Below are 45,482 nucleotides of genomic sequence, written 5' to 3'. Positions count from 1 at the left end.
CGCCGGCTGTGCGTTGGCCGGATCGGGTACGCGCAGTACCTGCTGCTTGCTGCCGGACGGGCAGGGCGTGCGTTGCAGCGTGGGTACGTCGCTGCTGCTGGAGGTGCATCGATACACCACGCTTGTTTCGGCCAGTGCCGCGCCGGGCAGCAACACCAGGGCCAGCCAGATCAGTTTGTTCATGCGCACAGCCTACAGGTGGTGATGCGGCGCGGCGCTCAGCGCTGGCAATCGCGCGACACGCGAGCGTCGATGCCGCGCTGTTCGTTGCTGATGGCCGTACGTTCGCTCTGCAGCGCACTGTTGTAGCGGCGGTCCAGCTCCCAGCGGCGGTCACGCAGGCGCGCGCAGACTTCCTGCGGTGGCAGCGCATGGCAGCTGTCGCGCACCAGGACGCTGCCGGCCGGAACCTGTACCCCCATGCCCACCGAGGGCGGACGATAACCCGCGCCTTCACCGATGGGGGTCCCCACCGGTGTACCGAATGCCGGACGCGGTCCGGGATAGGCCGGGCCACGATGCCCGTGCGGCAGCCAGACACTGGTCCACAACGGGACCCAGCGCGGATTGCCTTCGTTATTGTCGCTGGTATAGCGCTGGCCATCCTCGGTGACGCACTCGTACATCGGCTGTGGCGGCTGGATGTAGACGTGGCGTACTTCGCGCTCGCGGATGACCGGGGTATCGCTGGGCGGCGATGGCGTGGCGTCACTACGCACCACCCGCGGCGCAGGATCGCGCGGACGCTGCAGGTCGCGCACTTCCTGGCGGCCGCTGTTGCAGGGCTTGTCCTGCAGCGCCACGGCACCATTGCTGGCCACGCAGCGGTATACGCGCACGTCCTCGGCGGCCGGTGCGGTCCAAGGCAACAGCAGGCACAGGCTCAAGGTGGCGCGCAGCAGGTTCATGGCGGCAGGGTGCGCGATTGTCGGTGGCTGTGCAATCGTCTGCTCAGGAGCGCAGCACGTTGCCGCTGAGCGCGTCGCGGATCGGCGTCGGCTGGGCCAGGCCGCCGGTCTCGCCATCGAGGATGCCGTCGAGCAGGCGCAACAGGCGTGGGTCGAGTTCCTCGCGGCTGCGCGCCGGTGGCTCGCCGGCCAGGTTGGCGCTGGTGGACACCAGCGGGCCACCCCAGGCACGGCATAGCGCGGCCACCAGCGGGTGGGCACTGATGCGCACCGCAATGCCGCTGTGCTCGCCGGTAATCCACGGTTTGGCTCGTGGGCCGGCCGGCAGAATCCAGGTGTTGGCGCCGGGCCAGCTGGCCAGCACTGCGCGCTGGCGGGCATCGGGCAGTGCCTGCAGGCGTACCCAGCCTTCCAGCTGCGCCAGCTCGGCGGCGACCAGGATCATGCCCTTCTCGATCGGGCGCTGTTTCAGCCGCAGAACCATGTGCACCGCGGCTTCGTGCGAGGGATCGCAGCCCAGGCCCCAGACCGCTTCGGTCGGATAGGCGATCACGCCGCCTGCGCGGAGCGAGGCGACAGCGGAGTCCAGGGTGAGTTCTTTCATGGCGGCGACCGGCCCGGCGTGGGCCTTCATTATCCCCCCGCTGCGTGCAGATGGGGTGGAACCAGGCACCCCGGCAGTGCCGGCCGCTGGCCGGCATCTGATGCTTCTGGGGGTTGCCGGCCAGCGGCCGGCACTACCCCTCATCCACGCAGGGCGCGGATCTACTTCGCGGCCTTCTTGACGGCCTTCTTGACGGCCTTCTTGGCCGGCGCCTTCTTCGCAGCAGCCTTTTTCACCGCTTTCTTGGCGGGGGCCTTCTTGGCGGCGGCCTTCTTCGGTGCCGCCTCCTTCTTCACCGCCGCCTTCTTCGCAGGTGCCTTCTTGGCCGCGGCCTTCTTGCCGAAGCCCTTGCGCACCGGCTTGCCGGTTTCTTCCATCAGCTGCTGCACTTCGGCCAGGGTCAGCGACGCCGGCTCGCGATCCTTGGGGATCTTGCCGTTCATCCTGCCGTCGCTGATGTACGGACCGAAGCGGCCGTTCAGCACCTGGATGTCGCTGCCCTCGAACTCCTTGATGATCCGGTTGCGCGCGATCTCTTCCTTCTCTTCGATCAGGAACACGGCGCGGGCCAGATCGATGGTGTACGGGTCATCTTCCTTCTTCAGCGAGGCATAGGTGCTGCCGCGCTTGGCGAACGGGCCGAAACGACCGATGCCGACGCTGACGTCTTCGCCCTTGTCCTCACCCAGTGCGCGCGGCATCAGGAACAGCTCCAGCGCGTCTTCCAGGGTGATGGTGTGCATCGACTGGCCCGGACGAAGCGAGGCGAACTTGGGCTTCTCCTCGGCGTCCTCGGCGGTGCTGCCGATGGCCGCGTACGGCCCGAAACGGCCCAGGCGCACGCTGACCGGCTTGCCGGTCTTCGGGTCGGTGCCCAGTTCGCGTGCGCCGCTGGCCTCGGCGCGGTCGACCGATTCCTTCTTGTCTTCGACCAGTTCCTTGAACGGTCCCCAGAAGCGCGACATCAGCGGAATCCACTCTTCCTCGCCACGCGAGACGGCATCGAGCTCGTCCTCGAGCTTGGCGGTGAAGTCGTAGTCGACGTACTGGGTGAAGTGGCTGGACAGGAACTTGGATACCGCGCGGCCGACATCGGACGGGCGGAAGCTGCGGCCTTCCATTTCCACGTACTTGCGGAACAGCAGGGTCTGGATGATCGAAGCGTAGGTCGAGGGACGACCGATGCCGTACTCTTCCAGCGCCTTCACCAGCGCCGCTTCGGTGAAGCGCGGCGGCGGCTGGGTGAAGTGCTGGTCGGCCACGATGCGCTCCAGCGGCACGCGGTCGCCGGGCTTCATCGCCGGCAGCTTGCGGCCTTCGTCCTCGTCCTCGGCGCTCTTGTTGTCCTTGCCTTCTTCGTACACGGCCAGGAAGCCGGGCACCACCACGGTGGTGCCGCTGGCGCGGAACACGTGCTCGCTGCCGGCCGACAGATCGACGCTGACGGTGTTGAGCGTGGCCGGGATCATCTGGCAGGCCACCGCACGCTTCCAGATCAGTTCGTACAGCTTGCGCTCGTCATCGGTCAGGTAGCGCGCGACCTGCGCAGGGGTGCGCAGTGCCGAGGTCGGGCGCACCGCTTCGTGCGCTTCCTGGGCGTTCTTCGACTTGGTCTGGTAGGTGTTGGGCTGGTCCGGCAGCGAGGCGATGCCGTAGTCACGGGCGATCACGTCGCGGATCTCGGTCAGTGCATCCTGCGACAGGTTCACCGAGTCGGTACGCATGTACGAGATCAGGCCGACGGTGCCTTCGTCACCGATGGCCACGCCTTCGTACAGCTTCTGCGCCACCTGCATGGTCTTGCGGGTGGTGAAGCCGAGCTTGCGCGAGGCTTCCTGCTGCAGCGTGGAGGTGGTGAACGGCGGCGCCGGACGGCGCTTGCGCTCCTTGCTGGCCACGTCGGTGACGTGCAGCGCACCCTGCGCGGCCTGCTGGATGCGCATGCGGGCCGCCTCGGCGGTGTCGCCATCGGTGACGGTGAACTGCTCGAACTTCTGCCCGTCCAGCTTGATCAGCTTGGCGTTGAAGTGCTGCGACGGGTGCGCGCACTCGGCGGCGATCGACCAGTACTCGCGGGCGATGAAGGCTTCGATCTCTTCTTCGCGCTCGACGATCATGCGCAGCGCCGGGCTCTGCACGCGGCCGGCGGACAAACCGCGCTGTACCTTGCGCCACAGCACCGGCGACAGGTTGAAACCGACCAGGTAATCCAGCGCGCGGCGCGCCTGCTGGGCATCGACCAGGTCGCTGGCGATCGCGCGCGGCTGGCTGATCGCTTCCTTGATGGCGCGCGGGGTGATCTCGGTGAAGACCACGCGCTGCATCGGCTTGTCCTTGACCAGCCCGCGTTCCTTCAGGATCTCGGCGATGTGCCAGCTGATCGCCTCACCCTCGCGGTCCGGGTCGGTCGCCAGCAGGATGTCGTCGGCGCCCTTGGCGGCCTTGGCGATCGCATCGACATGCTTCTCGTTCTTGTCGATCACGTCGTAGTGCATGGCGAACCCGTTGTCCGGGTCGACTGCGCCTTCCTTCGGAATCAGGTCACGCACATGCCCATACGAGGCCAGGACGGTGTAGTCCTTGCCGAGGTATTTGTTGATCGTCTTGGCCTTGGCCGGCGATTCGACGATGAGCAGGTGCTTGGGCATGTCGGGAAAGGTCTGTGGGCGGACCGGGGGAAGGGGCCGCTAGGGTGGAGCAAACGGCCGCATTAGTGAAGCGGCCACGGGCAAATCCATAAACTGAACGCCCGGTAGTGTGCCGGGCGTTCAGGTTTCACCTTATTAGAGGAATCACGCCCGGCCAGCCCATGTCAAGCAGCGAGGCGTGAGGATGGTCGTTCATGAGGCCATCTTGGCGATGAAGCCGACTGCTGCCACCAGCAGGACCAGGCCCGCCAACGACAGCAGGGCGGTCAGGACCAGAACCAGGATGGTGACCGTGCCCAGTTCCCGACGCTGCAGCTGCGGCTGGTCGGTATAGGCCCAACGGTCGACCACCAGAGTGTCGCATATCATGTCGTGCAGGCCCTGCTTGCGTTCGGTGAACGCGGCCATCAGGAAGCCGATGCCGAGGGTGAAGCTGCTCAGCAGCATGGCCCAGTAGCGACCGAAGGCGCGGGCCTTGGTGAGGCGCTCGCCATTGCCGCGCACGACCTTGATGCCGACCGCCATCTTTCCCAGCGTGGCACCGCCCCGCGAGGCATGGAACCAGGTGTAGTAGGCCATGCCGATGCCCAGGTTGATCAGCGCACTGGCCAGCTGCGCGACGATTTCGATGGACGATTCGCCACTGCCGACCGCGCCCATGCTGGCGCCGAGGACCACGCCGAGGATGGCACCGATGATGCTGCCCGGGATGACCAGCACGAAGTAGTCGATCATGTAGGCCGCTACGCGCTTCCAGAAACCGGCGTAGATCACTTCGCCGCCCATCACCGGCTGTACATGGCCGGCGGTACCGGCGGCGGCCGGCGCGTTGTACGGCGAGCTGCTGATGGCGCCGGTGCCGGGCAGCGGCGCGGTGCCGTTGTCGATGGCGGCATAGTCGCCGCGCAGGTCGAAACCGCCACTGCCGGTGGCAGTGCTGGCATCGGCCAGCGTCTGCAGTCCGAGCTCGTCGACCACCTGGCGCAGCGCAGCCCACTGCGCCATGCCCTCATGCCAGACCAGGGTGTCCAGGTTCAGTTGGCCGCGCTGGAAGCGCTGGCGGATCTCCTGGACCGGCAGGGGGCCCTGGCGTTGCTGTCCTTCGGCGTAATACCACTCAGTCATTGCATGTTCCCTGTTGGGTCGTCCTTGGAGGGGCTGGCGTGCGTGCGGCTCAACCGCGGCACGACGGCGGCAGGTACTTGTCGTCGCTTTCGCCGGTGCATTCCCAGCGGCCGCTGTCGCGGTCGTATTCCAGCCACAGCAGGTCGCCGTCGATGCTCTTGCCGGGCACGGCCAGGGTGGCTTCAATACCGCAATGGCCGTTGTTGAAGCGGCCGATGTTCACCGCCGACAGGCCGGCATGGGCGAAGTCGCCCGGCGCCGGGAAGCCGGCGTCGTTGGCGCCCGGGCAACGACCTTCGTCATCGGCGAAATGCTGCACCTGGTCCTTCAGCGGTTGCAGCACGGTCACCGCGCCAGCGACCTTGGCACGCAGGGTGTAGTCGTTGTAGGCCGGCAGGGCGATCGCGGCAAGGATCGCAATGATCGGCACAAGGACCAGCAGCAGGCCGCCGCCGATGATGGCGGTGAGCGCGCAGCCGGAGAGCTTCTTTTTCGGAGGCGGCAGGGCCGTCGTCGCCGTGCTGGTGGCATACGGTGTGGACGGCGGCAGTACGGGCGGCTGCGGCGGAGGCGGCGCTGTCGCCACCGCTTCCGGCTCGGGTTCGGCGGCGGCCGCAGCGACATCCAGTGCCGGTACGATCAGGCCGAGTTCGTCGACGACCGTGCGCAACGGCTGCCATTGTGGCAGCCCGTCGCGCCAGACCAGGGTGTCCAGGGAGATCTGGTTGTTGCGGAACAACTCGACCAACTGTTCCGCCGGCAGCGGGCCTTGCTGCCGGTTGCCTTCTGCGTGGAACCACTCGCTCACGGGGACGCTCCTGAATGCGCTATGCCCCCAAGTGTACGGTCAGTGCAGGGGTTCTGGCTCGTCCATGAACATCTGCGTTTCCATCCAGGCATAGGCCGCTTCGGAACCGGGCTGGTTGAACAGCACCATCAGCACGACCCATTTCAGGTCATCCAGGTCCAGTTCGTCCTGGTCCAGGGCCATGGCCCGGTCCAGCACCAGCTCGCGCTGGTCGGCGTCGAGGATGCCGTGCTGTTCCAGGTACAGCAGGAAACCACGGCATTCCACGTCCAGCTTGTCCAGCTCGGGACCGTGGTAGACGCGCACGGGGCCATCGACCCTCGCCTGGGCCACGCTCGGCCGCTGCGCGGCCAAGGCGTCGAGCCAGTCGAACGCCTTGTTGATCTCGGTTGGGCTGAAACCGGCCTGGATCAGGCCGTTCTGCAGCGAATCGCGGTCACGGATCAGGTCCGCATCTTCGCTGAAATAGTGTTCAAACAGGTACAGCAGTACGTCCAGGATGCTCTCTTTCATTGCCCCTCGGCCTGCGTCGCGCGACGCTGTGGAGGTGAAGAAACTAGGGAGTTCGACAGTAGCGGCCGTGTACGCACACCACGATTCCCGCCAGTTCCATGGCCAGCAGCATGGAGGACACCTGTGACGCCGTCAATCCACAGCGCGTGATCAGTGAATCCATACCGCTTGGGTTGTGGTCCAGGGTCCGCCACAAGCACTGGTAGTCAGGGTCGTCGGCCCAGCGCGCCGGCAGGAGCGCCGGCGGTGCCTGTTCAGTGGGGGTGGCCAGCCGCGATTGCAAGCCCGGCAGCTGTTGGCGCAGGGCCGGGGCCAGCAGCTCCAGCACTTCCTCGGGGCGCTCGACCAGCGCTGCGCCTTCACGGATCAGCCGGTGGCAACCCGACGCGCGTGGATTGAGCACCGAGCCGGGCAGGGCGCAGACCTCGCGCCCGGCCTCGGCGGCCAGGCGGGCCGTGATCAGTGCGCCCGAGCGTTGCGCTGCTTCGACCACCACCGTGGCCAGCGCCAGCCCGGCCACCAGCCGGTTGCGCGCCGGGAAATGGCCTGGGCGTGCCGGCGTGCCCGGCAGGTACTCGCTGAGCACCACGCCTTCTGTGGCGATCCGCGCCTGCAGCCGGGCATGGCTGTCCGGGTAGGCCCGGTCGGGGCCGGTGCCGATCACTGCCACGGTGCAACCGCCGACCTCCAGCGCGGCCAGGTGGGCGGCGGCGTCGATACCGGCGGCCAGCCCGCTGGTCACCGCCAGTCCGGCTTCGACGAAGCAGCCGGCAAAGCGTGTCGCCAGCGCCCGCCCACCGGGCGTCGGCGAACGGCTGCCGACCAGCGCCACCGAGGGGCGCCAGGCCAGGCTCGGGTCGCCGGCCACGAACAGTGCCAGTGGCGGGTTGGGGACGTCCAGCAGGGACGGAGGAAAGGCCGGATCGTTGAAGGCCAACAGATGGTGGTTGTCGTCCAGCAGCCAGCGCAGGCCCGCCGCCCAGGTCCGCGTATCGGGGCGCTCCAATGCCGCGCACTGTTCCGGGGTGCAGCCATGTGCACGCCATCCCGCCACGCCCAGCGAGATGGCCGCGCCCGCATCGCCCTGGCTCTGCAGCAGCGCCCGCCGTTGCGCCAATGCGCCCCCCGCCATCACCAGGCGCAGCAGCGCCTCTTCAGCTTGCTTGGTCATTCCCCACTATCGACCAGATGCAACAAAGGCGCCCTAGGGCGCCTTCGCGTGTGATCGTCAGGTTTTCCCGGAGGTGGCTGCCGGCCAGCGGCCGGCACTACCTGGGGTGGCCGGGGCAGCCCGGCAACGGTTACTTCGCGTCCGGATGCAGTGCGTTGTAACCCACGCGCACCGGCTTCACGCCCTGCATCACCAGTGCGTAGCTGACGTTGTCGAAGGTACGGAACACCATCGCGTGCGCGGCGTACTCATCCGGCAGCGCAACACGGCCAACGTTGCCGCTGAGGGCATCGTCCATACGCGACGAGGTCGGGTACTTCATGCGGTCCGCCACATGGCGGCCTGGCCGCCACAGCGAGAACACGGTGCCGTTGTCCACGCCCTGCGCGCGGCCGGCCGAAATCGCGATCACGTCGCGCGGACCACCGGCGGTGAACATGTCGGTCACTGCCAGCACGCGCACGTCGACGCCTTCGACGCCGGCAGCGGGCACATGCGGCACGAACTGCAGGTCGTAGGGCCGGGCCTCGATCGGGACCAGGCGGTCGCCGACACGTACTTCGCGGCCGCCTTCGTTCCTGTCCAGGACCAGGGTGGATGCCTGGACTTTGCCGCCAGCGATCCGGGTGATGGTGCCGGTGCCGACCTGGGCCAGCTCATAGCCGAGCACGCCGCGGCGGTGGTTGGGCGCGCTGTAGGCCTGCCACAGGTTGCCGCTGCCCGGGGTGACGTCGCCATTGGCGGTCAGGTCCTCGGTCGGCTTGGGCTGGGAGTAGCGCACGGTCGGGCGGACCACGGCCCAGCGCTGGCCCAGCTGGGCGTCGGCCAGGCGCACGTAGACGGCGTGGCCGCTGGTGGCACGCAGGCGTTCTTCTTCCAGGCCGGCCACGGCGGGCAGCTGCTCGATGCTGTCGACCACGCTCAGCTGCTTCAGGAACGGCTCGACCTGGGCCAACGGAATGGCGTCGATCGGAGCTTCCTGGCGCGGGCCGGGCTTGGCTGCGACGGTCACCCGGTCCAGATAGGCCAGGCTGAGCACGTCACCGGGATAGATCAGGTGCGGATTGGCGATCTGCGGATTGGCCTGCCAGATCTCCGGCCACAGCCACGGCTTCTGCAGGAAACGTGCGGCGATATCCCACAACGTATCCCCTTTTCGGACCACATAGGTGTCCGGGTGCCCGCCATTCACTTCCACGGCGGTAGCATAGGCAGCCACGGTCAGCATCGCCGCGGCGACGACCGTACGAAAACGAAGCAACATAGGTGTGAAGCCCTGATTCCCCAACAGGTCCGCGCACTATAGTCCAGAAACCGGGGCGCAAGGCAAGCGTTGCAGCTAGAATCTGCGACGTATGCCGGCGTGCCGGCCCCCAATCCGGAAATTGCCATGGCTCTTCTCCCCATCCTCGAGTTCCCCGATCCGCGCCTGCGTACCAAGGCTGCGTTGATCGACGCTGCCGAAGTCACCACGCCGGCCTTCCAGGAACTGATCGACAACATGTTCCAGACCATGTACGACGCGCCGGGCATCGGCCTGGCCGCCACCCAGGTGGACGTGCACAAGCGCTTCATGGTCATCGACGTCAGTGAAGAAAAGAATGAACCGCATGTGTTCATCAACCCGGAAATCGTCGCCAAGGACGGAGGCCGGGTGTACCAGGAAGGCTGCCTGTCGGTGCCGGGCATCTTCGCCGACGTGACCCGTGCCGACACCATCACCGTGAAGTACCTGGACCGCAGCGGCCAGCAGCAGGAGCTGGAAGCCGGTGAAGTGCTGGCCACCTGCATCCAGCACGAGATGGACCACCTGGACGGCAAGCTGTTCATCGACTATCTGTCGCCGCTCAAGCGCGAGATGGTCCGCAAGAAGCTGGCCAAGCAGCGCAAGCACGTGGCGTGATCGCCAATCCGGGCCGCCCTTGGGGTGGCCCGTGCCTGCGCGGCAAGCGCGGGCTGTACGGCGCCGGCCGACGGCGCCGTTTTTCTTTCCTGCACGAATCCATCCTGCAAGTGGGGTAGCCATGAGGATTGTCTTTGCCGGTACGCCGGAATTCGCGGTGTCGTCGCTGCGCGCGGCCGCGCGTCATCACGAGGTCGTCGCTGTCTACACCCAGCCTGATCGCCCCGCCGGCCGTGGCCGTGGCCTGGCGCCATCGCCGGTCAAGCTGGAAGCCGTTGCCCGTGGCATCCCGGTCTACCAGCCGGAATCGCTGAAGGACGAGGCCGCCCAGCAGCAGCTGCGCGACCTGCAGCCGGACCTGATGGTGGTGGTGGCCTACGGCCTGATCCTGCCCAAGGCGGTGCTGGCCATTCCGACCCACGGCTGCTGGAACGTGCATGCCTCGCTGCTGCCGCGCTGGCGCGGTGCCGCGCCGATCCAGCGCGCGATCCAGGCCGGCGATGCGAAGACCGGCGTGTGCCTGATGCAGATGGAGGCCGGCCTGGATACCGGCCCGGTGCTGCTGCACCAGGAACTGCCGATCGCCGCCACCGATACCGGTGGGCAGCTGCACGACAAGCTGGCCGAACTCGGCGCGCAGGTGCTGTCTGACGGCCTGGGCCTGCTGCGCGCGGGCATCAAGCCGGTCGCGCGGCCGCAGCCGGAGCAGGGCGTGACCTACGCGCACAAACTGGACAAGGCCGAGGCCCGGCTGGACTGGGCACTGGATGCCGGCGCGCTGGCACGCACCGTGCGTGCATTCAACCCGTGGCCGATTGCCGAGGCGAGCCTGGCTGGCGAACGCGTGCGCATCCATGGCGCAGTGGCGCTGGATCTGTCCCATGGCCAGGCGCCGGGCACGGTGCTGGCGGCCAACCGCGACGGTATCGACATTGCCTGCGGCCAGGGCGCGCTGCGCCTGCGCGTGCTGCAGCGTGAAGGTGGCAAGGCGATCACCGCCGCCGACTACCTCAACGCCCGCCGCGACCTGCGCGTGGGAGCATAAGCGGTGTCGAAGCAGAACGATTTTTCCGTCGCCAAGGCGGCGCCGGGCGCAGCCACCCGCATGCTGGCTGCACGCGTGCTGGCGCAGGTGTTCACCCGCGGCCGTTCGCTGAAGGCCGAACTGGCCTGGGCGCTGCCCAAGCTGGCTGACAGCCGCGACCGTGCACTGCTGGAAGCGCTGTGTTTCGCGGTCCTGCGCCGCCGCAGCACCTATGACGCTGCCCTGCAGGGCTGGATGCAGAAGCCGCTGTCGGCCCGCGATGCCGACCTGCGTACCTTGCTGATGGTGGGCTTTGCCCAGCTGGATGTGCTGGAACTGCCTGCGCATGCGGCACTGTCGGCCACGGTCGATGCCGCGCGTGCGCTGGGTCGCGAGCGCCAGGCCGGCCTGGTCAACGCGATCCTGCGCCGTGCACAGCGCGAGGGTTTCCCGGAGCAGCCCGCACGCGATGCCTTCCCGGAATGGCTGGCCGATGCGATTGAACGCGACTGGCCGGCCCAGGCCGAGGCCGTCTTCACTGCCAGCCTGCAGCCCGCGCCGCTGTGGCTGCGGGCCAACCGCCAGCATGGCGGCCGCGACAAGGTGCTGGCAACGCTGGCCGAGGCCGGTATTGCTGCCGAAGCCAGTGCGCTCAGTGCAGATGCATTGCGGTTGGCAGTCCCCGTTGCGGTGAACCAGCTGCCGGGGTTCGCCGAAGGCGCGTTGTCGGTGCAGGACCTGTCGGCGCAATGCGCGGCCGATGCCCTGGCGCCGGCGTCTGGTGCGCGCGTGCTGGATGCCTGCGCGGCACCCGGTGGCAAGTCTGCGCACCTGCTCGAACGCGATCCGAGCCTGCGCCTGCTGGCACTGGATATCGATGCCCGTCGCCTGGCGCGCGCACGCGATACCTACATCCGCACTGGCGTGGGTGAGCACGTACAGACCCTGGCCGCAGATGCCAGTGATCCAGGTTCATGGTGGGATGGCGTGCCGTTCGACGCGATCCTGCTGGATGCGCCGTGCTCGGCCACCGGCGTGATCCGCCGTCAGCCGGATGTGATGTTCCACCGCCGCGCCGAGGACATCGATGCGCTGGTCGGCGTGCAGGCGCGTTTGCTGGAAGCCTGCTGGTCGATGCTGCGCCCGGGCGGCGTGCTGCTGTACGCCACCTGCTCGATCCTGCGTGCCGAGAACATCGACCAGGTCCGAGCGTTCCTGAAGTGGCATCCGGACGCGCTCGCGCAGCCACTTGATGACACCTTCGGCGTGGATTGCGAAGGTGTGGCGCGGCAGAGACTGCCGGGTGAAGACGATGCTGACGGTTTCTTCTACGCGCGTCTGTTAAAAGCAGCCTGACCCCGCTGCCGCTTCGAGGCCCATGCTGAAATCCCCCGCGTCACGCCAGACCGGGTTGTTGGTGGTAATGGCCCTGCTGGTGCTGGGGGCCGGGCTGGGCCTTCGCGATCCGTGGCCCTCTGACGAGCCACGCTTTGCGCTGGTGGCCAAACAGATGGTCGACAGTGGCCACTGGCTGTTCCCGCAGCGTGGCACCGAGCTGTATTCGGACAAGCCTCCGATGCTGATGTGGTGGCAGGCCACGCTGTATAGCCTGGTCGGCCACTGGCGGGTTGCCTTCCTGTTGCCCTCGCTGATCGCGGCGCTCGGTACGCTGTGGTGCGTGATCGACCTGGGCAGACGGCTGTGGACGCGGCAGGTCGGTCTGTATGCGGGCTGGGCGCTGCTGTTCGCACTGCATTTCACCTTCCAGGCGAAGAAGGCGCAGATCGATCCGCTGGTGGTGTTGTTCATCACCCTGGCCAACTACGGCCTGCTGCGACACCTGCTGCTGGGCCCGGCCTGGCGCTGGTGGTGGCTGGGCTGGTTCTTCGCCGGCATCGGGGTGATCACCAAAGGCGTGGGCGTGCTCGCGCTGATGATGATCGTGCCAGCGGCGATCGCCTCGGCGCTGCACTGGCCAAGGGTGCGACTGCATGTGGGTGAGGGCCGCTTCTGGCTGGCACCACTGGCGTTCCTGCTGGCGTTGTCGCTGTGGCTGGTACCAATGCTGCTGGCTGGCCTGGCGACGGGCTCGGAGCAGTACCGTGCTTACGCGGGAGACATCCTGTTCCGGCAGACCGCGCAGCGCTATACGCAATCCTGGGACCATCACCAACCGTGGTGGTACTTCCTCGGGATCATGCCGTCGCTGTGGATCCCCGCATTCCTGCTGCTGCCCTGGGCGGTTCCGGCCTGGTGCCGGCGCCTGCGCCGCCGCGACCCGCGCTACCTGCTGCCGTTGGCCTGGTGGCTGCTGGTCGTGCTGTTCTTCTCGATTCCCCACGGCAAGCGTGATGTCTACATCCTGCCGGCACTGCCGATGTTCTGCCTGGCGCTGGCGCCGTTGCTGCCGGGGCTGCTGAGGCGGCGTGATGTTCAGGGCGTGCTGGCGGCATTCACCGGATTGCTGGCTGCGGCGCTGGTCGTGGCCGGGGCACTGGCGCTGCTGGGCGATCCGGCCTTCGAAGTGCGCCTGACCCAGGGTCGCGGCCTGGCACCCGGCGCCATCGATGCGCTGGCATGGGCGGCGCTGGCGATGGGGATCTGGGCGGCCCTGAGCCTGTGGGTGTGCGGTCGCCGTCGCCATCACTACGCCCTGGTCTCGACCCTGGCTGCCGTCTGGGTGCTGTACAGCCTTTTGGGCTATCCGGTGCTGAATGATTCCAGTTCGGCACGTGGCCTGATGCGCGAAGTCGGTGCACGCATCGGCCCGGAGGCCGAGCTTGGACTGGTGGCGTGGAAGGAGCAGAACCTGTTGATGGCTGATCGCCCGGCGGCGACCTTCGGCTTCGAGGAGCGTTGGCATGAACAACTGCAGGCCGCTGTGCGCTGGCAACGGCTGGTTCCGCAACGACGCTGGCTGCTGGTCAACGAGGATGCGATGCAGGCGTGCATTGATCGGTCGCGCGCGGAAATGGCCGGTATCTCCAATCGGCGGCGCTGGTGGCTGGTGCCGACGCCGGCAATCATGGGCCCCTGCAGGCCATCGGCGGCGGAACTCGAACGGGAGCGGCGCCTGCAGGGCCCGGCGCTGCGGATTGAGCGCGCCGGTGCCGCCGCTCAGGTCCCGGCCAGCGCAGCCTGGTAGCTGGCCAGCGTGGCATCAGCGAACGTCTGCAGGCCGAACTCACGCTCTGCGTGGCGACGCGCCGCCCGACCGTGTTCCGCCAGCGTATCGCGCTGCTCATACAACGCCTGCAGTTGTGCGGCGATGGCGTCGATGTTGCGGGTGGCCACAACCCAGCCATCGACACCCTGTTCAATGTTTTCCGGCAGGCCCGCGTAGTCGCTGACCAGCATCGGCTTGGCGCTGGCCATCATCTCGCGGCAGGCGAAGGAGATTGTCTCGACATCGTGGGACAGCACGAAGCCGACATCACCGGCGGCGATCAACACGCGGGTATCGGCCAGCAGGCCGGTGAAGTGCACCTGCGCAGCGACTTCCCCCAGGGCCTGCACCTGTTCGCGCTGCTGCGGGCTGGGCAGATGGCCGGCCACCGCCATGTGCACGTGCGGGCGGATCGCATCGGGCAGGCGCGCGATGGCCTGGCCCAGGTCGATCCAGCCCTTGTAATCGTCGGTGCCGGCATTGCTGACCAGCACCAGCGCCTGCGGATCCTGCGTCCATTGCTGGCGCAGCGCGTGGCCGCTTCCGGAGGGCAGCGGCGAGTAGCGCTCCAGATCGACACCATTGCGCACCACATCGATCGGGCAGCGCCGGTACGGGCCCTGCTGCAGCAGGCGCTTGGTGTCGGCCGATACCGCGATCACGCGATCGGTTGCCCAGCGTGCACGCAGCGCATTGCCGAAGGTGCCGGTCGGCTTGCTGTTGTGCTTGGTCAGCACGATCGGCGGGTGGCGCATGCCGAGCAGGCCCTGCATCACGAAGCGGTGGTCGCGTGCGCCATTGACGTGGATCAGGTCGATGCCTTCATCGCGGACCAGCCGGCGCAGCGCGCGCTGTTCGGCCAGCTGCTGCGGCAGGGTGGGCAGGCCGCTGCCGAAGGCCAGTGGCAGCGTGCTGGCGATGCTCTCGTCGGCCACGGTCCGCAGCAGGCGGCTGTCGGCCGGTGCAGCGACATGCAGCGTGTGCTGGCCATGCAGCGCACGCGCCAGCGAGACGATGTACGTGGTGTGGCCGCCACCGTCGCCGTAGTGGAAGTTGGTGTACAGGATTTTCATGGGGGAGTCTTCAGGCAACGCGCGGGCAGTGTGACACAGCAGGCTCAGGGCCGGTCCGGGCGGACCGCCGGGTCGGCCACGGCCTGACCGTTGCCCAGCATCCACAGCATGATGGTCTTCTGGCGCACGTAATTGGCGCGAACATAGGCGTAGACCAGGCCATGCCAGCCGTCGCGGAAGCCGCCGCGGAACAGGAAGCCGCGCCAGAACCGCCAGGCGGGCGCCAGCACCAGCTTGCCCAGGGTGGCGCGCTTGCCGCGTGCGAATTCGTGCTCGGCCATCATCCGCGCGTACTTCTCGGTCTTGGCCAGCTGCTGCTGCAATGAGCGGTAGGGGTAGTGGATCAGGTCGCCCTGCAGGGTGCCGACGCTGCCGTCGACACTGGCCGCCTCGTGGATCTCGCGCTTGCCGCGCCAGCCCCCCTTGCGGCGGTCGAACAGGCGCATCACCCGGTCCGGGTAGGCGTTGCCATGGCGCAGGAACCTGCCGAAGTACTCCGACAGGCGGGCGAAGCGGTAGCCAGCATGGCCGGTGAAGCCACCGTCACGGGCCTGTTCGATGGCCGCGCGCAGTTCCGGGCTGATGCGCTCGTCGGCGTCCAGGCACAGCACCCAGTCGTGCGTCGCCTGTTCTACGCAGAACGCCTTCTGGCTGCGGAAACCCTCGAACGGGCGCTGCAGCACCCGGGCGCCGGCGGCCTCGGCGATGGCCACGGTGGCATCGGTGGAATACGAGTCCACCACCACGATCTCGTCGCAGAAGGGCAGCGAGGCCAGGCAGTCGCCGATGCGCCCAGCCTCGTTGAACGCGATAATGCAGGCCGAGATGCGAGGCCGTTCGATGGGAGCGGTCGTGGAGGACATGATGGCCGGGTACCTGTTGTTTGCGACGGAGCGTTATGCGCTGCCTATTCTCGCCCCGTTGGCGCAGGCCTTGCACGCCTCCGGGCAGGAGGTGGCAGCCTGGTTCGAGGACGGCGCCGCGGGCAGTGCTCTGCCGGGGGTGCCCAACATCGGCCTGAAGCAGGCCCTGGCGATGCGTCCGCGAGCGGTGTTCAGCGCGGCCAACTGGGTGCCGACCTTCCTGTCCGGGGCCAAGGTGCAGCTGTTCCATGGGTTCAATGTGGAGAAGCGGGACAGTGCGCGCGGCCACTTCCGGGTGCGCGGCATGTTCGACCTGTACTGCACCCAGGGCCCGGCGACCACCGCGCCGTTCCGCGAGATCGCCGCCCTGCAGGGCCATTTCGCGGTGGCAGAGACCGGTTGGCCGAAGCTGGACCCGCTGTTCCGCGACGATGGCGGCGAGAGCGCTGCGCTGCGCGCGCCGGCAGATGGGCGCCCGGTGATCCTGTTTGGCTCGACTTTCACCGAGCGACTCAGTGCGGCCCCCCACCTGCATGCGCAGATCGCTGCCGACATCGCCGCCGGTGAGCGCTACTGGCTGCTGACCCTGCACCCCAAGTGCCCGCCGGAGCTGTTCGAGCGCTACCGTGCGCTGGCCGGTGCCAATGCCCGTTTCATCGAGCCTGAGCAGGTGATGGCCGCGCAGCGTGCTGCCGATGTGCTGGTGTCGGATACCTCGTCGATCGTTTCGGAGTTCATCGTCCAGCACAAGCCGGTGGTGACCTTCCGCAACCGCGTGCCCAAGCCGCACATGATCGACTTCGACGATGCGGCGCAGCTGCCGGCAATGCTGCAGCGTGCGCTGCATCCGGACGCCGCGCTGCAGGCGGAGATCGTGCGCTACGCCGATACCATCCACCCGTATCGCGATGGCCTGTCCAGCGAGCGGGTGATCACCGCCACCGAGGATTTCCTGGCTGGCGAAATGGGCGCGCTGCGCCGCAAGCCGTTCGGCACCTGGCTGCGCGATCTGCAGATCCGCAAGGACCTGGGTTATTGGGGCCGGTCGCAGCGTTGAGGTAGTGCCGGCCGCTGGCCGGCAACCCGGGAAATGTCTGCAATTGCCGGCCAGCGGCCGGCACTACCTGCTACATGTCCGGAATCCGACCCTGCCATCACCAGCGCAGCTTGCGCCGTGCCAGCGCCGCAGCCAACTGCTCCATCACCTGCTGCGCCTGCGCGCGCGGCAGATGGTGCAGGGTCAGCGCCACATCACCATGTGCGCCGGCGGTGTCCAGCTGCAGGCTGCTGGTGCCCAGCAGCTTGTCCAGCGGCGAACGCTGCAGGCGAAGGCCCTGCACCTTGTCCAGTTCGGCCCAGCGCCACCAGCGCTTCCACCAGCCGCCGCGCACCGCGACGTATTGATCGTCCAGGTACCAGCCCATGCGCGCCATCTGCCGGTGCGCGACCAGCAGTGCCACCGGCAGCCAGGCCAGCACGACCAGGCCCCAGGGCCCCCAGCGCCAGTACCCGGCCGCGGCCAGCAGGGGCACCAGCAGCAGCGCGCCCAGGCACAACCGCCACCAGCCACGCTGCGGAATGGCGTGCCATTGCAGCGGCGGCCACTGCAGCTGCGGCAGCAGGTGCTGCACCAGCTGCTCACAACGCGTACTGGACGCCAGCGGCGCAAGTTCGCGCAGGGCGCGGTCCTCATCGCGAGACGGCCCACCAGCGGCGCTGTCGATGCGCAGCTGGCGCAGGCCGAACCAACGATGCAGGGTGCTTTCGCGCAGCGTCCAGGCCTGGATGCGGCGCCGCGCCACGCTGCTGCGGGTGCGGCTGAGCAGTCCGGCCGATACGGTCAGGCGGCGCTCCTGCTCACTGAGGGTGAAGCCGTGGTAGCGCAGCAGGGTCAGCACCACCGACAGCGCACGCAGTCCCAGCCAGCCCAGCAGCAAGGCCGCGGCCAGCAGCAGGAAGGCGCCGGCCACGCCGGGGTGCAGGTGGCTTGCATAGCCGAAGGCCTCGCGGCCGCCGCGCTGGAGGGCGTCGTCCATCACCGGCCGCGGCACGGTCTGGAACAGCACGCCGAACGCGGCGATCGCCAGCGCCCAGCCGCGGTTGGAGAGAAGGCCCATGCGCACCACGTCCCAGCTCGACAGGCGCAGCAGCACATGTTCGCTGTCAGCGTCGGCCACCTGCCCGGATGTGGTCACGTCGCCAGCCTGCGGTGCTTGTCCGCGCTGGCGCACCAGCCGTTCCAATGCCAGTGCCTGGTCCAGCTTCAGTACCCGCATCTCCGCTTCCGGACGCACGCCGCCAGCCGATTCCAGGCGCAGCTCGGCCACGCCGAACAGGCGATGCAGCGGGTTCTGCCGCACTTCCACGTTGTGGATGCGGGCGAATGGAATTTCCCGCCGGTTGCGCGCCAGCAGGCCGCTGCGCACGGTGATCGCATCGCTGCCGATGCGGTAGCGATAGCTGAGGTACTGCAGCACCGATACCAGCACCAGCACGGCAATTGCCGACAGTGGAATGAGCTGGGCCCACATCGGATCGCGGTCACCGCGCTGGCCGAACACCAGTAGCGCCACCAGCGGCAGGAAGTAGTGGCGCAGCTGCATCAGCAGCACGAACAGCCACGACCACGGGTGCAGGCGATGATCCTCGCCACCGTTGGGCAGCGACGCGGGCAGGGGTGGCGGCTGGCTCACAGGGCGTCGGCGTCCTGGTCGAGCTGGTGCGAGAGGGTGTCGCGCAGGCGCTCGGCATCGGCCTCGTCCAGGCCGCTCACGGTGACCGCGCTCATGCGGGTACCGGCGGTGTGCACGATCAGCGTGGCCAACCCGGCACGGCGTTCCAGCGGACCGCGGCGCAGGTCCAGGTGCTGTACGCGCGAAATGGGAATGCGCGTTTCCAGCTGCCACATCAGATCGCGGCGCAGGCCCAGTCCCTGCGCATCCAGGCGCCAGCGGGTGCGGGTCAGGCGCCGGCGGCCGAGCCAGGCGCCGAAGGCGATGCCCACCAGCAGCCCGACCACGGCGCCCCACAGGCCGGCGGGCAGATCGAAGAACCACCAGGCCGCTGCGAGCGGAAGGCCCGGCACGAACAGGCCGCCGAATGCGCCTTCCAGTGCTGCCAGGCGCGCGGCGCGTGCTGGCAGCGCCTGCCAGTCAGAGGTGAGCGGTGCAGGTATCGAGGCTTCGGTCACGCGGGCTCCGTCAGGCAGCAGGGCAGGCGATGGCGGCGACGACCGCACCGCGCAGACGGTAGCAGGTCGGCCGTATTACTGGGCAGCCTGGATCAGCGCGTCGACATCGAGCATGTGGCCGGCGCGGTCGGCCTTGGTGCGCAGGTAATGCTCGTTCTCGGCGGTGATCTCGCCGGTGACCGGGATGCAGTCCAGCACCTCGATGCCGGCATTGCGCAGGCGTTGCGCCTTGGTCGGATTGTTGCTGAGCAGGGCCACGCGCGCGATGCCCAGGCCACGCAGCATCGCCACCGCGCTGCCGTAGCGGCGCTCGTCGGCACCAAAGCCCAGCTGTGCATCGGCATCGATGGTGTCCAGGCCGTCGTGCTGGTAGCCGTAAGCACGCATCTTCGCGGCGATGCCGGTGCCACGGCCTTCCTGGTCCAGGTACAGCAGTACGCCGCCACCCAGTTCCTTCAGCTTGCGCAGGCCACGCCGCAGCTGATCGCCGCAGTCGCACTTGAGTGAACCGAACAGGTCGCCGGTCAGGCACGAGGAATGCACCCGCACCGGTACCACGGCTGACAGGTCCGGTTCGCCGACGATGATCGCCACCTGGTCGCGCTGGGCCACGCCACCGCGGAACACCGCGAAGGTGGTCATGCCGACGTCGCGCAGCGGCACCGGTGAACGCGCCACCAGCTCGTAATCGTGGGCGGCATGCGCCGCGCCTTCAGCCAGGTCGCACAGCGCCACTTCGGCGGCACCGTCGAAGGTGCGGTCATCGACGTCCAGGCGCACCGCCACCATCGCCGGCAGCAGCAGGCCAAGGCGGGCCAGTTCCACTGCGCCGGCATCGAAGGCGTCACCGGCGCTCCAGCCGTCCGGCATCGGGCCCGGCTCGCGCAGGTAGCCCAGCGAGGGCAGGGCATCGAAGGCGACACCGGCCAGCGGCAGGCGCGCGCCCTCCGCGGCCTCCACCCCGAGCACGCGGGCGCGGGTGGCGGTCAGGAACAGGTAGTGGCGCTCGCGCGCGGCAGTGGCGAAGGCCGCGAAACTGCTGGCGGTGGCGCTGTCCAGCGCGATCACCGCCAGGCGCTGGCCCTGGCCATCATGGAGCAGGACCGGGCGACCGGCGCGCAGTTCGGCCACCGCGCGCTCGCAGCGGATCGCGGCCGGATCGCCGAACAGGGAAGAAGCAGACATGGCAGGACCGGGGGAGGCAGACATCGGTGTCTCTATGGGGGCGCCAGCGTCGTATTCAACGTGCTGCGGCGGTCTGTCGCAGGCCGGCGGGAGCGGCTTTCAGTGTGGATGCTCTTCGGTCGCATACGGGTCTTCCTCGTCGCTGCCCGGTGGTCGCAGGGTATAGCGCTTGTAGGTCCACTGATACTGCGCCGGGTCGCGGCGGGCGATCCGCTCGATGCCGGCGTTGAGCGCGGTGGCGGCCACCTGCGGGTCCGGGTCGGCCACGGACGGGTCGGTCGGCTCGATGTGCAGCGCGAATTCCATGTCCGGGCCGATCCGCTCGCACCAGCCGTACAGCACGGTGGCCCCCGTGCGTTCGGCCAGGCGGTTGACCAGGGTCATGGTCAGTGCCTGCACGCCGAAGAATGGCACGAACACGCCATCGCCGGCCTTGGGCTGCTGGTCGGGCAGGATGCCGGTGGCACCGCCGTCCTTGAGTACCTTGAACAGCTGGCGCACGGCCGGGCCTTCGGCGCGCACCTGCTGCACGTTCTGGCCGCCGCGCACGATCTGCAGGAAGGCGTCGCTGGCCTCGTCCTCCGGCGGCTTGTAGACGATGGCGATCTGCCCGCGCGAGGCCAGCCATTGGTTCAACAGCTCCCAGTTGCCGAAGTGCGGCGCGGCCACGATCACGCCCTTGCCACTGGCCAGCGCCGCGTCGTACAGGGCTTCGCCGTGGCGCTGCTTCAGGTGCAGGCGCAGGTTGTCGGCGGGTTCCTGGCTCCACAAGCGCAGGGTCTCGATGGCCTGCAGGGCGGTGGAGCGCAGCAGCTCGCGGTGCAGGCGGTCGCGTGCGGCGCCGTCCAGTTCTGGATAGGCCAGTTCCAGGTTGCGCCGGGTGACGCGGCTCTCGCGGGCGTTGAGATTGATCCACGCCCACGCCAGGCCGCGCGCGAATCCCCGCAGCAGCGGCCAGGGCAGGCGGGCGAACAGGGTGGTGGCGCGGTAGACCAGCCGGGCTTTGCGTTGCGGATTCATCGGCGCCAGTTTAGCCAAGGGCGCTGCTATCGTGGCCGGCCCGTTCATTGGAAGCCCGCAGATGCTCGTCCTGATCCAACGTGTCAGCCAGGCCGCCGTCCATGTCGATGACGAAGCGGTGGGGCAGATCGGCCCCGGCCTACTGGCGCTGGTGGGGATGGAGCCGGGCGATACCGAAGCCCAGCTGCAGCGGATGGCCGAGCGCCTGCTGGGCTACCGGGTGTTCGCCGACGAGGCCGGAAAGATGAACAGATCATTGCGCGACACCGGTGGCGGGCTGCTGCTGGTCAGTCAGTTCACCCTGGCCGCAGATACCCGTTCGGGCATGCGCCCGAGTTTCACCAGCGCCGCTCCGCCGGCAGAGGCTGAACAGGGGTTCAATCGATTTGTCGAGATCTGTCGTGAAAATCACGCGCCGGGGGTGGAAACGGGCCGATTTGGTGCCCATATGGTCGTCAGCCTGGTCAATGACGGTCCCGTGACCTTCCTTCTCAGGCCCTGAGCCTGCGGGACCACCGCCCGGCAGGCGGGGCCCCGGGCTGGTATAATGCTACGTTCCCTATTTCCCCCTAGCCGGTGGCGCGAGCACTACATGGCCAACGAACGTCCTGCCCAATCCGAAATCAAGCAACTGATCAGCAAGGGCCTGGAACAGGGCTACCTGACCTACGCCGAAGTCAATGACCATCTGCCGGACGACATGGTCGACCCGGAACAGATCGAAGACATCATCGGCATGATCAACGGCATGGGCATTGATGTCCATGAAGTTGCGCCGGATGTCGAAACCCTGCTTCTCAATGACGGCAACACCGGTAACCGCGAAGTCGATGACACCGCGGCCGAAGAAGCTGCCGCCGCACTGAGCGCACTCGACACCGAAGGTGGCCGTACCACCGACCCGGTGCGCATGTACATGCGCGAAATGGGCACCGTCGAGCTGCTGACCCGCGAAGGCGAAATCGCCATCGCCAAGCGCATCGAGGAAGGCCTTTCGCAGGTGCAGGCCGCACTGGGCCAGTTCCCGGTGTCGGTCGAATCGCTGTTGAACGATTACGAAGCCCACAAGGAAGGCAAGAAGCGCCTGGCCGAAGTGATCGTCGGCTTCAACGACCTGGCTGAAGAGGTGGCCGCCCCGGCCGCGCCCGCTGCCTCCGATGACGGTGACGACGCAGACGCCGACGCTGACGAGGAAGAGGACGATGATGTCGAGGGCGGCGATGAAGAAGCCGCACCGACCGGTCCGGACCCGGAGGAAGTCGCCGCGCGCATGCAGGCGCTGAGCGATGCCTTCAATGCGTTCAAGAAGGCTGTGGCCAAGGGCGACAAGAAGAGCCTGCTGAAGCTCCGCGAGGAGATGTCGGCGGTGTTCGTCACCCTGAAGCTGCCGCTGCCGCTGACCGACGTGCTGACCAAGCAGCTGCGCGACACCATGGCCGGCATCAAGGCCCATGAGCGCCGCGTGCTGAACCTGGCGACCGTCACCGCACGCATGCCGCGCAAGGATTTCATCCGCTCCTGGGAAGGCAACCAGACCAACCTGGAGTGGGTGGAAGACGCACTGAAGCGCAAGCAGAAGTGGTCATCGGCCCTGCGCGAAGTGAAGGATCAGATCATCGCCGAACAGCAGGCGACGATCGACATCGAGAAGCTGACCCAGCTGGACCTGGACGATCTGAAGGAACTCAGCCGTGCCATGGCCTACGGCGAAGCCAAGGCGCGCAAGGCCAAGAAGGAAATGGTCGAGGCCAACCTGCGCCTGGTGATCTCGATCGCCAAGAAGTACACCAACCGCGGCCTGCAGTTCCTCGACCTGATCCAGGAAGGCAACATCGGCTTGATGAAGGCCGTGGACAAGTTCGAATACCGTCGTGGCTACAAGTTCTCCACGTATGCGACCTGGTGGATCCGCCAGGCCATCACCCGTTCGATCGCCGATCAGGCGCGCACCATCCGTATCCCGGTGCACATGATTGAAACGATCAACAAGTTGAACCGCATTTCCCGCCAGATGCTCCAGCAGTACGGCCGCGAGGCCACGCCGGAGGAGCTGGCCAAGGAAATGGACATGCCGGAAGACAAGATCCGCAAGGTGATGAAGATCGCCAAGGAGCCGATCTCGATGGAAACCCCGATCGGTGACGACGAGGATTCCCATCTGGGCGACTTCATCGAGGACACCAACGTGGAGTCCCCGATCGAGAACACCACCAACATCAACCTGTCTGAAACCGTGCGTGACGTGCTGGCCGGCCTCACCCCGCGTGAAGCCAAGGTGCTGCGCATGCGCTTCGGCATCGACATGAACACCGACCACACGCTGGAAGAGGTCGGCAAGCAGTTCGACGTGACCCGCGAGCGCATCCGCCAGATCGAAGCGAAGGCCCTGCGCAAGCTGCGTCACCCGAGCCGCTCGGAGCAGCTGCGCAGCTTCCTGGATATCGACTGACGCGTATCCGCTGCACATGAAGTACCTGACAGACCCCGCGCAAGCGGGGTCTGTTTTTTTTGCCTGCGATCATCCGCGTTGCAGGCGAGGGGATAGGATACGTGTCCTGTTTTCGCCCAGGTCAATGGAATGCCGATGAAACTGCCGATCCTGCTGCTCTCGCTGTCACCGCTGGTTGCCTGGGCGGATACTCCACAACCGCCGGCGTGCAATGCCGAGAGTTTCTTCAGCAGCCAGTTCGACTATGTCGTGGGCCGCGTGGTCGACGCCGGGGAGGTGCTGTTGCTGGGCGAGGCGGAAGGCTGCCTGGACGAAGAGCGTGATGGGTGCCGCAGTGGCGAGGAGATGGAACCGGGCACTGGCCTGGTGATCGGCGACCGCTGGAACAGCTACTACTGCGTGAAAGCACGTCCGCCGAGCAAGGAAGTGGTGGGCTGGGCACCGGAGCCGCGCGTGATGAAAACGAGCAACTATGTCGAGACCAGCCTGACCGACTGGGTTGCCCATTGGGAGCGCAGCGACGGAAATGCCATCGACATCGCAGCCAAGGGGGGCGCATTCGAGCTGAGCGTGCCTGGTAACGGCGAGGGCGCCGCGCCGCGGGTTGTGGGCCGTGTTGCACCAGAGGAGGATGAGGACGTGCTGTACCTGCACCAGGGGCGCTGCACGACACGAGTACTGCTGCGCGGCACCGACCTGGTGGTGGCCGACAATGGGGAGTGTGGCGAGCGCGAGCGCGGCCTGCGCGGTGAGTACCACAACCGTGCTCCATTGGATCGGTTGATGCAGCGCCTGGGGCAGTAGTGGCGCACGGGCCTGGTTTGGCGCGCAGTGGAAACCCATTGCCAGCCTCACTACACTGTGAGGCTGCACCGGGCCTATAGCTCAACGGTTAGAGCAGGGGACTCATAATCCCTTGGTTCCAGGTTCGAATCCTGGTGGGCCCACCAAAAAAAACAGGCACTTAGGCTTCCGCCAGGTGCCTTTTTTTGTGCCAGCGGGAAAATTTCCGGGAAAATTCAACGCTTGCGCGGTGGTTTCACGATGGGCATATCGTGATCGTAGCGACCCGTCGTGGTCGGTGACTTGTGCCCGGCCGCGTCCTGCTTGTCGCCACGGTTGCCCTCGGTGTCGGTAATGCCCCGGTGCTTGAGACCGTGCATCGAGAACCGCTCGTCTTCCTCAATCACTCCCTCGCTCATTGCCAGTCGCGTGTCTTCCGCGAGGCAGTGCGTAAGTCGGACAAGCACCACCTCACCGGCAAGCCGACCGACCTCATGCGCCAGCTGGTGCGGATCTGCGAGCAGGGCGGGTGCATCCCCGATCCGTTCGCCGGCTCGGGCAACACATTGGTAGCCGCGGACGCGGAGGGCTACAACTGGACCGGCATCGAGATGACCGGCCACTACTTCGACGTGGCCAAGAGCAGGCTGTCGCAAGTCTGACCGCGCTGTAGCGTTTTGAGATGACCAATTGCCGCCCGTTGGGTGGCCATTGGTTTTGGGCTTCCGATGCGTCCATACGACACTGGCGCGGAGATTGTTAGTGGCCAACCCAGGGTCGCAACTATCGGACCATGCACGGTGGCTCCCACCGTCTAGATTCCAAACGACAATGGCACTGTCACCTTCCCATAGTCACCGACGGCTCACACGTAGAGCCTCAGTCAAAAGAGCAGTTCACTCTCAACTTCCCTAGCGCTGAACGCCCATGATTACTAGGCTTGGCAGGTTACGGTGGACACAATTGGTTTTGCCTTGACTCCATCAGCGTCGTAGATTGTCGTTTGTACCGTATGGGTTGCATCGCTCGACTCAGTAGAGTCGCATCCAAAATTCCAGCTTAGCTGCCCGTCTTTGATCGTAACCGGTAGTCCCTTGGCATCGCCGCACCTGTGTCCTGGTGCGCACTGCACGATTTTTGCGTCCGCTTTCATCACTCCTTGAGGGTATCCCACGTAGGTGAAGGAGACCGGGACTTTGCTCGGACCTTTGCCAGCAGCAGGGCCTGTGGAGGTGATAGCGAAGGCTGAGCAAGACTTACCTTCGCGATACATGCGGTAGCCTTTCTCGAAACCGAGCATGGCGGCCTTTTGGAACACGGGATCCTTCAATGCGGCTTGATCGTCCGGATTCGTATGGAACCCAACTTCAGCGATCACTGTGGACATCGTTGCTACCCGCGTCTCAGCATTGTCATCGGTGTAAACTCCGCCCGCAGGATAGGACTCGTATCCTGGCGTTGAGTTGATTAGTTCCTTCATATAGCAGAGGGCGCTTTCTGCCAGCTTCTGATCTTCAGCGCGTCCAGGCTGATAGATCAGTCTCAATCCACGTGCAGTTGTGTCTGAAACGCCGTTTGTGTGAATTTGAAGAAGAGCATCAACTTGCTGATTGTTCGCGAAAAGGGGGCGCGCATATAGATCTTCGGTTCTTTCAATATCTCCCTCGCGCGGTGACGATGCTTTGGAATTCCAAACCGACGTGAGTTCCGGGTACTTGCTCGCGAGGTGATATCTTGACGAGACTTTCCACCACTCAAGCCCGCTTGGCTGATGAATAGTGGATTCCCGGGATCTGACAAAGGATGTCGTCGCTCCACTTCGGCTTACCAGTGCGCTAGATAGAAATTCCGCCATGGGCGGCGTAATCAAGTCCTCGACAACGCCGTTGTAGCTGTCGCGTTGAAATCGCCAGTCCTTGAATCCGTAGTGATAATAAGATCCATGTCCGGCTGATATCATTACTTTGGGGGGGTCGGCGCGGAGCTCGGCTCGCGTCGAAATTTTGTTGGTTGGCGATTTCTGGATCGGCGTTTCGCGTCGTTCCTCGGGGAAGTAGTGGTATATGTTTTCACCGCTAAATCGGAACTCAATGCCCCCGATAGGGATCACGCCTTCCATTAATGAAATGAGGGATCTGGATATCTCATGCAAGTTGTCTTCGAGCTGGGCACCATAGCTTTTGGGGATGAAGTCCTTGCCAAGATCCACTATCAACAGCTCGCCGGTTCTGTCGAATTTTGCAAAGACCCTATGACTATTGGAGGCTTGGCCTGGCAATGGAGGAAGACCATTTACAATTCGCTGCGCCTCCTTGGTGAGTTCACTTTCTAGCTGAAGGCGCTCATTTGCCTGCATATGAACAACGTTCTTCGGGCTGTCGGTTACGCCTGGATAGCTAATCGCAAATCCATTGTTCGCGCTTGCCAATGCGCCGACGCCGAGAACTACTGCGAGTGATGACCTATAGAGTGATTTCATAAATTCCCTTTACTAGTCTCAAGCCCCCTGTCCCCCGAAGGTATGGCAGAACCCGTAGTTCCTGCAACACATTGCGTAAGCCGGTGATCCTCTAAATCTGCCTGATGCGGAGATTGATATTCATTTATATCAATGGCTTGCGCCTTGGATTGGGCGGAGTACTTGGATTTGGTCACAGGATCACTTGATCCCATTATCGTCACCTGAATACTGGTGTCTCCCTATGGGACAAGGCCGCGAGAGCATGCGACCCCAGCTGGGCCGGTTCCGCAACCAGGCCGAGTACGTCTTGGGGTGGCAAGGCCGGGCACCATGCAGGTCGCCGCAGATCTTAAGGGCTACAGCTGGACCGGCATCGAGATGGCCGGGCACTACTACGAGGTGGCGCGTTTTCCACTGCACAGCCCGTAGGATGCTACCCACCACTGCGCCCTACAAGCCGCCCTCGGGCGGCTTTCTTGTCTGCTTGGGCTTGGGGTTTTCCTCCTCCAGCAGTCGCAGCCGCTTGAGCTCGGAAGGCCCCAGCTCGCCGTACTTCTTGGGCCACACGTAGAACGTCGCCTCCGCGATGCCCATCTTGCGGCGCACCTCCTCGACCGCCATCCCCGCGTCGACATGCTTGAGCGCATAGGCAATCTGCTCCTCAGTGAAACGGCACTTCTTCATCGCAGGATTCCTCGTGATCCACGGGGGCCATGCCGGGCGACGTCTCTACTTTACGTTGGCCCGATTTTCAGGGGGTGGGTCACTGCCGCTGGGTGGGCCAGCGCGCCGCTCACGGCGAAACTGCGGAACGGCACTCGGCCTCTACGTGCCAGGCGGAAGGTGTTTAACGGATGCCTTCTCTGGGCTCCGGCGTCGGTAGTGCATGAGGCTTTCTTCGCCGCGGGATTAATGTGAACTTTTATTGTATGTAAATAAATCGTGTGGTTGATCGGCCGAGCCCTATATGCCAGTAGCCTTCGCGGGCTGTACTGGGCATATTCACATTCCACCCCAGATCATCGCCAGGTCAGCTATCTACTTTTGTGGAAGCCGACGAGCCTGTGCTGTTCCGATGGGACGGCGTTTTTCTAACGAAGTAAGGATCTGTGTTCATGCGAGTCTCATTGAAAGTAATCGCGCTGTCTGTCGTCGCGTTGAGTGGAAGTGGCACCGCCCTTGCCAACACGCCGGTTCCAGATGCCATGGCATACCTCAGCACACAGAACATGATCGGCGCATTGCAGTATTGCGCAGGGCAGGGCTTCGCGGATGCTGGGGTAACATCCGCCGCCGGTGAGATGGCGGCGATGAAAGTTGAGGGACATCTTGCCGAAGCTGGTGCTCACGCCCGTAGCGTCGGTGAGCGTGGTGTGGTGTTCCACTTCTCCGCGAAGGATAGGAAGTCGCTGATTCCGGTTGTCACCATCGAAGCGCTGGCGGAGGCTGGGAAAACATCAGTCAAAAACGTCTGCGAGACTTACACGAAGGCCTTCGCCCCGACTGTAGGTAAGAGCAAGAAGTAGTGCGGCGGCGGGGCGCTGCAATTCCCGAGGGATGCGGTGCCCCGCTGCATTTCGACCTCTTCATACCTGCTCGTCGGATGCCCTGTGGGATATGGTCCGTTGCTCAAGAGTGGTCCGGTCCGTGCGTTGATTAATGACACGGCCTTCCACATCATTCGGCATCGACTATTTAACCAGGATCGCTGAACTTGCCTCCAAGTCGTGCGCGCACCGAGGGTCGATGACATGCCGGGGTGACGCACGGCTCCGTGGTCCAAAACCTGCCTGACCAGCGCATCACGATTGAGTACTGGGAGACTATTCACAGCGAACCACGGATCAGTGGCCCCAACCACCGAAGGGGGTTCTTACAGTTGATCTGGGTGCAGCGCTGGGGATCGTCAACGACCAAGCGCCCATGACCATCGGCTACCAAGGTTGCCCCCTCAAGGAGCGCCGAGATTTCTCGATCAAGTTCATCCGCTAGCCTGGATTTTCGCGAGGCTGGATAGTCAACGCGTATTCCATTCTCGGTATTGTGCCGCGCCGACAGGGGGTCGAAGTTGAAGCTGCCGACAAAGTACGAGTGATTGTCTACTCGCATGACCTTCGCATGCAGCATCCTTCCCTCGACGGGATCTAGGTACTCGCGCACCTCGAATCCGTCTCGAGCCAGCGCGGGGAGGTCATTGGCATACGCTTTTGCTAATGGCGGAAATTCGTTAGACAGATTGACGATCGAGGCGGTTAGTATCACCACCCTAACCCCGGCTTGAATCTTGCGCTTCAGCACGCCACGGACTTCTGGAACCAGAAGGATGTAGGGGTTAACGATGACGATCTCCCGACGCGCCTCGTCGATCAGTTGAAGCACACCGCCCAGAGTTCCATCATCCCTGCTTTTATCTGGCTGATCGTGGTAGTAGCGCAAGCTGGGACAGAAGGCGTCGCCGGCGCTCACGGGCACCGCCGCGGCATCAAGTCCATTTGTCGTATGCAACGGCACAGCCTGCAGCTTGCGCAAGATCGCTTGCGTACCAGCTCGCTGCTGTCGCCCTTTCCCTGGCTGAATCTCCACGCTGTAGGGTGATTGCCAAAACAGTTGGAAATGCGACCGCATTCGTGCGAAAACATCACTGTGTCCAGGGGTGAGCTCGCGAAGCGCCACGTCCTCTTCGATCAGCCAGCCTTTAGCGCTGGCGTCCCATATCGAGCTGCTGCCTACAATTGCGTAATCGCCTGCCAGGAAAAGTTTGTCGTGAGCGCGCTTTCGTATCCGTAAAATCCTGGATTTTGGATTGAAAACTCGGATCTCGAGGCCGGGAGCCATTTTCCTTATGGCCGCTACGAGGTCTCCATTGATAGGCATAGACACTCCCGGCCCAACGCCATCTATCAAAAGCTGAACCTTCACGCCGCGAACCGATGCGTCGATAAGATGTCTCAACAGACGCAGCCCAGTCTCATCCGTATCGAAGATGTAGGCAATCAACTGGATTTGCTGCGGCGGCTCGACCTTGTCAACCATGTACGTCCACAAATCCCGCTTGTCGCCATTTACGCGACGAATTTCTTCGCTGCATGTCGCAGTCGGCTTGAAGGAGCTTATCGAAGGGTCGGCGGCGCCGACCGGCGGTGCTGCGAAGCAAAGGCTAAGCAGTGCGCCTGCCTTGATGCTCCAGCGTTTGATTTCAGCGGACCGGCAAGGGTTCATCGAGTTCTCGCAGGGGATTGTTCCGGTGACCGGAGGCATCGATTTTCTGATTAAAAAATCCCTCGATCTGGTTCATCATTTCATCGAAGTTCTTATTGAAGTCTTTCGGAGAGACCTTATAGGCATCAAGCTCGGATTTCGCCACGTTTGCGTGCCACACGTCCGAGTTCTGCGGGTACACAATCATCATTTTCTCTCCAGATAAGCCGTCATACATACTAAATGCGGCCTCTGGCTGCACAGCCGGGTCCTTCATGGGTACAACCAAAAAAGTTGGTGCCGTTATTTCTTCGTATATTGCGCCTCCTGAATGGTCTTCCTCTCCCGTTCGTGAATTTTTCGCGTGACGCGCAAAGATGAATTTTGCCAGGCGCCTTGCTTCGTTGGCCTGATTGCCGGAGTAGTAAGGGGTTTCGTCAAGATCGGGGCGCTTTCCGAGAAATACATTGCCACTAAGTCCAGTCATTACCCCAATAGCGCCACCGACAGTCGGCAGCAGCTTGAGTTTTAAGGCCGGCGCCCAAAGCAGTAGGCCCGCAGTGTAGTCTGGATACTTCAGTGCGCCCGCGAGCGCGACGGTGGCCCCCAAGGAGTGTCCAGCGAAAACGACGCGCGGCCCCAAGCATGACGCTATCAACATGGCCCGATCCAATTCGTCCAGCCACTGAAAGAAAGTGACGTCGCGCGCGCTAACAGTGTCTTTCCCCCATTGGCCCGACAGAAGAATCGATAGCGTGTTGTAACCCTGCGCACGCAATCGTTCCCCAGCGCCTCGCAAGAAGTAGGGCGATTCGAATAGGCCGTGGACAAGGATCACTGTGACATCCGATGGCCCATTCTCCGGGAAGCCCAGCCGAGGGAGGTGCTTGGATGGAACTCCCTGCTCGATCTTCTTTTCGACCAGGCGCTGAAATGGCATGTCGCAGGCGGTACGCGCAGTGGCGGGAATTTCGATGTCCGGCTCAGATGCCCAAGTCGGAAATGTAAGCCATAGAAGATAGGCCAAGAGCATTCTACCTTGATGCATATAATGTTTGAATTTCTGTTCATGAAAGCCCGCTACATTCCCTGGGATGGCCAGTGAATACAAATCACAAAGTAGGGAGTGGCATATTGCCAAGGCATTTCAGAAGCACTTGCCGGGCCGCTATCACGGCTCTTCTGAAGCCGGGGCCGGCAATCGTACTGGTCGGAGATTCAATATAGTAGGAAGGGGCGAAAGCTCTTTTCTTTCGCCTGTATAGGCCAGTAGCTCCGCGAGGAGCACAGTACGTTTGCGGTGGTTTATGATTGCGACCCCGATGGACGCATCGCGCTTCCTGCCGCGCTGCAGGGAAGTACTTGGCAAATTGTAGAAGTTGATGGTCGTATCGATTTGACAGGCAGGAGTTTCCAGCGCCTCTGCCACGTACGCATCCAACTCGATCAGATGCTTGGTTTGCCCTTGACCACCAACCTCGTAGTACCGTTCGGATTTACTTGTCACGGCGTTACCCAAGGCCGCATGGCCCGCTCCAGCCAGATGACTGTTCTTGTCTAGCACCGCGAGCCTAGCGGTTAGTCGCATGCAGATCGCATCAAGGTTGCGGACATGATCGCCGTCCAGGCCTGCCCTCCCGTCGCGCAACTGCTTATTAAGGGCGCGTTCGGAATGACCAAGCTGCGCTGGCGTTGGGGATGATGGTCGCGCTTGTTCAAGAAATTCCCCCACGCTTTGAAATGCCTGTTAGTGCATGGCATGAATTGGAGGATCTCGGGGGCCAAGGTGTGGCGCTACTGGGGCAAGACCAGCATCGTCACGCTCGATGAGTACCCGTCGATGTCGCTGCAGGCTGCCCGCGCCGAACGCGACCGCCTGCGTTCCCCGCTGCGCGGTGGAGCCAATCCCGCTCAAGTGGCCAGGGTTGAAAAGGCGGGCCAAGGAGAGTGGGCTGCGAACACCTTCGGTGCCATCGGCCTGGAGTTGCTCGCCAAGCGCACCACGGTGCAGAGCATGTCTCGGATGGGCGCTTGGCTCGTGTCCTGGAGGATTGATACCAGCCGTTTCCGCGCTTCCACCTCTACTAGGGGTAATCCACACGCTGGCGCCGAAGGCCGATCTTCTCCGCTGGCGCGTGCAGATCACGGATCGGCTTCTATCCGCGCCGCCCCCTGCCATCAATGCTGTAGCGCCCGGCGCCGGTGCAGGCCAGCAGCAGGAAGCCACCGGCCAGCCCCAGGTTCTTCAGGAACATGATCTGCTGGGTCTGGTCTGCGAAGTTGTGGTGGAAGATGAAGGCGGTGATCAGGCTGAAACCCACCAGCACGATCGACACCAGCCGGGTCTGGAAGCCGAGCAGGATGCACAGCCCGCTGCCGATCTCGAAAACGATGGTTGGCCACAGCAGGATGCCCGGCACACCCATCGCTTCCATATAGCCCTGGGTGCCGCTGAGATCACCGAGCTTGCCCAGCCCGGAGACCAGGAACAATGCCATCAGCAGGATGCGCGCAAGCAGGTAGGCAAGCGAATGCGATGAGTGGCTCATGTGGATGTCCTCAGGGGCTGGCGACGCCGATCGGAGCCCAGCGCCGGTGAAGCCTGTGTATACAACCAGATAGGGCGTCTTGACAGACAGCCATGCCGCAGTAGACCTTTCCCGCCATGACGATCGATATTGAATCGCTCAGCCTTCGGGAACTGGGTGCCTTGGTGGCTGCCGCTGAACAGCGCAGACAACTGATTTCCAACCGTCGCCCGGCCAGTGCGGTGCGGCGCATGTTGAAGGCCGCAGCGGCCGAAGCCGGCTATACGCTTGAAGAGCTCTTCGGCGAAGAAGCCGTCGAAGACGCCGCACCCAGCCGCAAGCCCGCGAGGCGTAGAACCGGAAAGGTGGCGGCCAAGTACCGCGACCCGGAGTACAAGCGCCTGACCTGGTCCGGCCGCGGGCGCATGCCACGCTGGCTGGCGTCCAAGGTGCAGAAGGGCCACAAGGTGACCGATTTCCTGATTCCCGGCCTGGCCCGGCCGACGGCGCGCAAGAGCAGCCCGATCGGCAAGCGCACGGTCTTCAAGAAGGATTGACCAGGCCACGCTGTTAACCTGCCAGGATCTGCACAGAGCGAGAGCACGCATGCAACACAACGGCAGCATGATGATTGCGCCCAAGATCCTGTACGCCGCAGGCGCCGCAGCCGTGCTGATCAGTCTGCTGGCCTGGTCGGTGGAATGGAGTGGGGTGGCCTACGTCTGCCCATACTGCCGGGTGCAGCGCACGGGTATCGGGCTGTTGGGCCTGTTGGTGCTGTTCGCGCGGCCCGGCGGGCTCATCGTGCCTTGGCTTTCATACACCACGGGCGGTTTCGCGTTCGTGGTGGCGGCGATGCAGCACTTCAACGGCTGGAAGCGCATTTCCGCCGGCAATTTCAGCTTCAATGAACAGTGGTACATCGACCCCTGGCTGCTGTCGGGCTGCGCGATGCTGATCCTGGTGGCGCAGCTGATGCTGGTACAGGCGGCGTGCCGGCGCAGTCTGCACTGAGGCCTGCCCACGGGGCGTAGCGTCAGGCGTTCTGGAACACTGCCAGCTGTGCGGCATACGCACGTTGGTAGGCGGGGCGGTGCGTTGCACGGGCCACATAGGCGACCACCTGCGGGTGCTCGTCGAGGAGGCCGCTGCTCTTCAGGCGCAGCAGCACCGAGACCATCATCAGGTCGCCCACGCTGAAGTCACCGTCAAGCCACAGGGCTTTGCCCAGCCACGCTGACAGCTGCGCCAGCCGCATACGCACACGCTCATCGAGCATCGGCAGGCGCTGCGCGTACCAGGGCTGCTCGCGCTCCAGCACCCAGGCCATCGAGCGTTCGACAATCGGCGGCTCCACCGTGTTCAGCGCGGCAAACACCCACATGATGGCGCGCATGCGCGCATCCGGATCGGTCGGCAACAGACCGGGATGCTGCTCGGCCAGGTGCAGGATGATCGCGCCGGATTCGAACAGGACCCGATGTCCTTCCTGCCAGGTGGGAATCTGTCCGAAGGGACTCCGTGCCAGATGCGCGGGCTGCTTCATCTCGGCGAAGGTGAGCAGCTGCACGTCATAGGACACACCCAGCTCTTCGAGGGCCCAGCGCACGCGCATGTCACGGGCCAGGCCCTGGCCGCGGTCCGGGGAGGTGGCGAAGGCGGTGAGGATGGGGCACATCGGGGTACTCCTTCGGGCCGAAGGGCCCGCCTTTCCTGTTCCGACGAACGACGGGGCGGGAAATCGACAGCCATTCCGGGACGCCGGGCGATACACTGCCCGCTACCCATCAACCCTGTGCCCTCCCCATGTGGCAGCGCCGCACCTCCCTGGCCGAACTGCGGCAGCAACGCGATCTGCTACAGGCTGAGATGGATGCGGAAGCCCGGCGACAGGTCTCATGGCTTCCGCCGGATGATCTCGTGGCAGCGCTGATGCCGCAGGCGCGCCGGCTGCAGGAGCTGAATCAGCAGATCATCCGGGCTACTCCGCCGCGTGAGCTGATGAAGCGCCTGCAGGCGCTTGAACGGCAGCTGGTCGAATCCGGTGCACAAAGCGCAGGTATGCGGCAGGCGCTGCGGGATGAACTGCGCGATCTGAACCTGCATTTCAGCAATCCGCGCCGTCGTCCATTGACAGCCAAGGTGTTGCTGATCCTGTTGGCTAGCGTTGCGGCGGCGTTATTGCTGCCGAAGCTGCTCGTGGACCTGCTGGCTGCTATCTAACTCGCCCTCACTCTGCCCGATGCAGCTTCCGGTACTGATCCGGCGTGCACTGCGCGTGCCGCTTGAACATCTCGGCGAAGGCGCTGACGCCGGAGTAACCCAGCTCTTCGGCGATCCGGCTGATCGGCCGGCGTGTGCACAACGCCTCCGTGGCGCGCACGAACTTCACCCGCCCACGCCAGTCGCCAAGCGACATGCCCAGTTCACTGCGTGCCATGCGCTCCAGCTTGCGCACGCTCATGTGGTGGCGCTGCGCGACCTCGGCAACCGATTCGGCCGCCGACAGGCGTTTCTCCATGTACGCCATCACCTGCTTCAGTGCAGCGCTGCTGGCGATCGGCAGGAAACTTGGCAGCACCGCGGCATTGACGATCTGATCGATCACCACCGCGGCCATGCGCCGCTGGACCGGTGTCTGCGGATCGGCAACCCCCTGCCGTGCCAGCTCATGCAGCAGTTCACGCAGCAACGGGCTGACTTCCAGCGCACTGCAACGCGTTGGCAGCCGACGTGACAGTGCTGCCGACAGATAGGCCGAGCGATAGGCCAGCTGCGATCGATTGCGCGAGTAGTGGGCCATGCCGGGTGGAATCCAGATGGCGTAGTGGGGTGGAGATACCATCCACTCACCATCGATCTTCATCTCCATCACGCCCTGCGCGACGAAGTTGAACTGTCCCCAGGGATGACTGTGCGTGCCCCAGTTGGTGGGCTCCATCGAGCCCTGCCGGAAGTAGATTGGACCGGGCAGCTGGAGGAAAGTGGGGACCGGCTCAAGCGGTTGCCGCAAGCGAGGGGTGGAATGGCGCATTTTCGGGATGTCCTCGATATGCGCCAAGCGTACGCTGGCCATTCCCCTGCGTACAGCCGCCGCCTTGAACTATCTCTTTCCTATCCTCGCGTGCCTGTTGTGGGGCGCAAACACCATCGTCACCAAGCTTGCCTCCGGTTCAGTGGGCCCGATCGACATCGGCTTCTTCCGCTGGCTGGTGGCGGCCGTCCTTCTGTTGCCGTTTGCCCTGCCACGTCTGCGCGGAAACCTGCCAACCGTGCGTGCAAATCTCGGCCGCTTCCTGGTGCTGGGTTGCCTGGGTGGCGTGATGTACCAGTGCCTGGCGTACTACGCGGCACACTTCACCTCGGCCACCAACATGGGGGTGATCCAGGCCCTGATTCCACTGATCGCGCTGGCGCTGTCACGTGTATTCATGGGCCATCCGGTGCGTGGCACCGCCATCCTCGGAGCGGTGATCTCCAGCATCGGCGTGGTCGCGGTGGTGTCCCAGGGCGACCTGGCGCGGTTGGCTACGCAGGGCCTGAACCGCGGTGATGCGATCATGCTGGTCGGAGCGTTGGCCTTCGCCGCCTACAACGTGCTGATGCAGCGCTGGAAGATTCCGCTGTCGGTGCTGGAGTCGCTGTTCCTTCAGGCCACGGCCGCGTCGCTGATCCTGCTGCCACTGCAGCTGCTGATCGGGACCGGGGTGGACAACCTGACGGCGGTCGGTTGCATCGGCTTCGCTGCGGTCTGTGCATCCATTCTCGCGCCGCTGACCTGGATGACCGGCCTTTCCCGGCTGGGCGCAGCGCGTGTTTCCGGCTTCTTCAATCTGGTGCCGATCGTCACCGCTGCGTTGGCGGTGATGCTGCTGGGGGAGTCGCTCACTGGATGGGTACTGGGCGGTGGCCTGCTGGCTGTCGGCGGCGTGGTGTTCGCCGAATACGCTGCCAAGCGCGCAGCAGCGCAGGCGTAGTGTCGTGATCAAGAATCGTGCACCGATCCGCACAATGCCTGCTGCACCCGCAACTCCAGTGCATCCACATCGTGACCTCGCTTGCCCTGCAGGCTGAGATACAGCGACAACGGGTCAACCGCATCGTCGATGCTGGTGAACCCGGGCGGATATGCCCAGATCTGCAACCGGGCATTCTGTGCGCAGGTGGGCCCCGGCGCGGGCAGTGCGCCCAGTACCCGCCAGGTTTCGATGTACAGGGCGCGGGTGGTGCTGGCCGCCTGCGAGGGACCGGCAAGGAGGGCATCGGTACCGGCCACGGGTGCCGGATGGCCGGCACTGCGGAGCACATCGGCGGTCTGTTCCCAGCAGACATCCACCTCTTTCAGCACCGGCGAGCGCAGGAACGGTTGTGCCCGGGCCCAGACATCGTCGCGGTTGCCGGCCAGCGTGAGGAAGCGCTCGCGGCCGCCCTTGGAGCGTTCGACCAGTCCGCGTTCGACCAGTTCGGCAGAGAGGCGCGATGCCGTCATGGAGGTGTAGCCAGCGGCCGCACTGATCTCGCGGGGAGACCACCATCGCGGCTGCCCCGACAACAGTACGTGGATCAACACGGCCTGTGCCGAGGGCAACAACGAGATGGCCTTCTTCTCGTGATCGGGCGCGTCGCGGAACTCGATGGCCAGGCTGGGCGCGAACAGCTGGGCATGCGGAACCACGAAGTCGATATGGGCCTCCACCAGGAACCGTCGTTGGGTGGGGGTGAGATAAGGAGAGACATACAGGACCAGTGCATTTGCCGCGGCGCGCAGGCAGCGGACGTCCTGGATGACGCGGCTGCTGGACTCGCTGGGCTCGCGGGCCACGGCAAGCATCGCAGGGGTTTCCCCATACAGCATCAGCTCGGCAAGGTGGTAGCGCGAGGACATCGCGCGTGGAATGGCATGCGATGAAGCCAGCGGGTGCACCGCAGAGGCGAGCCCGGGGAGAATCCGGCGCAGGTACCGCTGCGCGTCAGTGACCAGGTCGGTCAGGCCAGTGCGAACTGCCGTCGTCATCTCGTACTTCCCTTGCGGCGGCACGTCCGGAGGATCGGGACCGGGCCACACCGTCGCGTTCAGTGGTGAACCTGGAGACGGGCGTGCAGTGTCGAGGCGCGTGGCGATCCATGCGGTCCTGCTCCTTTGCCGTCATGACATCAGTGTTGCCGGGAACCTTGGAGATTCCGTCGAAGAACGATGGAGATCGGGTGGAGGTTGTGTGCATCGTGGCCGGCGGACTCCCCTTCCGCCGGCCACGAGCACGTACCTGTCGATCAGAAGCGCTGCGAGTACTTCACGTACACGGTGCGGCCGATGTCGAAGCCGCCGTAGTAGGGGAAGGAGCTGGACGGCTTGGAGAACATGATCGGGCCCTGGTGGTTGAACACGTTGTTCGAGCCTAGTGCCACCGTGCCGTCCCACGGCAGCTTGTAGCTGACCTGGATGTCGTGGAAGGCATTCGAACCCACCTTGCGCAGTGCATCCGGCTCACCATAGGCGTAGCGGTCGGGCAGGGTGCAGGGCCGGTTCGGCACGCAGTTTTCAACCATGCCGGAGAAGTAGCGCACGGTGTACTGGGTGCTGAAGTTGCCGAGCTGCCAGTTCACGCCCAGATTCGAGCGCAGTCGGGAAATGCCAGGCTGGCCGATCCGGCCCATCATGATCGTATCGCCGGCCGAGTTCTGGTTCTGCTCGTCGTACTTGGAGACGTAGCTGTTCTGCAGGTCGATGGTGATGCGGCCGAAGGAGAACTCGGGCAGGCGATAGCGGATGCCCAGATCCCAGCCTTCGGTCTCCATCGAGCCCAGGTTGGCGAGGCCGTAGAACATGCTGGTGATGTGGCCATCACCGGCGCGCTTGACGCTTCCGCAACGCGAGGCATTACCCAGCACGTAGCAGTCACGCAGGATGCGGTCGACGCTGTCCTGGATGATCATGTTGGTGATCTTGTAGCTGTACCAGTCGAGGTTGATGTCCAGGCCCTCGACCCAGCGCGGGCTCCAGACCACGCCCACGGTCTTGCTCTTGGACTCTTCCGGGCGCAGCTTCGGGTCTGAGCCGGTGGTGAACTCGTCAGGAGTGGCGCACGGATAGCTGGCACAGGGCTTCAGGCTCTGGTTCAGCTGCTGGTAGCCCAACGGCACGCCGGCGGCGTTGCAGGCGGCATTGCCGTTGACGCTGTTGGTGGCACCGATGCCGCAGGGGTCGACATACGTTTCGAAGCTGGTACCCAGGCCGCCGTACAGGTCGGAGATGCTCGGTGCGCGGAAGCCTTCGGCGAAGGTGCCGCGGATCATCAGCTCTTCGATTGGACGCCAGGCGAAGCTCGCCTTGGAATTGGTGGTACTGCCGAAGTTGCTGTAGTCGGAGTAGCGCGTGGCCAGGTTCACGGTCAGTTCCTTGGCGAACGGCAGGTCGCGCAGCACCGGTACGTTCACTTCGGCGAAGAACTCGTTGAGGCTGTAGTCCCCGGCGGTGGTGGAGGCGCCCAGCGCCGTGCTCTGCCGCGACTGCGCGAAGGCATCGGGCACGAAGCGGCCTTCTTCCTTGCGGTACTGGTAGCCCAGGGCGACCGACAGGTCACCGGCGGGCAGCTCGATCACCGGGCCGGAGATGTTGGCGAAGTAGCTGCGGGTCTTGGTGATGCCGGTGTCGTTGAACGTCGGGAACAAGAAGCGCTGCAGTTCAGGATCGGAGAGAGAGCCAGCCCCCGCGACCCCGAACGGCAGCAAAGGATTCCAGGCCAGGCAACCCGTGACCGGCGATGCCGCCGTGCCACACCGGGCCACACCGTTGGCATCGAGGTAGGAGGGCCCCAATGCCTGCCGGGAAGCGATCAGGCTCATGTCGCCACGGCCTGTTTTTGTAACTTCATTGCGGTTGAACAGCGCGCCGACGTCCCAGTCGTACGCCTTGCTTCCCAGCTCGAAGTAGCCGGACAGGCTGGGCGCGACGCGCAAGGACTTCAACTTGCTTTCGGTCGTGCGCGGCACCTCCCACAGGCGGCGATTGAACGCGATGCTGTGGTCGACGGGGTTGAACACGCTGGCCGCATCCAGCGGCGTGCCGAACTTGGTCGACTGGTACGGGTAACCTGCAATCTGCTGGTCGGTGGTGCGCTCGTTGTAGCCGATATCGGCAGTGAACTTGATCTGCTCGGTCAGTGCGTAGTCCGTGCTGAGGAACAGCGAGCGACGCTCGATGCCGGTCTGCAGGTGCATCTGCTCGTTGCCGTTGGCGAACTCGGACGGCGTGATCGGGTGGTAGTCGTTCGGGTTCTTCGGGTTGCCGCCACGATTGAGCGTCTTGAACACCGCATCACCGGTGTTGCACTTGTACAGGGCCGGGTCGCACCACGAACCGTTCTGGCTGATGTTGCTCCAGTCCGCACCGGGGTAGTTGGGGCCAGCACCACCGTACCGGGAGAACTCACGGTCGCGGGCGAACACCGGGTCCGATTTCTGGTATTCCAGTGCGAGCGTGTAGCCACCGCGTTCACCACGGGCGCCGGTGACCAGCGAGAAAGTGCTGTCCTTGCCGTCGCCCTCGCTGAACTGCCCATGTTGCACGGACACTTCCAGGCCTTCGTAGTTCTTGCGGGTGATGATGTTGACCACGCCGGCGATCGCATCCGATCCGTACAGCGCAGAGGCGCCGTCCTTCAGTACATCGATGCGCTCCACCGCGCTCATCGGGATCTGGCTGAGATCCTGGTAGCCGCCGGTGGTGGCGCCCAGGCGCTTGCCGTTGACCAGCACCAGCGAGCGGGTGGCGCCCAGGTTGCGGATGTTCACGTAGTAGCCGCCGACGTTCTCGCCGGAAGCCAGTGCGCGCGCACGCGAAATGGTCGGGGCGCCGGTGGAGGTCAGGTTCTGCAGCAGGTCGGCAATGGTGGTGAAGCCCTGCTGTTCGATCATCGCGCGGGTGATGGCGATGATGGGCTGCTGCGTCTCGATGTCGACGCTGCGGATGGCCGAGCCGGTGACCTGGATGCGATCGAGGTTCTTCGGTGTTTTCTCGCTGCCATCCTGGGCATGTGCGGCCGGCGACCAGGTGGCAGCCAGGGCGGTGCCCACTGCCAGTGAAAGCAGGGTGTACTTGTAATGCATTTGGCTCTCTCCAAATCCAGTTGAATGGGTTTCGTGCATTGCTGCGTGGAAACCGATCTGAAACTCCGCTGTGCGGAATCGGAAGGAACCTAACACTCCGTTTACATCCTGATTACGTTATGGACGCGTTATCGTCGCGCGCTGGCTCCGTGCGTTCCTGCACGGGTCCTGCACGAATTCTCTACGCGCGCACATGCTGCTTTGCATCAGTGTGCCTGTGCACCTTTTGCAGATCGAAGGAGATGCGTAGTGAATACCCCTGGAAAGCCCAAACCCAGTTGGCGGCAGAGGCATGTGCTGCTGCTTGTACTGGCCATCGTGCTGCTGGTTGCGTTGATCATCATCATCGCGCCCTGGTGAATCGACGTCGGTTCGCTTGTTTTCCGTGAACGGAAATGCGCCTGCGCATGAAGAAGTCAGCGCGCGTTGAACGTGGTGATGTGCACATCAATCGGTACTCACCCGACAGCCACGCCACACCCGCCACAGTGGGGTCGAAGGCAACGCAATCGCGCTGCCATTCCCCACAGATTTTCGAGCACACAGGAGCGACTCCATGAGCACCCAGTCCACCATTGAACATCGCCTCAACGACCTGATCGAGATCGCCCGCGACGGCAAGTCGTTCTATGAAGAAGCCGCGACCAAGGTGAAGGATGCCGAGCTGTCGGCATTGTTCACCCGTATCGCCGGTGTCAAGGGTCGTATCGTCTCGGCCTTGAGCAGCTCGGTTGCTGCCAGCGGCGGCAAGCCTGCCGAGCACGGCACCATGGTCGGTTCGATGCAGCAGTTCTACGGCAAGGTACGCGCCGCGTTTGGCGACACCAATTATGGCTATGTGGCCGAACTGGAAGAATCCGAAGATCGCCTGCTTGGTGCGTTCAAGGACGTGCTGAAGGACAACGAGCTGCCGCCGGCCGTGCGCCAGGAAGTCACCCAGCTACTTCCGGAAGTTCAGGAATGCCACAACGTCATGCGCGCCCGCAAGCACGCCATGAAGGCGGCCTGACGCTCTCTGGCGGCCTTCTCCCCGGGGCCGCCACGGCTGGAGCGGCATTGCCGCTCCGGCCATCTTTGCAGCAGGCGCCTCAATCCCGCGTTTCAGGTGCGATGTCCGTCAGATGCAACACGCGGCCGATCAGCTCGCTGAAGATCGGTGCAGCGACGGCGCCGCCACCATAGCCCCCCAGCCGCGCATCCGGATCGTCAACGACCACGGCGACTGCATAGCGCGGATGGTCCGCGGGAACGAGGCCGGCGAACAGCGATGTATAGCGGCGTGCATAGCCGCCGGCACTGGCCTTGCGCGCGGTGCCGGTTTTCCCTGCGATCGGGTAGCCGATGATGCGGGCACGGGTCGCAGTGCCGCCCGGCCCGGAGGTGGTTGCCAGCATCGACAGCACCTGCTCGGCAACATGTGCAGGCATTGCCCGTGTGCGGGCCGGTGACTGCCCGAGCTCGAACGTTGGTTGCACGCGCATGCCGTGGTTGGCCAGCGTGGCGTAGGCATTGGCCAGCTGCAGCGTGGTCATCGACAGACCGTAGCCATAGGCCATGGTCTGCTTGCTGGTTCCGCTCCACGCGTGCGTATCGGCCAGCGTACCGCTGCGCTCTCCGGGAAAGCCGCTACCGGTCGGGTGCCCGGCCCCCAAGGCCGCGAACATGTCGTGGAGCTGGTCGTTGCTGAGGCGACGTGAGATCAACGAGATGCCGACGTTTGAACTCTTCTTCAGTACCTCGGTGGTATCCAGTACACCCAGGTCACGGTAGTCCCGAGTGGTGAAACGTCCGTTGCGGATCCAGCCGGGGTGGGTGTTGAACGAGCTGGTTGTGGTGATCACGCCGGCATCGAGCGCCGCAGCCACCGTGAATGGCTTCACCGTGCTGCCGGGCTCGAATACATCGGTGACGGCGCGGTTGCGGCGGGCGTTGATGGGCCCCGCGCCGGGATTGTTGTTGTTGTACGTGGGCCAGTTGACCATCGCCAGGACCTGGCCACTACCGACTTCCAGCACGACCACGCTGGCGGCCGCAGCGCCGTGGCGTTGGGCCGCCGGTCCCAGGCCTGCATGGAGGGTGTACTGCATGCGGCTGTCGAGCGACAACACGATGTCCTCGCCGGCGCGCGCAGGACGGCCGCGGTCGCGCAGCTCCACGGGGCGGCCCTTGCGGTCGATGGTGACGTCGCGGTAGCCCGCCCGGCCGGCCAATCGCGTCTCGAACATCCGTTCCAGGCCTTCCACGCCACGGCCTTCGATATCGGTGATGCCGATGACCTGCGCGAACAGATCCGACTGCGGATAGAAGCGCTTGAACTCTCGCTGCAGGTGCACTCCGGTGGGAGCCTTGGCGAGCAGCGCTTCCAAGGTCGTTGGATCACCCCGGCGGAAGCCGGGCAGGTAGACGAAGCGCCGCTTTCGATCGCGCGCGAGCAGGCGGACCAGCGCGGCGGCATCAGCGTCCAGTGCCGTTGCCAGTGCTTCGACCGACCCTGATGCATCGAAGAATTCGCTGGGGTCGATCCACAGCGAAGCCACCGGCGCTGATCCGGCGATGACGGTGCCATGGCGGTCGTAGAGCGTGCCGCGATGGGCACGCAGGGGATGGTGCCGAAGCATCCGCGCTTCGGCCTGGCGCAGGTAGAAACGATGGTGGATGATCTGTACATCGGCCGCGCGTGCCAGCAGCAGGCCGCCCATCGCGACCAGTGCTGCGCAGGTCAGGCGGTAGCGGCGACGGAAATCATGGCCGCGTGCTGCATGTGGGGAAAGGCTCCTGTTGCGTACGCCGCTGGACATCGATCGCGTCGCTACAGCGGCTGATCGGCGATGTACGCCAGCAGCGCAGCGGCGCTGTCGACGACGCTGGCATGGCTGCGACTGTTGGCAATGGCCATGCAGGTGATTTCGGCATCGCGCAGTGCCGCCAGCCGGTCCTGCAGGCGGGGATAGGGCTCGGCCGAGCGATAGGTTGCGGTGTAGCCGGCGTCCAGCATCGGTTGGATCTGCAAGGGGTGGCTGCCATGCCGCTCGCGCAGCGCACGGTCCAGCCGCGCGACATCGCAGGATGCAACGGCGTTGAACGCGTATTCCCACGCCAGGGCATTGGCCATGCCCATGTCGATCTGCTTGAGCAGTGCATCGCGCGGCGGTGTACCGAGGGGCGGGGCTGGCACCGCCAGCGCATCGGTGGCCGGCAGTGCGATCAGAAGCAGGATCAGCGGAAGGTTCAGTCGCATGTGTGTGGCTCCCGGCGTGAAGCAGAGGTGCGTGCTGCGGGGCTCTGCTGTGGGCGTCCCAGCAGTGCCACCGCTAGGCTGGCCAGCGCTGCGGCGATGGCCGAGGTCCACAGGGCGCTGGCGAAGCCGTGGCTGTAGATCGCCTGTGCGAACGTCGCGGTGTGTGAGCCGGCGAATGTACCGGTGGCGATCGCATCGGCCATCGGCCGCACGTCGCCGGGTGGCACCGCCGCCGCCAACGCGGTGCGGATGCCCAGGCTCAGTGCGCTGGAAAGGATGGTGAAGCCCAGCAGGATGCCGACGAAACGCGTGGTGGCGCTGATGCCGGAGGCCATGCCGGCGCGGTCGCGCGGTGCCGCACCGATGATGGCCTTGGAGGTCTCGCCATTGAGGATGCCGCCACCGGCACCGATCACAACCATCGCGAGCAATGCAAGCCATGGTTGCTGCTGCCACGCGGCGAGGCCGGCCACGGCGTTGCCGGCGGCGGTGATCGACAGGCCGATGGCCAGCACGGCCGGGCTCGTCAGGTGGCGGCCCAGCCGCCGGCCGATCGCAGGGAACATCAGCATCGCCGCAGCGAAGGGCAGCATGCCGACACCGGCGGCCAACGCGCCCAGCCCCATGCCATTCTGCAGATACTGCGGCAGCATCGAGGCCATCACCTGGGCGCTGACCGAATAGCCGACCATGGCGATGAGCGCGCCGACGAAGCGCGGGCTGGCCAGCAGCCCGAGGTCCACCATGGGATGCGGCCGTGCCCGCTCAACGATGACGAAGGCGGTCCCCATGGCGAAGGCCAGGGCCAGCCCGGTCAACGCCGTTGCAGCGCCCCAGCCCTGCGCCAGGCCTTCCACCAGGAACAGTACGATGCCGAAGATCGCCAGGCTGAAGGTGGCGATGCCGGGCGGGTCGAGCGGGCGGAGCACGCTGTCGGAGGATTCCGGTATCCAGCGCAGCGCGCCGTAGCCGAGCAGGGCGAGGAACGGCAGGATCGCGATGAACACCGCGCGCCAGCCCCATAGCGTGGACAGTACGCCACCGATCAACGGCGAGAGCACCATCATCATGCCCATGGCCGTGCCCCAGAATGCCCACGCGTTGTCCTTGGCGGCCCCCTCGTGGAAGGTGTGGCCGATGATCGACAGCGATGGCGCCAACAGGAATGCGGCACCCACGCCCTGCAGCGCCCGCGCGAGATAGAGTGATGATGCGGTCGGCGCCAACGCGCACAGCAATGAGGTGAGGGCGAACACGGTGATGCCGATCAGCAGCACGCGGCGGCGGCCGCAACGGTCGGCGATGGCACCGGCCGGCAGCAGCAGCGAAGTGAAGGACAGGATGTAGGCGCTGATCACCCACTCGATATCCGCGAACCCGGCATGCAGGTCACGCGCGATGCCGGGCAGCGCGACCGCCACTGCATTGGTCTCCAGCACGGTCATCGTGCAGCCCAGCGAGGCCACCAGCAGGATCCGGTCGGGCAGCCTGCGTGTCACAGGGGAAAGGGTGGGGGAG

Annotated in this window: 42 protein-coding genes, 1 tRNA gene and 3 pseudogenes; 17 read left to right on the top strand and 29 right to left on the bottom strand. The window is 64.9% G+C overall.

Annotated elements, in window-relative coordinates:
* From DI041_RS18575 to DI041_RS18535, 9 genes and pseudogenes are all read right to left on the bottom strand, one after another.
* Positions 1–183, bottom strand: a pseudogene (locus DI041_RS18575) (hypothetical protein); the annotation flags it as partial.
* 35 nt (positions 184–218) lie between these two features.
* Positions 219–908: a DUF4124 domain-containing protein gene (locus tag DI041_RS18570; RefSeq protein WP_136638548.1), complete on the bottom strand. Its 690-nt coding sequence runs from the start codon at positions 906–908 to the stop codon at positions 219–221.
* 43 nt (positions 909–951) lie between these two features.
* The gene (locus tag DI041_RS18565) at positions 952–1,542 is read right to left on the bottom strand and encodes an L-threonylcarbamoyladenylate synthase type 1 TsaC (protein ID WP_136638547.1); all 591 of its coding nucleotides are present in this window, start codon (positions 1,540–1,542) and stop codon (positions 952–954) included.
* Between the two features lie 131 nt (positions 1,543–1,673).
* Complete coding sequence (locus DI041_RS18560) at positions 1,674–4,160, bottom strand: DNA topoisomerase I (RefSeq protein WP_136638546.1); 2,487 nt, start codon at positions 4,158–4,160, stop codon at positions 1,674–1,676.
* A 192-nt stretch (positions 4,161–4,352) separates the two neighbouring features.
* Positions 4,353–5,285: an RDD family protein gene (locus tag DI041_RS18555; RefSeq protein WP_006395961.1), complete on the bottom strand. Its 933-nt coding sequence runs from the start codon at positions 5,283–5,285 to the stop codon at positions 4,353–4,355.
* Between the two features lie 49 nt (positions 5,286–5,334).
* Positions 5,335–6,093, bottom strand: a complete 759-nt coding sequence (locus DI041_RS18550) for a pilin (protein ID WP_046983425.1) — start codon at positions 6,091–6,093, stop codon at positions 5,335–5,337.
* Positions 6,094–6,132: 39 nt separating this feature from the next.
* A complete protein-coding gene (locus DI041_RS18545; protein WP_005411195.1) occupies positions 6,133–6,606 on the bottom strand; it encodes a DUF494 family protein in 474 nt (157 codons plus the stop codon).
* A gap of 43 nt (positions 6,607–6,649) precedes the next feature.
* Complete coding sequence (gene dprA / locus DI041_RS18540; RefSeq protein ID WP_136638545.1) at positions 6,650–7,777, bottom strand: DNA-processing protein DprA; 1,128 nt, start codon at positions 7,775–7,777, stop codon at positions 6,650–6,652.
* A 130-nt stretch (positions 7,778–7,907) separates the two neighbouring features.
* Positions 7,908–9,041 carry a LysM peptidoglycan-binding domain-containing protein gene (locus DI041_RS18535; protein ID WP_046983423.1) on the bottom strand — a complete coding sequence of 378 codons (1,134 nt, stop codon included), beginning with the start codon at positions 9,039–9,041 and terminating at the stop codon, positions 7,908–7,910.
* 126 nt (positions 9,042–9,167) lie between these two features.
* On the opposite strand from DI041_RS18535, the gene def reads away from it, so the two are divergent.
* The 4 genes from def (at position 9,168) to DI041_RS18515 (ending at position 13,849) form a co-directional block, all read left to right on the top strand.
* Entirely contained in the window at positions 9,168–9,680 is a 513-nt protein-coding gene (gene def, locus DI041_RS18530) for a peptide deformylase (RefSeq protein ID WP_046983422.1), read from the top strand.
* A gap of 121 nt (positions 9,681–9,801) precedes the next feature.
* Positions 9,802–10,725, top strand: coding sequence for a methionyl-tRNA formyltransferase (gene fmt, locus DI041_RS18525; RefSeq protein WP_136638544.1), 924 nt, complete (start codon positions 9,802–9,804; stop codon positions 10,723–10,725).
* A gap of 3 nt (positions 10,726–10,728) precedes the next feature.
* Positions 10,729–12,060 carry a 16S rRNA (cytosine(967)-C(5))-methyltransferase RsmB gene (gene rsmB / locus DI041_RS18520; protein WP_136638543.1) on the top strand — a complete coding sequence of 444 codons (1,332 nt, stop codon included), beginning with the start codon at positions 10,729–10,731 and terminating at the stop codon, positions 12,058–12,060.
* A gap of 22 nt (positions 12,061–12,082) precedes the next feature.
* Positions 12,083–13,849, top strand: coding sequence for an ArnT family glycosyltransferase (locus tag DI041_RS18515; protein WP_046983419.1), 1,767 nt, complete (start codon positions 12,083–12,085; stop codon positions 13,847–13,849).
* On the opposite strand, the gene DI041_RS18510 is transcribed toward DI041_RS18515, so the two are convergent.
* Together DI041_RS18510 and DI041_RS18505 are read right to left on the bottom strand one after the other, a co-directional pair.
* Entirely contained in the window at positions 13,822–14,943 is a 1,122-nt protein-coding gene (locus DI041_RS18510; RefSeq protein ID WP_046983418.1) for a glycosyltransferase family 4 protein, read from the bottom strand. The genes DI041_RS18515 and DI041_RS18510 overlap by 28 nt on opposite strands.
* A 44-nt stretch (positions 14,944–14,987) precedes the next feature.
* Positions 14,988–15,806, bottom strand: a complete 819-nt coding sequence (locus DI041_RS18505) for a glycosyltransferase family 2 protein (RefSeq protein WP_136638542.1) — start codon at positions 15,804–15,806, stop codon at positions 14,988–14,990.
* Here DI041_RS18505 and DI041_RS18500 point away from each other — a divergent pair.
* Positions 15,805–16,863 (top strand): CDP-glycerol glycerophosphotransferase family protein, encoded by a 1,059-nt coding sequence (locus DI041_RS18500; protein WP_136638575.1) that lies wholly within the window; start codon positions 15,805–15,807, stop codon positions 16,861–16,863. The two genes, DI041_RS18505 and DI041_RS18500, sit on opposite strands and share 2 nt — an antisense overlap.
* A gap of 97 nt (positions 16,864–16,960) precedes the next feature.
* On the opposite strand, the gene DI041_RS18495 is transcribed toward DI041_RS18500, so the two are convergent.
* The 4 genes from DI041_RS18495 to DI041_RS18480 form a co-directional block, all read right to left on the bottom strand.
* Positions 16,961–18,499 carry a PH domain-containing protein gene (locus DI041_RS18495; protein ID WP_046983415.1) on the bottom strand — a complete coding sequence of 513 codons (1,539 nt, stop codon included), beginning with the start codon at positions 18,497–18,499 and terminating at the stop codon, positions 16,961–16,963.
* On the bottom strand, positions 18,496–18,996 hold the full coding sequence (locus tag DI041_RS18490; protein ID WP_046983414.1) for a PH domain-containing protein: 501 nt from the start codon (positions 18,994–18,996) through the stop codon (positions 18,496–18,498). The genes DI041_RS18495 and DI041_RS18490 overlap by 4 nt, the downstream gene beginning before the upstream one ends.
* Before the next feature lie 75 nt (positions 18,997–19,071).
* A complete protein-coding gene (gene ribA / locus DI041_RS18485; protein WP_046983413.1) occupies positions 19,072–20,205 on the bottom strand; it encodes a GTP cyclohydrolase II RibA in 1,134 nt (377 codons plus the stop codon).
* Between the two features lie 75 nt (positions 20,206–20,280).
* Complete coding sequence (locus DI041_RS18480; RefSeq protein ID WP_136638541.1) at positions 20,281–21,201, bottom strand: lauroyl acyltransferase; 921 nt, start codon at positions 21,199–21,201, stop codon at positions 20,281–20,283.
* Positions 21,202–21,262: 61 nt separating this feature from the next.
* On the opposite strand from DI041_RS18480, the gene dtd reads away from it, so the two are divergent.
* From dtd to DI041_RS18460, 4 genes are all read left to right on the top strand, one after another.
* Positions 21,263–21,703 (top strand): D-aminoacyl-tRNA deacylase, encoded by a 441-nt coding sequence (dtd, locus tag DI041_RS18475; RefSeq protein ID WP_046983411.1) that lies wholly within the window; start codon positions 21,263–21,265, stop codon positions 21,701–21,703.
* A gap of 90 nt (positions 21,704–21,793) precedes the next feature.
* The gene (gene rpoD, locus DI041_RS18470; RefSeq protein ID WP_046983410.1) at positions 21,794–23,650 is read left to right on the top strand and encodes an RNA polymerase sigma factor RpoD; all 1,857 of its coding nucleotides are present in this window, start codon (positions 21,794–21,796) and stop codon (positions 23,648–23,650) included.
* A 135-nt stretch (positions 23,651–23,785) separates the two neighbouring features.
* Positions 23,786–24,454, top strand: a complete 669-nt coding sequence (locus DI041_RS18465; RefSeq protein WP_046983409.1) for a hypothetical protein — start codon at positions 23,786–23,788, stop codon at positions 24,452–24,454.
* A 70-nt stretch (positions 24,455–24,524) separates the two neighbouring features.
* Positions 24,525–24,600 (top strand) — tRNA-Ile (locus DI041_RS18460).
* Positions 24,601–24,669: 69 nt separating this feature from the next.
* Here the strand turns inward: DI041_RS18460 and DI041_RS18455 are convergent.
* The gene (locus tag DI041_RS18455) at positions 24,670–24,852 is read right to left on the bottom strand and encodes a site-specific integrase (protein ID WP_136638540.1); all 183 of its coding nucleotides are present in this window, start codon (positions 24,850–24,852) and stop codon (positions 24,670–24,672) included.
* Between the two features lie 12 nt (positions 24,853–24,864).
* Here DI041_RS18455 and DI041_RS18450 point away from each other — a divergent pair.
* Positions 24,865–25,095: pseudogene (locus DI041_RS18450) on the top strand (DNA methyltransferase); the annotation flags it as partial.
* A gap of 272 nt (positions 25,096–25,367) precedes the next feature.
* Here DI041_RS18450 and DI041_RS18445 read toward each other — a convergent pair.
* Together DI041_RS18445 and DI041_RS18435 are read right to left on the bottom strand one after the other, a co-directional pair.
* Positions 25,368–26,912, bottom strand: a complete 1,545-nt coding sequence (locus tag DI041_RS18445) for an N-acetylmuramoyl-L-alanine amidase (RefSeq protein WP_136638539.1) — start codon at positions 26,910–26,912, stop codon at positions 25,368–25,370.
* A 462-nt stretch (positions 26,913–27,374) separates the two neighbouring features.
* A pseudogene (locus DI041_RS18435) lies at positions 27,375–27,578 on the bottom strand (transposase); the annotation flags it as partial.
* Positions 27,579–28,009: 431 nt separating this feature from the next.
* On the opposite strand from DI041_RS18435, the gene DI041_RS18430 reads away from it, so the two are divergent.
* The gene (locus DI041_RS18430) at positions 28,010–28,420 is read left to right on the top strand and encodes a hypothetical protein (protein ID WP_136638537.1); all 411 of its coding nucleotides are present in this window, start codon (positions 28,010–28,012) and stop codon (positions 28,418–28,420) included.
* Between the two features lie 301 nt (positions 28,421–28,721).
* Here DI041_RS18430 and DI041_RS18425 read toward each other — a convergent pair whose 3' ends face one another.
* The 3 genes from DI041_RS18425 to DI041_RS18415 all read right to left on the bottom strand — a co-directional run bounded on the left by DI041_RS18425 (position 28,722) and on the right by DI041_RS18415 (position 31,824).
* A complete protein-coding gene (locus DI041_RS18425; RefSeq protein WP_169050331.1) occupies positions 28,722–30,113 on the bottom strand; it encodes a phospholipase D-like domain-containing protein in 1,392 nt (463 codons plus the stop codon).
* On the bottom strand, positions 30,091–31,125 hold the full coding sequence (locus DI041_RS18420) for an alpha/beta hydrolase (protein WP_169050330.1): 1,035 nt from the start codon (positions 31,123–31,125) through the stop codon (positions 30,091–30,093). The genes DI041_RS18425 and DI041_RS18420 overlap by 23 nt, the downstream gene beginning before the upstream one ends.
* Positions 31,126–31,263: 138 nt before the next feature.
* Positions 31,264–31,824, bottom strand: coding sequence for a hypothetical protein (locus tag DI041_RS18415; RefSeq protein WP_136638534.1), 561 nt, complete (start codon positions 31,822–31,824; stop codon positions 31,264–31,266).
* A gap of 27 nt (positions 31,825–31,851) precedes the next feature.
* Between DI041_RS18415 and DI041_RS21475 the strand changes: the two genes are divergently transcribed.
* The gene (locus DI041_RS21475; RefSeq protein ID WP_248298447.1) at positions 31,852–32,349 is read left to right on the top strand and encodes an Arm DNA-binding domain-containing protein; all 498 of its coding nucleotides are present in this window, start codon (positions 31,852–31,854) and stop codon (positions 32,347–32,349) included.
* Here the strand turns inward: DI041_RS21475 and DI041_RS18405 are convergent.
* Positions 32,249–32,641: a DoxX family protein gene (locus DI041_RS18405; RefSeq protein ID WP_046983406.1), complete on the bottom strand. Its 393-nt coding sequence runs from the start codon at positions 32,639–32,641 to the stop codon at positions 32,249–32,251. The two genes, DI041_RS21475 and DI041_RS18405, sit on opposite strands and share 101 nt — an antisense overlap.
* 116 nt (positions 32,642–32,757) lie before the next feature.
* Between DI041_RS18405 and DI041_RS18400 the strand changes: the two genes are divergently transcribed.
* The gene (locus DI041_RS18400; protein WP_046983405.1) at positions 32,758–33,177 is read left to right on the top strand and encodes an H-NS histone family protein; all 420 of its coding nucleotides are present in this window, start codon (positions 32,758–32,760) and stop codon (positions 33,175–33,177) included.
* 49 nt (positions 33,178–33,226) lie between these two features.
* On the top strand, positions 33,227–33,634 hold the full coding sequence (locus DI041_RS18395; protein WP_136638533.1) for a hypothetical protein: 408 nt from the start codon (positions 33,227–33,229) through the stop codon (positions 33,632–33,634).
* Positions 33,635–33,656: 22 nt separating this feature from the next.
* On the opposite strand, the gene DI041_RS18390 is transcribed toward DI041_RS18395, so the two are convergent.
* Positions 33,657–34,298, bottom strand: coding sequence for a glutathione S-transferase family protein (locus DI041_RS18390; protein WP_136638532.1), 642 nt, complete (start codon positions 34,296–34,298; stop codon positions 33,657–33,659).
* Positions 34,299–34,426: 128 nt separating this feature from the next.
* Here DI041_RS18390 and DI041_RS18385 point away from each other — a divergent pair, with 128 nt between their 5' ends.
* Complete coding sequence (locus tag DI041_RS18385) at positions 34,427–34,843, top strand: hypothetical protein (RefSeq protein WP_136638531.1); 417 nt, start codon at positions 34,427–34,429, stop codon at positions 34,841–34,843.
* Between the two features lie 7 nt (positions 34,844–34,850).
* Here the strand turns inward: DI041_RS18385 and DI041_RS18380 are convergent, their stop codons facing one another.
* Positions 34,851–35,654, bottom strand: coding sequence for an AraC family transcriptional regulator (locus tag DI041_RS18380; protein ID WP_136638530.1), 804 nt, complete (start codon positions 35,652–35,654; stop codon positions 34,851–34,853).
* A 7-nt stretch (positions 35,655–35,661) separates the two neighbouring features.
* Here DI041_RS18380 and DI041_RS18375 point away from each other — a divergent pair, with 7 nt between their 5' ends.
* Complete coding sequence (locus tag DI041_RS18375) at positions 35,662–36,597, top strand: DMT family transporter (protein WP_211195191.1); 936 nt, start codon at positions 35,662–35,664, stop codon at positions 36,595–36,597.
* Between the two features lie 8 nt (positions 36,598–36,605).
* On the opposite strand, the gene DI041_RS18370 is transcribed toward DI041_RS18375, so the two are convergent.
* Positions 36,606–37,634, bottom strand: coding sequence for a helix-turn-helix domain-containing protein (locus tag DI041_RS18370; RefSeq protein WP_136638529.1), 1,029 nt, complete (start codon positions 37,632–37,634; stop codon positions 36,606–36,608).
* Positions 37,635–37,891: 257 nt separating this feature from the next.
* A complete protein-coding gene (locus DI041_RS18365; RefSeq protein WP_046983399.1) occupies positions 37,892–40,726 on the bottom strand; it encodes a TonB-dependent receptor in 2,835 nt (944 codons plus the stop codon).
* Positions 40,727–41,282: 556 nt separating this feature from the next.
* On the opposite strand from DI041_RS18365, the gene DI041_RS18360 reads away from it, so the two are divergent.
* A complete protein-coding gene (locus tag DI041_RS18360; protein WP_006395575.1) occupies positions 41,283–41,735 on the top strand; it encodes a PA2169 family four-helix-bundle protein in 453 nt (150 codons plus the stop codon).
* A 79-nt stretch (positions 41,736–41,814) separates the two neighbouring features.
* Here the strand turns inward: DI041_RS18360 and DI041_RS18355 are convergent, their stop codons facing one another.
* The 3 genes from DI041_RS18355 to DI041_RS18345 form a co-directional block, all read right to left on the bottom strand.
* Positions 41,815–43,524: a peptidoglycan D,D-transpeptidase FtsI family protein gene (locus tag DI041_RS18355; protein ID WP_136638528.1), complete on the bottom strand. Its 1,710-nt coding sequence runs from the start codon at positions 43,522–43,524 to the stop codon at positions 41,815–41,817.
* Between the two features lie 11 nt (positions 43,525–43,535).
* Positions 43,536–43,964: a hypothetical protein gene (locus tag DI041_RS18350; protein ID WP_046983397.1), complete on the bottom strand. Its 429-nt coding sequence runs from the start codon at positions 43,962–43,964 to the stop codon at positions 43,536–43,538.
* Positions 43,955–45,482 (bottom strand): MFS transporter (locus tag DI041_RS18345; RefSeq protein WP_248298550.1); only part of this gene is annotated, 1,528 nt, incomplete at its 5' end. The genes DI041_RS18350 and DI041_RS18345, both read right to left, overlap by 10 nt.

The organism is Stenotrophomonas maltophilia, from assembly GCF_004920835.1.
In the GTDB taxonomy this organism is placed as follows: domain Bacteria; phylum Pseudomonadota; class Gammaproteobacteria; order Xanthomonadales; family Xanthomonadaceae; genus Stenotrophomonas; species Stenotrophomonas maltophilia_AQ.
Note: the sequence above shows the minus strand (reverse complement) of the source record. Positions and strands in the feature narration are given on the sequence as shown.

Bases quoted from the DNA above. Each gene is read 5' to 3' on its own strand.
- DI041_RS18570 (WP_136638548.1), bottom strand. From the start codon at position 908: ATGAACCTGCTGCGCGCCACCTTGAGCCTGTGCCTGCTGTTGCCTTGG.
- DI041_RS18565 (WP_136638547.1), bottom strand. From the start codon at position 1,542: ATGAAGGCCCACGCCGGGCCGGTCGCCGCCATGAAAGAACTCACCCTG.
- DI041_RS18560 (WP_136638546.1), bottom strand. From the start codon at position 4,160: ATGCCCAAGCACCTGCTCATCGTCGAATCGCCGGCCAAGGCCAAGACG.
- DI041_RS18555 (WP_006395961.1), bottom strand. From the start codon at position 5,285: ATGACTGAGTGGTATTACGCCGAAGGACAGCAACGCCAGGGCCCCCTG.
- DI041_RS18545 (WP_005411195.1), bottom strand. From the start codon at position 6,606: ATGAAAGAGAGCATCCTGGACGTACTGCTGTACCTGTTTGAACACTAT.
- dprA (WP_136638545.1), bottom strand. From the start codon at position 7,777: ATGACCAAGCAAGCTGAAGAGGCGCTGCTGCGCCTGGTGATGGCGGGG.
- DI041_RS18535 (WP_046983423.1), bottom strand. From the start codon at position 9,041: ATGTTGCTTCGTTTTCGTACGGTCGTCGCCGCGGCGATGCTGACCGTG.
- def (WP_046983422.1), top strand. From the start codon at position 9,168: ATGGCTCTTCTCCCCATCCTCGAGTTCCCCGATCCGCGCCTGCGTACC.
- fmt (WP_136638544.1), top strand. From the start codon at position 9,802: ATGAGGATTGTCTTTGCCGGTACGCCGGAATTCGCGGTGTCGTCGCTG.
- DI041_RS18515 (WP_046983419.1), top strand. From the start codon at position 12,083: ATGCTGAAATCCCCCGCGTCACGCCAGACCGGGTTGTTGGTGGTAATG.
- DI041_RS18510 (WP_046983418.1), bottom strand. From the start codon at position 14,943: ATGAAAATCCTGTACACCAACTTCCACTACGGCGACGGTGGCGGCCAC.
- DI041_RS18500 (WP_136638575.1), top strand. From the start codon at position 15,805: ATGATGGCCGGGTACCTGTTGTTTGCGACGGAGCGTTATGCGCTGCCT.
- DI041_RS18505 (WP_136638542.1), bottom strand. From the start codon at position 15,806: ATGTCCTCCACGACCGCTCCCATCGAACGGCCTCGCATCTCGGCCTGC.
- ribA (WP_046983413.1), bottom strand. From the start codon at position 20,205: ATGTCTGCCTCCCCCGGTCCTGCCATGTCTGCTTCTTCCCTGTTCGGC.
- DI041_RS18480 (WP_136638541.1), bottom strand. From the start codon at position 21,201: ATGAATCCGCAACGCAAAGCCCGGCTGGTCTACCGCGCCACCACCCTG.
- dtd (WP_046983411.1), top strand. From the start codon at position 21,263: ATGCTCGTCCTGATCCAACGTGTCAGCCAGGCCGCCGTCCATGTCGAT.
- rpoD (WP_046983410.1), top strand. From the start codon at position 21,794: ATGGCCAACGAACGTCCTGCCCAATCCGAAATCAAGCAACTGATCAGC.
- DI041_RS18465 (WP_046983409.1), top strand. From the start codon at position 23,786: ATGAAACTGCCGATCCTGCTGCTCTCGCTGTCACCGCTGGTTGCCTGG.
- DI041_RS18455 (WP_136638540.1), bottom strand. From the start codon at position 24,852: ATGAGCGAGGGAGTGATTGAGGAAGACGAGCGGTTCTCGATGCACGGT.
- DI041_RS18445 (WP_136638539.1), bottom strand. From the start codon at position 26,912: ATGAAATCACTCTATAGGTCATCACTCGCAGTAGTTCTCGGCGTCGGC.
- DI041_RS18430 (WP_136638537.1), top strand. From the start codon at position 28,010: ATGCGAGTCTCATTGAAAGTAATCGCGCTGTCTGTCGTCGCGTTGAGT.
- DI041_RS18425 (WP_169050331.1), bottom strand. From the start codon at position 30,113: ATGAACCCTTGCCGGTCCGCTGAAATCAAACGCTGGAGCATCAAGGCA.
- DI041_RS18420 (WP_169050330.1), bottom strand. From the start codon at position 31,125: ATGCTCTTGGCCTATCTTCTATGGCTTACATTTCCGACTTGGGCATCT.
- DI041_RS21475 (WP_248298447.1), top strand. From the start codon at position 31,852: ATGAATTGGAGGATCTCGGGGGCCAAGGTGTGGCGCTACTGGGGCAAG.
- DI041_RS18405 (WP_046983406.1), bottom strand. From the start codon at position 32,641: ATGAGCCACTCATCGCATTCGCTTGCCTACCTGCTTGCGCGCATCCTG.
- DI041_RS18400 (WP_046983405.1), top strand. From the start codon at position 32,758: ATGACGATCGATATTGAATCGCTCAGCCTTCGGGAACTGGGTGCCTTG.
- DI041_RS18395 (WP_136638533.1), top strand. From the start codon at position 33,227: ATGCAACACAACGGCAGCATGATGATTGCGCCCAAGATCCTGTACGCC.
- DI041_RS18390 (WP_136638532.1), bottom strand. From the start codon at position 34,298: ATGTGCCCCATCCTCACCGCCTTCGCCACCTCCCCGGACCGCGGCCAG.
- DI041_RS18385 (WP_136638531.1), top strand. From the start codon at position 34,427: ATGTGGCAGCGCCGCACCTCCCTGGCCGAACTGCGGCAGCAACGCGAT.
- DI041_RS18380 (WP_136638530.1), bottom strand. From the start codon at position 35,654: ATGCGCCATTCCACCCCTCGCTTGCGGCAACCGCTTGAGCCGGTCCCC.
- DI041_RS18375 (WP_211195191.1), top strand. From the start codon at position 35,662: ATGTCCTCGATATGCGCCAAGCGTACGCTGGCCATTCCCCTGCGTACA.
- DI041_RS18370 (WP_136638529.1), bottom strand. From the start codon at position 37,634: ATGACGACGGCAGTTCGCACTGGCCTGACCGACCTGGTCACTGACGCG.
- DI041_RS18365 (WP_046983399.1), bottom strand. From the start codon at position 40,726: ATGCATTACAAGTACACCCTGCTTTCACTGGCAGTGGGCACCGCCCTG.
- DI041_RS18360 (WP_006395575.1), top strand. From the start codon at position 41,283: ATGAGCACCCAGTCCACCATTGAACATCGCCTCAACGACCTGATCGAG.
- DI041_RS18355 (WP_136638528.1), bottom strand. From the start codon at position 43,524: ATGTCCAGCGGCGTACGCAACAGGAGCCTTTCCCCACATGCAGCACGC.
- DI041_RS18350 (WP_046983397.1), bottom strand. From the start codon at position 43,964: ATGCGACTGAACCTTCCGCTGATCCTGCTTCTGATCGCACTGCCGGCC.